The organism is Butyrivibrio sp. VCB2001 (assembly GCF_000423965.1).
Lineage (GTDB): Bacteria > Bacillota > Clostridia > Lachnospirales > Lachnospiraceae > Butyrivibrio.
Map to the genome: position 1 here is coordinate 288,358 of NZ_AUIZ01000001.1, position 57,671 is coordinate 346,028.

Below are 57,671 nucleotides of genomic sequence, written 5' to 3' on the forward strand. Positions count from 1 at the left end.
GTTTAATATCTCGGGATCAAGCTCAACTCTGCTGACGCCCTGACCAATATTAATTGCTCCGTAACGATCTATCGGAACCGAGGTTCCGTCAAGCTTTACAGCAGCCAGCTGCATCCTGTAGGATCTGACGTCACTGTTGTATTTTTCAACGTCAATAACATAAACGCCTGTATCGCAAGGAAGGAACAGCTCTCCGTTTCCGTTGTAATAATTCCAGGAATTAGCTGTGAGCGAAGTACCAAGTCCTCTTCTGGCATCCAGAAGTTCCCATGCGATCTCACCGCCTTCAACAAGCTCGTCACGCTCAACAACATAGATTCCCGCACTGGACATTACAAAGAGAGTATCCTCATCCTTTACCCAGATATCATAGTTGTTGAAGTATGGGAATTTGTCCAAAACTCTGATATTTTGATTCTCATCAAGATAGCACAGGCTATTGCTGGTAACGAGAAATACGCCTTCAGATTTCGGATCCTTTATTGTCCTCAAAATTACACCGCTGCTAAGTCCGTCTTCCCTGGTAAGCATCTTTTCAACTTTGCCGTCTTTTATGACTGCAATGCCGTCTCCGTCTGTGCCTGCGAGGATCGTTCCGTCGCTCATCTCGGTAATTGTTAGGATCATGGAATTAATCAGACCATCTTCGTTCTTTATGGTTTTTGTTACCTTATGGTCTTCTATGTAACTGATTCCTGTATCTCCTGCTGCAATGATCGTGCCATCGGAAAGCCCGGTCACGATACGTGCTCTGCTTCCAAAACTTCCGTTATCGGCATTGTATTCCCAGCTCTCACCTGTGGGTGAATACTCTACAAGACCGTTTCCGTAGGTGCAAACCCACAAATGATTTTTCTCATCAACGTAGAGGCATCGTATTCTCTTACCCTCAAGTTCAGCAGTAAGCTCATTTTCTATCTCGTTGTGACATCCCTTATCTACTACATCAAGGCCTTTGTCGGTTCCGATATAGTAGTTGCGCTGCCAGGAGACAATGGAATTTACCACGTTTCTCTCCATTCCGATAGCGCCATAAACATCCCTGAAGGGAGATTTTGCAAGACGAAGAAGACCAAGCCTTGATGATGTAAACCAAAGATTGCCCTGATAGTCACATAGCATATTGTCTATTGAATTGTTAAAGTCATTGGTATTAAGGTGATGGAATCCATGGATATCAGAATATGAAACACCGCTGTCAGATGATACAAACATGGTGCCATCATTCAAAAAACTGATGTCATTAATATTGATAGCACCCTCGCAGGTAGTTACCCTGACCTTTTTAAAGCTTCCGGCGGAGATGTCGTAGTCGTAAATATTGTGTGTAGAAGTACCGGCCATCAGCGTTCCGTTAGGTGCAAACGTACAGCAGTTAAACTCCTCATCACCCTGAGAAAGCTTAATGGAGTTTAGAATATTACCGCTCTTAAGCAGGTAAAGTGTTCCGTCTGACGAAACAGCAGCAACATGTCCTTCATCATCAGCGGATATACTCTCAACATAGTAAACTTCAGGCAGTGTGTTTGCAGTCTTAAGTCCGTTGTTCATCACAAGGATCTGCATACTTCCGCTGGTGCCAATATAATAATATCCGTCAGTAGCACGGACTATACTTTTGACAGAGTTTGAAGGAAGCCCGGTGGACTGATCAAGAACGTTTACAACCTTCTCACGGATCACTATGGAAAGGCCATTATCGTTGGTACCTATCCAGAGACGTCCCTCTTCATCCACATAGAGACAGTTTACGTTCTTTACTGATTCATAGTTGTCTATCCAGCGAAACTCCCTGCCATTATACCTATAGAGTCCTGCATAAGTGCCGATCCAAAGCACACCGTCATTGGTCTGTGCAATATCGTTGGCCTCGCCACAGGGAAGGCCGTTATTTGAACTGTAAACACTTTGAACATAGTCGTTGTAGTCTTCAGTGGTGTCCGCAGCAATGTCCTCTGCTCTTGAAGGGAATGAAAAGCACATAGACAGACACAGGATAAGAGCAGCTCCTGTTGTAGTGCCCTTCCTTACTGCATCAATTTCATCCTGATTATCCTTGATGTGCTTTATGAAAACTGTTATGAAAACCGCACCTATGGTAAGAACCTTGTCTACAAACTCAAGCGCCAGCTGTCCGAAGACAAAACACAAAAACGGAGGCCAATTCCTATCAAAAAGATAGTAAATCACTCCGTCTCCCCACTTATTTCCGGTAAAACCTTCTGTAAATATCATATTGACGGGAACTGAAACGATGAGTGCTGTCAGAACAACTAAAGAAGCGGCCTTCATATAACCGTAGAGATAGTCGAACCAGTTTTTCTTAGCAGCCAGTCCAACTATAATACCCAAAGCAACACTGGTAATCGAATACATGACTGAGATTGGATTTACCAATGAATATGCCAGATTTCCCGTAACTCCGACCATGGCGCCACATACAGGTCCTAAGACATAAGCACAAAGTGCCGTGCCAAAAGAGTCAGCCCAAAGCGGAAGCTCAAGCCATACAGCCAAAAACTTGCCACCTATATTGAGACCTACGCACATAACAACAAAAAGAACAATCTGCAGACTCTTCCACTTTTTCATTGGCAATTTCTCCTAAACTCCCAACATTATTGATTTCTTGTACATTCATCCTTTATTTACAATTATATTCTATAAAACGTACATAATCAAAAGAAAATCAGCTAAGTCCCAATACTTCTCCGTAGATCATGACAGCATTTCGAACGCACTCCTCGCAAGGACAAAGAGGCTTACCGTCTGTAACGGTCTTTAAGTCCTTACACTTTATTGCTCCGCATCTGTTATTGAACTCTTCCTGGATCTGCCTTGTAATTCCAAGAGTTCCTCTTCCTTCGGTCTTAAGCCCTGCTATCATTCCTGCACCTATAAGCGCTCCACAGGTTGCTTCAAGATTTCCCATACCTGCGCAGAACCCTGCTGATATCTGTCTGAGCTGTTCCTCAGAAAGCCCCGTCTCATCAGCCAGTGCCACAGTTACAGACTGAGCACAGTTATACATTCCGGAGTTTTTCATTTCTACTGCTTTTGCAGCTCTTTCTTCTAAAGTCATATTTCATTCTCCTTTTTTTGCCTTGATCTTACAGATTCCCTGAGTCATGGTCCCCATAGGACAGAACGAGCACCAGGTTCTCTCTTTATACAGCAGCATTACGATAAGTCCGATAAGGGTGGATGTCAGCATCAGGCTATAGAATCCAAAGCCAAACTGCGCAACCCAGTCGGGGAATATACTACCATTATACGCCCATTTCCACGGAACCCTAAAGGTCCAGAAAAGTTTAATTGCTTTTCTTAGAGTCTGTGCTCCTGAGAACACCAGATATGTCTGGAATACCATTGTTCCAAACATAGTCAGGAAAAAGGCAAGAAATCCGTATCTGAACCATTTTGATGATATCCACTTTGGTGCCTGCTTTTTTCTTGAGCATTTAAGATTTCTTCCAAGCACCCAAAAGAGCTGTCCTCTACCGCACATGTGATTACAGAACCACTTGTTTCCTCCTGCAATCGCAAATATCAGCGGCAGAATAAAATCTATCATTCCAAGCCATGCAAAAAGGATGTTAAAAAATCCGAGAGCGAAATAAATAATTGACCAGATCCAGAGATAGTCATACCAGTGACTCTTTTTATTAACTGCTTTCTTCATCTGCCGGTGTCCTCCATTTCCTGTACTTTTATTGATCCGGCAGGACATGCCTTCTCACAGATTCCGCATCCTACACACATAGATAAATCCACATCCGCATAGCACCCTTTGTAAATACTTATGGCACCTCTCGGACACTGCCCGGCACATTCTCCGCAAGCAACACATCTGTCTGTATCGTTTACTGCCCGTTTCATTCTAATAATCTCCTACATCTACTTGATTTATTTAAGCAACAAGGATATTATATCTGGTATAAAAAGTATATCAAGTACGCAGTTAATATTGACCTGGTAAGGAAAATGATACTATGAGTAAAATAGCGAAAAAAGAACCATTATGTGAAGATATTGCCGGAAAAGGGTGCGGTCTGAAGAAGGTCCTTGACATTGTCGGAGGTAAATGGAAGATCATGATCCTCTGCGTTATCGACAACAGGGAAGTCGTGCGCTACGGAGAGCTGACAAGAGCCATAGCCGGCATCACCAATACCATGCTCGCCAATTCGTTAAAAGAACTTGAAGCTGACGGCCTCGTCCTTAGAAAGCTTTATGATGAGATGCCTGTAAGAGTTGAGTACAGTCTCACCGAAAAAGCAAAAAGCCTCATCCCCATTCTTCTTGAGATGAAAAAATGGGGTGAGGACAATCTTTGATCCGTTATTCTAATACTGCTTACATCCTTATATCATATAATTCAATATAATTCCATATAATATACTATAATTCACTATAATTGTCCCATTTAAGCTATAAAGCAATATAAAACAGCGATGGATCATATAAAAATCCATCGCTGCTGATCATTAAGATTCCGGGCATCATATCAGGCAATTGTGTAAGATACCTTAAACTTCTCTCCGGCTCCCAGCTTATTGCCATACTCTCTTTCACTGAGATCTCCTGCAAAGCCTGCTCTGTCGCATCTTCCGTACCAGGGCTCTATACACACAAACGGAGCATTCTTATGATCAGGTGACCATACGCCAAACAAAGGAGCATCAAAGCTTACAGTAACTATAGTCTCTCCGTCTGCATCAATAATAGCAACTGCATCAGCCTGTCTGTCCTCGATCACAAGAGCATCCTCATCAAAGAGTTCAGGCTTAAGGGCAAGCACTCCGTCTTCAAGTACAACCTCTGTAGTTTTGTCAGAAAGACATCCGCTTCCATCAAGCATTACCACATTAGAAGTAAGATTACCTGATACCTTTTCTCCCTTGTTCATAAATAGCAATTTATCCTTGGTAAGATCGCAGTTAAACGCCGGATGACCTCCGATTGAGAAGAACATATCTCCATCAGATGGGTTCTCGACCTCCCAGATAACCTCCACATTATCATCAGTCAGTTTATATCCCAGTCTTAACACAAAATCAAAAGGATATTTCGCTTTTGTTTCTTCATTGTCTTTAAGCTCAAACACAAGCTCATCACTTGTCTGCAAGATCATCTTAAAATCCATGTCTCTGGCAAAACCGTGCTGTCCCATTTCATAGGTCTTGCCCTCGAAGCGATATTTCTTTTCCCAAACAGCACCTACCTGAGGGAACAAGACAGGAGATGTTCTTCCCCAAAATGCCGGATCTGCGTTCCACATAAGCTCCTTACCATTCTTTAACAGAGAGGTAATCTCAGCGCCGTGGTCTGAAACAGTCAGGTTGTAAATGTCATTTTTGATGTTGTACTTTTTCATAGTCTTCTACCTCTTATCCAAGTCGATCATTTCCAGTAAGAGCACTGTGATCATCACGTAAACGAAGGTCCACATGAGTAGCCAGCCCCAACATTTAACAACAATCTTCGGATCAAAGTCATAGTCGTGATTCTGGTTGAGCTCTCCTGTCTTCATAAGTATGTCATCTCTCATATTATTCTCTTCTATCTCTCTAAACAAGGTCAAAAGAGGTTTTTCTCCCTCAACTTCAACATCTTTCATCTTGAGAGCATTGTTCCACACACTTACCATAGGCTTTGAGTTGTAATCGCCCTGGGCACAAAGTGCCGTAAGTCCCCACTTTGTGGCAGTAAGGTTGGTAAGTGGCATTGCCTCCTCAGGAAGAGAAAAGAATGCACCTGAAAACAGGAGCTGTACGATGAGGAGAAATGGCATTATAGTCATGGCTGTTGTCGTAGTCTTTGAAAATGCAGAGATAAGGAGCGCCAGCATATCCGCACAATATGTTATGAGAAAAAGAGATAATCCAAAATCCACTAAAGGCCACGGAGTAATAAGGCTGCCCTCAGGGAATTGAACCTTCATAAGAAGGCATACGCCGATTGTTATTACCACCTGCAGGATACACAAAAAAGCCTGGTAGATCATATGAGCAGCCACATAGGACGTCATGTGAAGTCCTGATCTGTGCTCTCTTTTTACTATTGCTCTCTCCCTACAGATAACCTGTATAGAGTTAAAAAAGCCGTTCCAGATACAGATACACGACAGTGCAAAAGTGCCCATCAGTGTTCCTTCCATGGTCTTAAACAGGTTTTTCCCCACAGTAAATGAAACCAGGCCTGCAATGACCGCTGCCATCGGAAGGACCTTCCAGTCATTCTGGAAAAGGAACATTCTAAAGAGCTTGCCCAGATATATAAAGGTCTGAAAAACTCTGCCTCTGTGCTTTGTCTTATATTCAGTCATGTTGCATCACCCCACTTTTTCCTTAATGCGATCAGCATACTTTTCTACGAACTCGTCCGCTCTTCCTTCTCCGCCTTCGTCCTTCTGATTGATTGAAAGAAGGATCTCTTCCATTGAGGACTTTCCGAAGAATTCATAGGCCTCATCAACCGGGCCGTACCACGCAAGACGTCCTGTCCTTGTAGCATCCTTGGCAAGTACGATCACATCATCAAAAAGATCTATTACTCTGTCAGGGGTGTGGGTAATAACTACAACAATCTTTCCTTCATCTGCTATTTCCCTGAGTTTTTCAAAAAGACTCCTTGCAACAACGCCGTCAAGTCCTGAATCCGGCTCATCAAGAATAAACAGTGACGGGTCGGAAATGAACTCCATGGCAATTGAGAGCCTCTTTCTCTGACCTCCCGATAGCTTCTCAACCAGATTGTTTCTTACTGCAGTAAGACCGAACTGATCGAGCATATAGGCTATGCGATTTTCTCTCTCCATAACAGATGTGTCTTTTGAGAGCCTCATCAGTGCTGCATCTGTGAGAGTCATTTCCACGGTATCATTGCCTCTCATCAGATCCTGCTGAGGAACAAAGCCGATGTCGTATTTCATCTTACCGTAATCCGTGTAAACGTCATTGTTATCAAGCTTAATGCTGGCCTTTGCCTTCTCATAGCCCGTTACAGCATTCAAGAATGTGGTCTTACCGGCTCCGGAACCGCCAAGAAGGAGCACCATGTGGCCCCTTGGAATGATCATATGTATATCCTTCAAAAGAGTCTTTTTCTTAAAGAAATCAACTACAGTCCTGTCGGTAATGTTTACCGTAAGGCCTTCCGATGCAGCGCTTAAATTCTCGCCAAGTTCTTTTGCACCTGTCTTTTCAACATGTTCAACCTTTTTGCCCGGAATAAAGCGCTTTGAAACTCCCCAGATAATAAGGGTTATTCCCTCAAAGAAGAAAAATGCAATGATCCATTTTTTCTTTCTGTCAAATATCTTTATCAGCCCTAAATAAATCTTGATTATATAGATTTCCATGGCGATGCCGATTCCGACTATCGGTATCAGCAGAAACAGTACAAAAAGGTTATCGGATGGAAGGAAAGGTAACAGAATCGTAAGGACATCGTAGAAGAATACAAGTATGGTATAAACCCTGCCGTCCTTCTCTCTGTCTGCACAAAGGCTTATATGATACTCTCTTGCAACCGGAATAAAAGCCCATACCTTTTTTACGTCGCATTTCTTAAAGAGAAACCAGCATCCAATGGTCATCAGAATCTGGTGCCTTAGGGAAACAATCAGATTTGTATAATCCAATTGAGATGAAAGTATTTCAATCATCAGCGTTCTCCTTTTTCATGATCATATTTACATAGTTGTATGGAATCTCAATTCCATTATCACAAAGAGCCTTGAAAATTCGGGTGTTTACCTCATCCTTAACAACTTCTGTCCTAAGCTCATGGGGATAATAGATCGTTGCCCCAAGTATGATCGCGCTGTCCGTGATCTCAAGAAAATATACGGACTTTGAATTCGGGTCATCCTCTTTGTATCTGTCTTTGTTGAGCGTAAGTGGGCATTCAGAGATTGTCTGCCTTATTATCTCTTTGGCCTTATCAATGTCCGAGTTATATCCGATTCCGAATCTTACGTCAAAAGACCTTGGAACATGCTCTGCGTAACTGTAATTAACTATTATGCTCTGGTTAGCCTTACTGTTTGGGATAATGACGCGTGTTGTGTCAATGAGTCTGAGTACAACATGACGGAGAGTGAGCTTTTCGACAATTCCCGCTCTTCCATCTTCGAGCATGATCCTGGATCCGATATCGAAGGGCTTATAAATACTTATCTCAAGTCCTGCGAACATATCCTTTAAAACCTCATTGGCAGCAAGGCCGACTATAACAGCAAGAACTGCCGTTGATCCAAGAAGGGACCTGGCCAGTTGTTTTCCGCCCAAAGGAAGAACTACTAAAACAGCTATAAGTAAAAGAGCTATAGCCTTCTGTAAAAACTGTAGTGTTATGCTGTTTCCTCTCTTCTTTTCAATCCTCTTGAAGATGGCCTTGTTGAGTTTCAGGATAAAGTAGGTCAGAAGAATATACACCGCAGCCGTTAAAAGAAACGTTATTATAGCTATGATCACAATCGGTACGATCTCTTTAAAAGTAAGATTATTAAGAATTTCTGTAAGTTCTGATCCATTTGGAGCAATGCTGATATCCTGCATAATTTCACCTCACTATTTTACGTTCTATAATTATTTTATCATTGATAATGCTCATCACAAAGAATTGCAACAAAAAAACCGGGAACTAATGTCCCGGTTTTAAAGTGATCGTGATTTAATTATTTGCAAAGCTCGTATGTATCTCTTGCAATTGCAAGCTCTTCATTGGTAGGAACTACCATAAGAAGAACCTTGGAATCAGCAGCTGAGATTGTCTTCTCTTCGCCGCGAACCTTGTTAGCCTCTGCATCAACGGCTGCGCCGAGGAATGAGAGTCTCTGACAGATAAGTCCTCTTGTGAATCCGCTGTTCTCACCAACGCCTGCTGTGAAGCAGATCACATCAACGCCGCCCATAGCTGCTGTGTAGGAGCCGATGTACTTGGCAACTCTGTAAGTAAATGCATCTACTGCTCTCTTAGCGCCTTCATCCCCCTTAAGGTATGCATCCTCAAGATCTCTAAAGTCTGATGAAAGGTTGTTTGAAAGTCCGTAAACACCTGACTTCTTATTGAGAAGGTTTGTTACGTCTGCAACTGTAGAGTTCTCTTTCTTCATGATAAACTCAACAACTGAAGGATCGATGTCACCTGTTCTTGTTCCCATGATAAGACCCTCAAGAGGTGTAAGACCCATTGAAGTGTCGATGCACTTGCCGTCCTTAACAGCTGAAATTGATGCGCCGTTTCCAAGGTGGCAAACGATGATTTTAAGGTCCTTAATGTCTTTTCCAAGGATCTCTGCAGCACGCTTACTTACATAAGAATGGCTTGTTCCGTGGAAGCCGTATCTTCTGATACCGTACTTCTCGTAGTATGAATATGGAAGGCCGTAAAGGTAAGCTTCCTGTGGCATTGTCTGATGGAATGCTGTGTCGAAAACAGCTACCATAGGAACTCCGGGCATAACCTTCTGGCATGCTCTGATTCCGATAAGGTTTGCAGGGTTGTGAAGAGGTGCAAGATCTGAAACCTCCTCAATTGCCTTAATAACTTCATCATCGATAACAACTGACTTGGTAAACTTCTCACCGCCGTGTACGATACGGTGTCCAACTGCTCCGATCTCCTCGAGCTTAACTACGCCGTCGTTTTCATTTGTAAGGGCCTCGATGACCATCTCGATTGCCTTGTTGTGATCAGGCATGGGTTCTTCCTTTGTAATCTTATCCTTGCCTGCAGGTGTATAAACGATACGGCTTCCGTCGATTCCGATTCTCTCGCAGAGTCCCTTGCAGATAACTGCCTCTGACTCTGAGTCGATAAGCTGGAACTTCAGTGATGAACTTCCACAGTTGATAACCAGTATTTTCATAAAGTAACCTCTTTTCCCATTAATATGTAAAGTCAAAAAACTTCCAAATAATAATATAATTATATTATAATTTAAGGACAAGGTAAAACTTGTACAAAAATTGGAAAAACAGGTAAATTCACTATGAAAACTATCGGGATAATAGCAGAATTTAATCCATTTCACGAAGGTCATAAACACCTTATCGAAAAGTGCAAGGAAAATCTTGGTGCTGACAGAGTCGTTATCGTCATGAGCGGAGACTTTGTTCAAAGAGGCGCTCCGGCCATCGTGGACAAATATGCAAGGGCCAAAATGGCTCTTAGGAGTGGCGCCGATCTGGTACTTGAACTTCCGGTTTACTACAGCACGGGAAGCGCTGAGTACTTTGCTCAGGGTGCAGTCTCAATCCTTAATAGCCTTGGCTGCATCGACTATCTGTGCTTTGGCAGCGAACATGCTGACCTGAAAAAGCTGGATAACATCGCAAACATTCTGCACTCCGAATCGACTCTTTATAAAGAGATTCTGGAAAAAGAGCTCAAGCAAGGTAAACCCTATCCTGCAGCCAGCGCAAGCGCGCTTATGGCAGCTTTAAAGAATCAGTCCGTTGATAACAATATCGATGTGTACCGTCAGATTTTCGAATCTCCCAACAGTATTCTTGCCATTGAATACTTAAAGGCACTTAAGAAACAAAAGAGCAAAATAAAACCCTACACCATCGAGCGTATAGGACAGCCCTATCACAGCGACGATCTTGGCGGAGTTCCAAGTGCATCCGGTGTAAGAGCCAGAATCTTTACAGCCTCTGAGCGCTACACAAAGGCCAATGCTCATGAAATTTTAAGTGGTTTCATGCCGGAAGGCGCAATCCATGAGATTGCCTCCTACAGCGGTAGCTTCTTATCTTCCAACTCACTCTCAAGGCTTATGCACTATAAGCTCACCCTGGAAAAGGATAAGGGCTATACGGACTACCTTGACGTAAGCGGAGATATTTCAAATCTTATAGTGAAAAATCTTGAGGGATTTGATGATTTCAGTGGCTTTTGTTCCAAATTAAAGAATAAAAACCTGGTATATACAAGGATAAGCAGATCTCTTCTTCATATCCTTCTAAACATAACCAAGGAAAACATGAATGAGTACAAGAAAGGCTCTTTTACCTGCTATGCACGGGTACTGGGCCTAAAAACCGACTCCTCGGACGTCCTTGCACTCATTCATGAAAAATCAAGCATTCCTGTCATCGACAGAATAAAATATGCAGATAAACTCCTTGATCCTCTGCAGAAGAGACTCTTTGACGAGACTCTAACTGCCAGCAGCATATACAACTCTATCTCCAAGTCCTATGAGGGCTCAGAATACAGTATAAAACCTGTACTTCTCTGATAATAATCATTTGAAGTAAAGTTTTATACGTGATAACATATATGTGTATGGTCACTTATGTCAGATTCCCGGAGGCGCCATGGGTCTTATTAAGCTCGAAAAAGGTCAGATCCTTCATAATGCCGGTAAGGATATCGTATCTACCGTGGAAGTTCTTGTTAAGGGTACTCTAAAAATCTCTAACCCTTATTCTTCCATCACGGCCGGCGCCGGTACATTTATCGGAATCGTAGAGCATCCGGGGCAGCCCTATAACTACACCATCGAGGCGATTGAAGAGTCTTCCGTCTATTCATATCCATACGAATCCATCGAGGATATTCCCAAAATTGTAAGATCAAATCCTAAGATAGCACCTGTTCTGGCAGCTCAGTCCACTGATACTGCTGCGCGTATTTGTGCTGTTTACGACCAGCAGTTTGACGAGGTCATTAAGGAATATGATCAGATTATGGCAGATTACACCGATTATCCCAATCTGTGTATAAAAGTTGGCGAAGTGGTAAAAGAGTTCCCGGAGCTTGAAGCCATCATTCCTCCGGCGAGAATAAATAGTATTCCCCAGTGGGCAATTGATTTCATAAACTCCTTAAAGGAAAACGAGGAGATCATGAAAAAGAACCTCTATCCCATAAATGTGGAAATAGCCATCGGAATGATCATGAGTACCTTTAATATCTATAACACCATTTCCGAAGAGGTACTTCTTTTAAACGAATACAGAAAAACTCTTAAGAAAAGAACTACTGCCTTTAACACCACCATGACTGCCATAAAAACAAAACTCGCAGAGCTTGAAAGAGCTACAAACGGCGAGAGTGACGGCAGCGTTAAAGTTGTTAACGCGCTGGCCACTATTCTCTCCTACGCAGGTGTAAGCGGAGAAGTCGCAGGATGGTTTGAAGATCTGATAGCCCAGTTTAAGGCAAATGAAAACAGATATGACTCCTCTGACGAAGCAAGACTTCTTAGAAAGAACATCCAAAACACGTTCTATGACATTTATCTTCCTGCTTTTATGAGAAGTCTTACCGACGACAATATTCCAATCGAAGTAAAGATGTTCTTTATGTTTGGTTTTGTTGATGAGGAACTTGCAGGTGAAAAAAATACCACCATCCTCTACAACATGGCCAAATCCTATACTCCCGATCCTGAAGGGAATGTCTTCACTGTTTATGAGTGGCTTAAAATGATTTTCATGCAGGAAGCAGAGCCCTCTAAAAACGAATTCGACCAGGACTGGCCTACATATCTCAGGGATCAGAAAAACAGCGGAGCAATCACTGAAGAGCGAATGGAGGCCATGTTAAATAACCCTCAGAAGAAGCTTGATTTTGAGCTTCGAAATCTCTTTGCGCTGGGTAACAGAATGACCTTTGGCAGAGTTACTTCCTTTGTCCCTGTTTTTGATGCGCAAAACGTTCTGCGTCCGCTTGATATGGCATATATTACTGCTACGAAGATAAACGAGTATTATGAAAAGATCCGCAGCATAGACTTTAGCGTATTCTGCAGACAGGCTGTTTATTCAAATCCGGAGATAGGGATCACTCAGGTTTACTACGACGAGGACATTACTCCTATCATGATACTGATGCCCAATGTCGGAAGCCGAGCTGCCCTGTGGCAGGATATAGATGGCAAGAACAGAAGAACCAGAGCACGTATGCTGGTTTCAATCTTCAACACAGAAAATACCGAAGAGGCAATGATAAAGCTCTTTGGTGAATTCAGATGGGAAATGTGCAAGACGGTTCAGGGTGTACACTGGAACGATGTAACAGATCCATCCCTTACTTCCATGTACTGCGACTATCTGCAGTTCTTTAAAAAGAACTCTGCTCTCTCAGCAGATAATAAGGAAAAACTAAAGACCGACCTCAAGAAGTTCAGCAACAACTTTAAACATGTCTTTGTAGCTGATTACCTCTCCTACATAAAATATGAGTCGGCCGGATCTCCAAGGCTTAACAAGGTTGCAAGAGAAATCCTCTTCACCTTCTGCCCGTTCTCCAAAGAGATCAGAGATAAGCTTGCGGACAATCCTCAGTACACCGAGCTCATAAATCACCATAATGCCCGAATAGGAAATATAGCAAAGCCAATTTCCAATCTGATCCACAAGCTTACCAAGGAAGGCATCCATGTACCTGCCCAGGTAGCAAATCAGCTTGAACATCTCAAGAAATAAAAAGATCCCTGACCACCATAAAGGTGATCAGGGATTTATATTGTTTATATATACTTCTAATTAGTTAAGTTTCTCAAGAGCATCGATAAGTGCGTCTGTTGAATCCTCGTTGAAGCATGTAGCTGCAAATGCAAGCATGTAGTCACCCTTCTGAAGGTTAACCATCTCGTTGTGGAACTCAACACCGTTGAAATCACCGTTCATCTTAAGAACCTTGTGAGTCTCACCTGCAACTTCTCTCTCAACAATCTCAGTTGTGATATTTGAGATGCCCTGAGCCTCAAGAGCACTCTGTGCCTGAGATACGCTTGCGTTAAGAACTGCCTCCTCATCAAGGATTGCGTTAGCAAGTGTAGCATTTGACTGAGCTGTTACATTGATGTTGCAAAGACCTGTTGAATTCTGTGCATACGCAACGATTGTTGCTGTACCTTCCTCGATAGCCTTAGTAGCAAGCTTGTTGTCAGAAAGCATATCTGTTGTCATACCTGTGATCTGAGCAAGTGTCTCATCATCAACGAATGAATATCCATCAAGAAGGTTGAGCTTAACACCGAAGTACTCGTTTACATATGCGTTGCCCTCAACTGTACCGATTGAAAACTCGCCATCAGCTTCTTTTGTGCTCTCCTCTGTTGTAGCCTCTGCTGCTTCTGATGCAGATGCTTCCTCAGTAGCTGCCTCAACAGCTTCCTCTACAGTAGCCTCTGCTACAGGCTCCTGTGTCTCAGCGCCCTTACCACATGCTGAAAGCGCCATAACCATTGTCATTGTCATAACCACTGCAATAAATTTTCTTTTCATAATATCTCTCCTCTTTAATACTATTATTGCTTAAATACAACCTTGAATAACTTAACAGATGTGGCGTTTTTCATCAATGAACAATTTTGCCAAAGATATTTCACTTATTGTAATATTTTTCTATCACAGTTTCAATGCACTTTCTAGATTCCACCGCAGTTTCAGGCTTGGTGTCTTCAAGAGTTGCATGAATAAAAGGCTTATTTTCTAGTGCAAATTTCACAATTTCAGTGTAATCCATGTCTCCAAAGCCGCATCCTACGCTCTTTACCTTATCCCCTTCAAGAAGACAATCCTTTAAATGAATCATGGCAACGTCTTTTCCGATAAGGTCGATCGCTTCAGCTATAACCTCATCTCTCTGCTCGTAATTGTCAGTCCAGATAAGATTTACAGGATCAAATATGATCTTAAGGTTCGGAGAGCCGATACGGTCGAGGACTTCTCTGGCTCTTTTGCCGTCATATACTATGTGTCTGTAAACAGGCTCAATCGCAAGAATCACTCCGCACTTCTCTGCGCAGTCAATAACAGGGCGCAGGTTTGTTATAAAGGTCTCCAGCGCCTCCTTTGAGTGGCAAGCCTCCTTGTCATAGGTGTAGCCCTCATTTGGCGCACCTGTCTCTGTTCCCACCATTCCACAGCCGGCTATTGATGCAAAGCGAAGATGTGCATAGTACTTCTCCTGAATCTCGGAGAGCTTCTCGGCATTTGGGTTTGCCAGGTTCAAATAGCAGCCAAGAACCGCCATATCAAGATCCGCCTTCCTCAGGGCATTCTTCAGGTACATGGCATATCCCGGTGTCAGAGCGTTTGTATCTGCCGTAAATCCCGGAACCTTGGAAAGCGCTAAATGGATGCAGGAAAAGCCCTGGTCCTTAACCTCTTTTAATCTCTCCTCAAAAGGAAGTTCTCTTGTGTCATGAAATCTAATTCCAAGCTGTATCATCTTGTCATCTCCATTCTGTAGAATATACCTCTTTTTTCCATCAGTTCCTTTGCCGTGCCACACTCTGCCACAGTTCCGGCATCTATAACCACTATCTTGTCTGCCTTCTCTATCGTGGACAGCTTGTGGGCAACTATAAATGTCGTGCACTTATCCGACATATTTTCAAGTGCGTAGGTAACCTCTTTTTCAGAGAGCGCATCCAGCGCGGATGTAGCCTCGTCAAGGATGATCACCTTAGGGTGCCTTATAAGAGCTCTTGCGATTGATATCCTCTGCTTCTGACCGCCGGAGAGCTTATCTCCGTGCTCGCCAACTTTTGTTTCAAGACCCATAGGGAGCTTGTCAATTACGCTCCTAAGGCCTGACTCATCTATTACCCTGTTAAGCTCAGCCTCAGTCACATCACTGGTTCCGTATAGTATATTGTCCCTGATGCTTCCGGAGAACAGGATTGTGTTCTGGGGCACAACAGCCAGATTCTTTCGATAACTCTGAAGGTTGACCTTGCTGATATCCTTATCATCAACAAGGATACGTCCGCTGGTCGGAAGACCAAAGCCCACCAGGAGGTTCATTATGGTCGATTTGCCGGCTCCCGACTCACCCACAAAGGCCACAGTCTCACCGGGCTCAACATGCAGATTTATGTCGTGAACGATCTCTTCAGTGCTGTCAGGATACGAATATCCCACATTTTCAAAGGTGAATTCACCCTTGATCTCTCCGATTTCTTCCTTGTCAGAGCTGTCCTCAACGTGCTCAAACTCCAGAATTTCCCCGATACTTGATACGGACTCAAGCCCCTTTGATATTACAGGAAGCAATGTCAAAAGAGATGATACCTGTCCCACAATTGATGTGAAGTAGCTCTGATACAGCACTACATCTCCAACCTGCACTCTACCCTTTACAGCAAGTATGGATGTAAACGCAAGGCACAGAACCTGGAAAATCTGGAAAAACGCCCAGCTCACAGCTCCGAAATTACCCTGAATAATATCAAGGTTGTAGCCCGCCTGAGCGATGAGATCCACCTGGGTATCCATCCTTACGATCTCCTCATCCTCTAGGGCATGAGCTCTGGTTACGGGCACCAGCTGAACCATCTCCATGACCTTGGCTGAGGTCTCTTCCATCTCTTTTCTAAACCTCTGATTGTGCTTCTTGATGGGCTTTTTAAAAGTCACCACCAAAACTGCCGCAAGAGGCACCATGAACAGGAAGAAGAAAAACACCACAATGCTCTTTGTTATGGTAACGGTAAGAGCAACGGACATATTGATCACGATATTAATGAGGGAGACAAATATCTGGTCCGACAAAGTCTCCACCGCCTCAACATCCCTTATTACCTTAGACTGAAGCCTGCCTGAGAGCATGTCCTTCTGATGCGGAATGGACATGACCTGTATCTTGTGAACAAGAGCGCTCCTAAGTCCTGCCTCCACCTTCCTTACGGACTTACTCCTGAAGTGTATGTGGAGGTAGTTCATAGGGACGTTCAGGATAAGGAGAAACACCATCAGCACAATGTTGAAAATGATCAGAGTTACTACATTCGGATCATGATCTGTTACCGCGTTTATGATATTTGCAGTCACAATGGGAAGTATCCATACGGGACTGTGCTTTATCACATAAAACACGGTAGATAGCAAAAAGTTATGGTACATCCCCTTATAGAACCCTATCAGAGTCATCAGGGGATTTCCCTTATGTCTTTCATAGCTGTCAAAATAGACGTCTGTATCTAATTTCATCGGTATCCCTCTTACATCCCCTTAAACATATCATCTCTGAAGGAAACAATCATCTCATTTGCGCCTGAAAAAGCATACATTCCGACCATTGCGCCGGTAAATCTCTTGCCCCAATCAAGCCCCTCGTCGCACAGGTAAAAGACATTTTCCAATGTCGCAAAGTGTTTTCTGTCGTCTTCTTCGTTCAGGCAATAGGAAAGCTCTCTTCTTAGGCGATCCGTATCCATACACAGCCTTATAGATCCTGCTGCGCCATCAAATGGCTCTTTTGACAAAAGAGCTCTGTCCTCATCTCCAATGTGCTCGTTAACATAGAGATATCGCCTTCCCTCTTTACTTGTAATTCCAAATTCAAAGAAGGTGTTCTCATCATAGTATCCGCAAATTCCGGCGCTCTGTCCATCCTTCATCTCCGGGATATCCATTGAAACCGAATATGAAAAGACTAAACTACTCTGCCTTCTTAAAACTATGTTCCTGCTATCTACGCTTGAAAGAGGCGCTCTGCTTCCCTTTATGAGAAACTTCCTCTCATCATAGCTGCAAACAACTTCACCTTCCTTAAAGGGACGGGGAGTCATATATTCCATGTAAAGTCCGCAAGGGGATGTGCGCACTCTTTTACCATTATCAGCTTCCGCATCCGTATTCATCTCGGGAAATGGTTTAACCTGCATTGCTGACGGCCCTTTAAGGTCATTGACGATAGGCCATCCGTCCGGCGTCCAGGTCACGGGATCAATTGCTGTCTCCCTTCCGAGAATGCTGTATCTGCCATCCAGCGCTCTTCCGCAGAGGTAGACCATAAACCATCTTCCGTCTTCCGTATCTACCAGGTCTCCGTGTCCGCATCTCTGGATTGCAGCAGCTTCGTCTTTCTGTCTCATTATTGGATTGTAGGGACATCTTTCATAGACGCCTAAGAGCTCTTTTGACCTGGACACAGTAACCCTGTGACCGGGGCCGGTACCACCTTCAGCTTCAAGCAGATAGTAATATCCGTCTTTCTTGTATAAATGCGGACCTTCGGGAGCTCTTTTATGATCTCCGTAGTAAAGAAGCTGAGCATCGGAAATCTTCTTAGTCCCTGATTTATCCAGCTCAAAGATCCTCGCTCCGCGATTTAAGAGCATATATCTCCTGCCGTCATCATCATTAAAGATGCTCGGATCAATCCCATCCTCGTCGATGAAGACAGGCTCTGTATAAGGTCCCTCCGGTTTATCCGAGCTTACAACAATCTGCCTTCTGTAAGTGGGCGGAACATCGTTTAGCCTGTAGGTCGCCGTTATGTAAAATCTTCCCTCGTAGTAGGAAATATCAGGAGCCCAGTAGCCCCTTCCGCCTTCAAGTTCATCAAGATGTGCCCAGTCAGGGTTTGTTATGGCATGTCCTATTATCTCCCAGTGGATGAGGTCCCTTGAATGAGAGATCGGAATACAAGGGAAAAAGATGAAGGAAGAATTGACCATATAGTAATCGGAGCCGACTCTTACAATTGACGGATCCGGGTAAAAACCGCGCCTAATGGGATTATGGTAATAATCCTCATATTTATGGCCAAAATATCCTTCGAGGTAGTTTTCAATCTCAACATATCCCTGAGCTATTGAATCCTCAGGATATTCATCATACATATTCTCATAGCTTTGTCTAAGGTCATGTGCGATATCCCATGGCGTCACAAGGTCCTTATCGCCTTCAAGAGGATCCATGCCACATCTTTCAACCAGATATTTAAACACTTCTATGTCGCCGGATTCAGCGCCAAAGTGCAGCACGTTTCTGTGCTCATCATCATATTCATTAAGGCTGATCCTGGAGTACTCAACGAGATACTTGAGGATTTCAAGATTCCCAAGCTTTGCAGCTTCAAACAGAGCCTCCTTACTTACAAGTGAAGGCTCATTTATCAATATCTCTTTTAATCTGTCAAGGTCATCATGCCTTATCGCATCAATCATTGTAGCTCCTCTGCAATAAAACTCTTAAAGTCAGCGTGTCCGTGATCTTTATTATCGCATCCCCCGGACAGCGCAAATATTCCGAGCTTTGCCCCTACCCAGGTGTGATCCGAAGGCGTGTAATCTATGCCTAGATCAAACATCTTTACTCCATCAAATGAAATGCAGACCTTGAGTTTCATATCTTCTACTTCCGGGCTATGAGTAACGTTCTGAAAATAAGTATCTGCTCCGGTAAAGGTCATAACCCATTTGATGCTTTTGAGAGCATCCTCCAGAGAAAGTCCGCTCTCTTTTACATAGCTCTCAAAAAGCTCAGAAAGGTCTGTCGTCTCACTCTTATGCGCATCATCGCCCTCAGAGTGGATGGTCTTTACATAATACTTACCCGTTTCATCTTTCTCAATAAAAGCAGCCACGTACTGCCCGCCTGTCATGCAGACACCGGCTCTTTCACCCGGCAAAAGCCCTGATGCATCCATTTCAGCTTCTGCCCTAAAGGAAGGGTAAATCAGCTTCTGCGTAAGAACATTGCTGCTCCTCCACAGAACCGGCATTTCTTCATGAGACGGATTCTGGCAAAAGAGCCTTAAGCCGTCTCTTTCAGCGCCGGTTTCATCTGTTACACTTCCATAAAAGCTATCGTCGTGATCACCCATCCATTGCCACGAAAGATTTGGTTTACCGTCCTTAAAATCATCTGACCCTTTAAGATATACAGGTTCTTCGCTTGTAATAACAGGCTTATCCAGCTCAAAAGCCGGCTCTCCAACTCCGTTTGTATCAGGATTTATTCCGATAACCGGCCATCCGCCATTCCAGCAAACAGGCTGAAGATGACATATCCTTCCATAGAGTCCTCTGTCCTGGAAATGAAGGAAATACTCTATTCCGTCAGGTGTATCAACAAGACCTCCCTGATGAGGGCCGTTGATAACAGTACTGCCCTGAGCCATTACTGTCTTTATCTCATAGGGGCCGTGAATGTCTTTTGACCTGAGTGCAACCTGATAGCCTTCCCTTACACCTCCGGCCGGAGCAAGGATATAGTAAAATCCATCCCTTTTATAAACCTTGGGCCCTTCTATGGTCACTGCCGGGTGAGATGGGTCATTTCCATTAAATACAAAGTGGTCTTCACTGATAGCCTTCAGTCCATCGGGGCTCATCTCAAATATTCCTAGAATGCTCTTAAAGCCGATTCTGGACTTGGCATATCCGTGAATGATATAAGCCCTTCCATCCTCATCCCAGAACGGGCACGGGTCAATAAGGCCTTTCCCTTCAAGGACAAGAACCGGCTCTTCCCACTCTCCCAATGAGTCTTTTGTCCTTACTACGTAGTAGCCTTCATCAGGCATTCCGTAGTAGATATAAAACATTCCCTCATGGAATCTGATGGCCGGAGCCCAGACTCCCTCCGAGTGCCTCGGTATCTTAAATCTCTCCTGCCCAATATTTTTAAGGGCATAGTTAACCAGCCTCCAGTTCACAAGGTCTTTTGACACAAGGATCGGAAGCCCCGGCGTGTAATTAAAGCTGCTGGCAGTCATATAAAATATATCTCCGACCCTTATTACATCGGGGTCTGAGTAATCCGCAAACAGCACAGGATTTCTAAATTTATCTCCAAGATCAGAATAAGTTTTCATGGTTTTCTCATCCGTTTATCTCAATATTCGTAGTCTCTTTATTAAGCTCGTCATCTGCAAGGAGGGAGGCATAAACACCGCCAAGTTCCCTTAGGCCCTTAGCTATCATGCCTGCATATAGCATTGCTCCTTCGTATTTTAAATGAGAGTTGTCGACCTTACCTTCAGGAGCCCAAGATGCCTCTCCCGGTGCAAGATTCATGTAGTATTTCTTTGAAGCCTCATCGCCTGTCTTAGTTAAAAAGTCCCTGCTCATGGTAAAAAGATCCACAACCGGAACATCAAATTTTTCAGCAGCTTCTTTCATCCCCTTTACATACTCAGTGTGTTCGGAGGGCTTAAGTGCGCCATTTTCATCAAACAGCCTTCTTTCAACCGAGGTAATGAAAACAGGATATGCGCCTTTATTTCTGGCTACATTCACATACTTGCCAAGATTGACAATAAACTCCCCATGGGGATCAGTGTATCTGGAAGGGTCATTCTTCTTTTCATCATTGTGTCCGAACTGGATAAAAAGAAAATCCCCCTTTGTGATCTCATCATAAATTGGCGCAAGGCGCGATTCATCTATAAAGCTCTTGGTGCTCCTTCCGTTTACCGCTCTGTTGCATACGCAGACATCCATGGCAGTGAACCTGTCAAAAGCCTGTCCTATTCCTGTCTGTGGATAAGTTGATGCCTTGTTGGTAGCTACCGTCGAATCTCCCGCCCAGAAAATATGTCTCATTTTTTTGCTCCTTTAAAAACAGCCGTCCAAGCTAAAAACCTGGACGGCCTGTTAAAATAATTATCTGTTTTAATATTATTCTTTTACAGCTCCTACATTAACACCCTTTACGAAGTACTTCTGAAGGAAAGGATAAAGAAGCATGAAAGGAAGGATAGCACAAACGATAGCTGCGTAGTACAGAGTACTCTGCGATACCTTATAAGCCGTCGTCGGCGTGTCTCCGTCCATGACCATAACTCTCAGAATGTACTGGAAGTTAACCTGATCACGGTTTGTGATGTAGATCTGAACTGTTGAATAGTCGTTCCATACTGTAACGGCATACATAAGTCCGATTGAAGCAAGAGCTGCCTTTGAAAGAGGAAGCACGATCTTGAAGAAGATTCCCATAGGGGAGCATCCGTCAATCTCAGCTGCTTCAAACAGTGATCCGGGAATACCTTCAAAGAAGTTACGCATAAGAACCAGGTTGTATACGTTCATACCATGCTTAACAACAAGTACCCACATGTTATTGGTAAGACCGAGCTGTTTCATTACCAGGTACTCAGGGATCATACCACCTGAGAAGATCATGGTGAAGAGCAGGAAGTATGCAAACAGTGTTCTTCCGGGCATATCATACTGTGACAGAACGTATCCACCAAGGGTTGACATTACAAGACCGAGAAGTGTTCCGAAAACAGTTGTGATAACTGAGTTAAGGAATGGTCTGTAAAGCTTAGCTGTATGAAGGATTGTTCTATAACCGTCAAGTGTTGGTTCATTAGGGAAAAACTGGAATTTGTAAACACCAACAGCGTTGAAGGAATCAACAACAACCTTCCAGATTGGGAAAAGAACTATAATTCCCAACAAAATAAATACTATGTAATTTACTACATCAAATGCATCGGTCTTTTTCTTACGACCTGCACCAAATTCTACTCTCTTTGCCATCGTAAGCCTCCTTAAATAATACCGCGACCGCGGACTTTCTTGCTGGCCCAGTTACAAATAAGTACCAGTGCGCATCCAACAAGTGACTTGAAAAGACCTACCGCTGTAGTATATCCGTAGTTAGGGATAGCTGTCATAAAGGTCTTACGATAGATGTATGTTGAAATAACATCTGAAACAGCAAATACTCTGTTGTTGTACATAACGAATACTGACTCGAAGAGGTTAAGAACCTTAGCCAGATTCAGGATAAGTACGATAATGATAGTGTTGAGAAGCTCAGGAACTGTTACGTACCAAATCTTCTGAAGTCTTGTAGCACCATCGATATCAGCTGCTTCATAGAGCTCGGGGTTAATTCCTGCAAGGGTTGCAAGGAAGATAACTGTTCCCCAACCTGTCTCCTTCCAGATATTTACCAGATAGTAAACAGGTCGCCAGAGCGTAAGCTCATGCATGAAGTCAATACTCTCTTTTATAAGTCCCCAGCTCTTAAGTGTTTCATTTACGAAACCTGTTGAAGAAGTTGAAAGGAAAAGAGTGAAAATAGCTGCTGTAACTGTCCATGACATAAAGTGTGGCAGATAGATTACTGTCTGCAGCACTTTCTTGGCAAACAGATTTGCCATCTCATTGATAAATACAGATACAATAACCGCAGTACCTGTTGTTATCAACAGCTTTATGATTGAAAGCTGAAGTGTATTAAAAAAGGCTTTCCAGAAATCCGCATCAGCGAACATCTTCTGGAAATGTTTAAAGCCTACCGGTTCCATTTTCTTAAGTGTGTAGTCATAAAAAGCGTATCTTACGCCCAGCATTGGCCAATAATAGATAATAAGAACATATATAACTACAGGAAGAAACATAAGGTAAAAACCTCTGTGGTTCCATATACGCATACCCAAAGGCTTTTTGTTTATAGTTTGACCTGTGGATGTAACCTTTTGTGTTTTGCTCATTTTACTGCCCCATTCATATAAATACTTTTGTTGATTGCGGTGAAATAAAGGATTTCTTTAAGGTTCTGCATGGGCACCCGGATGGATGCCCATACAGTTTATAGATAGTTTAATAGAATCGAATCTGATAAAGAAATTACTGTGCGTTAAGCTCGTCAAGGATCTCTGTGATTGTATCGCCCCACTTAGCCTGGTACTCAGCGATAGCATCTTCTGCAGTCTTCTTGCCTGCAACAACCTCGTTCATAAGAGTTGTCTTATCTGTAGCAAGATCAGCCTCAACCTCTGTGAGGATCTCTGATGAAGGTGACTGAGGAGCATCTACACAGTTCTCTGTGAAGAACTTGTTACCAGCCTGTACAAGCTCGTCATTATCTACGAAACCGTTTGTAAGAGGAGCAATAACAAGTACCGGATCAAGGTGATTCTTCTTCCATACAGAGTTAGGGTCGTTAGGAGACTGCTTAAGGTGGAACTCACCCTCTGCATACTCGTAATCCTTCTTCTTGTCAGGATCATCAGGGTTAGTTGTGAATGACTCAGCGTGTGTTGACCAGTGAACATCCTCAGCACCATATGTCCAAAGTGTCTGAACCTTGTCACCGTCAAGCATTGTCTCGATAAGTGCATCGAAGATAGCCTGCTCACGAGAATCGTCTCCGTCGCCATCATCTGTGATTACCCATACAGGAGCCTCACGGTTGATGTATCCGCCCCATGTATCCTTGATTTCCTTGATAGGAGGAAGCTGTACAAGTCTGTCATCGCCAAGATCTGTATCAACATCGTTCTTGTCAAGGTTATCTGTAAGAGTTCTAAGCCATGTACCAGCCCAGTAAGTGAATACACCTTCTGATGTTGACTGGTCATTTGAGAACCATTTCTCACGTGCTGTCTTTGTTGAAGCTTCCTCAGTATCCTTATCGATCACGCCATCAGCGTAGCCCTGAGCAAGTCTTGTAAGAGCATCGATTGTAGCCTGCTCCTGGAATCCGTCAACCCACTGTCCGTCTTTCTGGTAGATAGCCGGGTAAGCACCCTGCCAGAACTCAGGCATGTAGTTGATGTATGGAGCCTCGTCAAGCTTACCGAATCCTGCTGCGATAACACCTGTCTGGCCATCCTTTGTGAAAGCCTTGAGCATGTTGTAGTAGTCATCGAATGTCTTGATGTCATCAACCTTAAGTCCTGCAGCATCGAGCCATGACTGCTTGATGTATGTAACACATCCGTTACCATATGTAGGAGCGAAAGCGTAAAGCTCGCCGTTTGCAGTCTTCATGTTCTCGTTGATTGAAGGAAGTGTGATCCTTGACTGGAACTCTGCGTTTGCATAAGCATCAGCCATGTTCCAAAGGATGCCTGTGTTCTGATACTGCTTGAACATTGTAGCGCTCATGATAAGAGCATCAGGATACTGTCCGTCACCGGGCTGTCCTGTTGTAAGGAGCTGAGCTACATTGTCCTTGTAACCTGAGTGCTCAGGCTGGTTGATGTGAAGCTTGATGTCATGTCCGAGCTTCTCTGAAACAGCTGCTTCCCACTGCTCGATGAAAGCATCCTGTCCGTTATCAACGTTTGCTGTAAGTGTTCCGTCTACTGTGATGTAGAGGTCTGTGAGCTCATACTCACCTGCCTCAGCTGTCTCAGCTGTCTCTGTTGTAGCTGTAGCATCAGTTGTCTGAGCTGCTGTGTCAGTGCTCTGGCCGCCGTCTGTTGTTGCAGGTGCTGATTCTGATCCGCATGCTGCAAGAGAAGCAACCATTGCTGTTGAAAGAATTAATGATAAGACTTTCTTTTTCATTTAATTTGTTCCTCCCAATTTGATTTTTGAAAATTAAATGTAAGCACTTTCATTTGCTTGTAACTGTACTTTATCATGTATCGCAATCCATTGCAAGTACAAATTTTGTAAGATTTGTAACAATCTCCTCGGATTTTTGTCAGAAGTGGCATTTATAAGCCAAATTCGGAAAGTGCTTACATGTAAAAATTTACAAAAAATTTCTTTAAAGTGTCACTCCTCTTTTCCATATTGCCATATCATGGAAACCTGCCAGTTCACTTTTAAGCTTTTCACCGGATGCTGTTCTTACAATCTTGTCAAACAGCTCATCAGTGAGTTCCTCAAAGGTTTCTCCATCTAATATGCGACCTGCGCTGAAGTCAATCCAATTGCCCTTCTTCTGAGCAATGGTATTGTTGCTGGCTATTTTCATAGTAGGTACAGGACATGCAAAAGGTGTTCCTCTACCTGTTGTAAAGAGCACAATCTGAGCACCTGCACTGGCAAGAGCTGTTGCTGCACACAGGTCATTGCCCGGTGCGCACAATAGATTAAGTCCTGTCGTCTCAGTTCTCTCACCATATTCCATGACATTCATTACAGGATAATCGCCGGACTTCTGTGTACATCCAAGGGACTTATCCTCAAGTGTTGTAATACCGCCAGCCTTATTTCCTGGAGACGGATTCTCATATATAGGCTCACCCTGCTTAGTGAAGTACTCTTTGAAACCATTGATCATATTGACGGTATCTTCAAAGGTCTTTTCATCCTTACATCTATTCATAAGAATAGTCTCTGCTCCGAACATCTCGGGAACCTCAGTCAGGATACTGGTTCCGCCGTATTCTATGATGCGATCTGAAATTCTTCCAACAAGCGGATTTGCTGTAATTCCAGAGAAGCCGTCGCTTCCGCCGCATTTAAGTCCGATTATGAGCTTTGAAAGATCTGCATCTGTTCTTTCATCAGCTGATGCTGTGTCTATAAGCTCTTTTAACAGATTAAGTCCGTCCTCCATCTCGTCATCTGACTTCTGGCATACCAGAAACTTAACTCTGTCCTTGTCATACTCTCCTATATAAGGCATGAGTACATCGATATTGCTGTTCTCACAGCCAAGGCCAAGAACAAGCACTCCGCCTGCGTTTGGATGTTTAATAAGGTCTGCAAGGATTGTTCTTGTATGCTCCTGATCGTCTCCTGTCTGAGAGCATCCGTAGTTATGTGTAAAAGCAACTACTTCATCAATACTTCCCTTAATATAGGAATTAGCCTGCTTGGCAAGAGCTGTTGCAATGTTGTTTACACAGCCGACTGTAGGAATGATCCATATTTCATTTCTAATACCTACTCTGCCATCACCCCTTACAAAGCCCTTAAATGTTCCTTTTCTTGTGCCCATTTTGGCCTCTTTGGCAGGAACATACTCAGGATCAGGCTGATATTTATAATCAAGGATTCCCTCAAGATTGGTCTTAATATCATGTGTGTGAACCCATCTGCCTGCGCTTATTGCTTCTGTTGCATGTCCGATGGCGTATCCGTATTTCACAATGTCTTTTCCGTCATCAATATCCTTAACAGCCATCTTGTGGCCTGCAGGAATATCTTCCAAAGCCTCTACCGCTCTGCCATCTCCAAGAGTTACGCTCTCGCCTTTCTTTAATTCTTCAAGGCATACAACCACATTGTCCTGGGGATGAATCTGTAAAAATCTGCCCATTTGTAACCTACCCTTCTTGTGTTTTGAAAAAATGTTGTAAGCGTTTACAATAAAATCATATATTTAACTAAATCAAACGTCAACAAATTTTTCTATTGTAATTGCCGTAGCTGTCTTGTATAATCAATTTGAAAAAAATTATGAAAATGCTTTCATGATTGAAAGGTTTGGAGGGTATACAAATGAAAAGATTTATGGACGAAGATTTCCTTCTGCAGTCTGAATCTGCCAAGAAACTGTACCATGATTATTCAGAGAACATGCCCATTCTTGACTATCACTGTCACATCAGTCCAAGAGAGATAGCCGAGGATCGTCATTTCGACACAATCACACAGGTATGGCTCGGAGGAGATCACTACAAATGGCGCATGATGCGTTCTTTCGGGGTTGATGAGAAGTTTATTACAGGAGATGCTTCTGATAAGGATAAATTTCTTATGTTCGCAAAGTGCCTTGAGAAGTCGGTAGGACACCCACTTCATCACTGGGCACATCTTGAACTTCGTAAATATTTCGGTTACCAGGGAGTTCTTAATTCAAAGACTGCCGAAGAGGTTTATGATCTTTGCAACAAGGTTCTTCAGGATCCTGCCACAAGCGTAAGATCTCTTATCAAGGCTTCAGGTGTAACTCTTATCTGCACAACAGATGATCCTGTTGATACTCTTGAGTGGCACGATAAGATCAAAGAAGATACTACTTTTGATGTTAAGGTTCTTCCCGCATGGAGACCTGACAAGGCCAAGAATATCACTAAGCCTGAGTTTACCGATTATCTTAAGACTCTTTCAGATGTAAGCGGAGTTAAGATCGACTCTTTTGCTTCACTTAAGGAAGCTCTTAAGGTAAGACTTGATTACTTTGCTTCAAAGGGCTGCACAGTTACAGATCACGCCCTTGAATATGTTATGTACTACCCTGCTTCTGACGAAGAGGTTGAGGCAATCTTTGCAAAGCGCCTTTCCGGTGCTGAGCTTTCAAAAGAGGAGGATCTTAAGTTCCAGACAGCATTCATGCTCTTTGAGGGCGAAGAGATTGCAAAGAGAGACTGGGTAATGCAGCTTCACTTCGGTTGTAAGCGTGACAACAACACTCCTATGTTTGAGAAGCTCGGTCCCGATACAGGTTACGATTCAATCGATGCTTACTATCCTATGGGTGAGATGGCAGATTTCCTCAATGCCCTTCATGTAAAGAATTCTCTTCCTAAGACAATTCTCTACTCACTTAACCCTAACGATAACAAGATCATCAACACAATGCTCAACTGCTTCAACGAAGGTCCTGCAGTTGCCAAGATCCAGCAGGGAAGCGCATGGTGGTTCAATGACAGCAAGTTCGGTATGGAGGAGCAGCTCAGATGCGTTGCTGAATCCAGCAATCTCTCAGGCTTTGTAGGAATGCTTACAGACTCAAGAAGCTTTACTTCCTATACAAGACATGAGTACTTCAGAAGAATCCTTTGCAATTATTTGGGATCTCTTGTTGAAAATGGTGAATATCCTTCAGAGGACCTTGACATTCTTGGTGAAATTGTAAAAGATATCTCATATAACAATGCAGTTAGATATTTCAAATTCCCGTTAGAAGAAAGATGACTTTATGAGCAACCAGATGACAATATATGACATTTCCAAGAAGGCAGGGGTTTCTATTGCCACAGTATCCCGTGTACTTAACGGATCTACCAATGTTAAGCCCCGCACTCGCAAGAAAGTCATGGACATAATTGAACAATATGGCTACAAGCCCAATGCTTTTGCCAGAGGACTTGGTCTTAATTCAATGAAGACCATTGGTATTCTCTGTGCCGATGCATCCGATCTGTACCTTGCCAAGGCCATCTACTACATTGAGCAGAAGCTCCGCGAGAACGGGTATCATTCAGTTCTTTGCTGTACAGGTTATGATATTGAGACCAAGAAAGAGTCGGTTAATCTCCTCTTATCTCAACATGTAGATGCAATTGTCATGATAGGATCCAACTTTATCATGAACACTCCCGAGGATAATCAGTACATTAAGGATGCAGCTGTAACTGTGCCTATCATGCTTCTTAACGCAGACTTTGACTGCAATAACGTATACTGCACTCTCTGCGATGATTACAAGGCAACACAGGATGCAACAGAGCAGCTCATAAACGGCGGAGCCAAGGATATCCTTTATCTCTACAACAGTAACTCCTATTCAGGTCTTAAGAAGCTGGCAGGATTCCAGAACGCCCTTCTTACACATGACATTCCTCTTAAGAAACAGCTCATGCAGTGCTTTAAGGGAAGTCACGAGGACATAGACGGTGTTAAGGGCTTTGTAGAGAGCCTTCACGCTAAGGGTCTTAAGTTCAATGCCATCGTAACAAGTGATGACTTTTTGGCAGTTGGTTCCATGAACTTCGCCAGAGCCAATCACATCAAGGTTCCTTCAGAGCTTCAGGTTATAGGATACAACAATTCAATCCTCTCCCACTGCTCTGAGCCTGAGCTTTCCTCAATCGATAACAGACTTGAGGATATGTGCATTCAGCTTGTTAAGACACTTATCGGAACCCTGACTCAGAATGAGATGCCACAGAAAACCATCTTCTCAGGCGAACTTATCAAGAGAGGTTCAACCAGGATTTAACTACTTTCTATATACATTTAAAAACAACCGGTAAATGAGGCCATGCTCATTTACCGGTTGTTTGATTTATTTGATCTATTAAGCGCCCTTCTTCTCTTTCAAGGGACATTCAGACTGCTGGTCTTTATCTTCCAGCCTTCTGTATATATTAGCTAACAGCGCGCCCGATATATTGTGCCATACAGAGAATATAGCTCCGGGAACCGTTGCCATTGCAAGGTCAGGGAAAGCTGATCCGGCAAGGGATGTTGCAAGACCTGAATTCTGCATTCCAATCTCAATAGAGAGTGCTTTCTTTTTGGACATTGGAAGCTTGAGTACAAGTCCAAGCGCAAATCCTACAATATATCCAAGAACATTGTGAAGGATAACTACTACAAATACGATAGCTCCTGTTTCAAGGATTCTCTCAGCATTGTGAGAAACAACTGCTGCAACAATAAGTGTTATTGCTACTACAGAAATAAGCGGAAGTACATCTGATACTTTTTCTGTATATTTACCCCAGAATCTGTTAATGATAAATCCCAGAGCAATGGGGATGATAACTACCTTAATGATAGAAAGGAACATGCTCAGCACATCCACCGATACTGTTGTCTTTAACAAAAGGTATGTAATAGCAGGTGTAAGAAGTGGTGCCAAAAGAGTGTTGACACTGGTCATTCCTACTGAAAGAGCGACATCTCCCTTACTCAGATATGTCATTACATTGCTCGCTGTTCCACCGGGACAGGTTCCTACAAGGATCACTCCGGCTAAAAGACCTGTCTCAAGGCCGAATATCTTACCAAGAGCAAATGCCAAAAGAGGCATTATGGTAAACTGTGCAATACAACCGATAATGATATCCTTAGGGCGTTTGAAGACTACTGCGAAGTCGCCAAACTTCAAAGTAAGGCCCATTCCAAACATTACAACCATAAGCAGGTAGTTGATCCATGATGTCTGTATCCACAGGCATGTCTTTGGTACAAAAAGTGCCAGAACAGCAACTACCAGAACAATTATTGCCATATATTTTCCAACAAAGTCACTAATCCTTTTCATATTCAGTTTTCCTTCCTCACATAGATGACTGTTAATTAAAGTTCAGATGTGCAGTGAGGGCATCTTGTTGCCTCAATGTTGATCTCACTCTTACAACGTGGGCAGATCTTAGTTGTAGCAGGTGCTTCTGCTTCTTCCTTTTCAAATCTTGCTGCTATCTTATTCATGGATTTTACAAGGCAGAAGATTACAAGTGCCATGAGAATAAAGTTGATGATTACTGTAATGAATGTACCGTAGTTAAGTGTAGCTGCTCCGGCCTCTTTTGCTGCCTCGAGGGTGGCATATGAACTGCCATCAAGAGAAACAAACATGTTGTTGAAGTCAATTCCACCTGTAAGAAGACTGATGATCGGCATGATGATGTCATCAACCAGTGATGAAATGATCTTCTGGAAAGCTCCGCCGATGATAACACCGACTGCCATATCCATCACGTTTCCACGCATGATGAACTCACGAAATTCGGCCGCAAAGCCTTTGCCTTTGCCGGCCACGTTTTTGATCTTTTCTGTCATATCCTTTTACCTCCACAAAATATTTTTCATACTCTTGAAATTATAGCACAGAATGCCTAAAATAAAATAGTTGGAACGCTTGCAGGCGTAGTACATCGGTAGTATGTCAGCTTCCCAAGCTGAAGAGGCGGGTTCGATTCCCGTCGCTTGCTTAATCAAAAACCCCGGCAGTTCATTAAACTGCCGGGGTATCTTTATGTCTCATATTAGCTGTTCTCATTCACATATATTGAAACTCTGCTCTGTATAATATCTGCCACCTCCTGAGCACTCTTTTGCCCCTTAAAGTAAGCAGCTGCCTCTTCGTTAATAATGTTGCTTACAGCCTCATTGGAAGAATAAGTAAGGGTAAGAGACTCAACAAAATCTGTAACAGTATCCACATCCTGCTGAGTAAGCGGCTTAACTTCAATCTGTGTATCGCCAACCCAGTAATACTCTTCTTCGTAGTGCTTCTCTCCGTCATCGTCAATCCAGAACTGCTTTTCCATGGACTTCTTGGCAAGTTCATCGAACTTATCCTTCCTGATCGGGAAGTCGTAGTCTATGCTGTCCTGATACTCATCCAAATATAGTTTTCTAAGGAACTTCCAGCACTCCTCAGGGTACTTGGTCTGTGAGCTGACAGCAAATCGCGCATTTGGTGTTAAGATGGAACAGTTAACTCCAAGTTCGTTAGGGAATCCGATGAGTGCGATATCGCTTCCAAAAGTTCCGTCTACATATCTCTTGTAGGCCCTGAAGCCGTTCAGATAAGCAAGTGAAAAAAGTGCTTCTCCTGTCCTGTAACTGGCTTCGTCGTAGTCCATCCACATATCTTCAGTGATCTCATCAGGAAATTCATTGGCAAATTCCAAAAGCTCAATAAAGCCATCGCTGCCAAAATTGCAGGACTTGTTCTCCCAATCAATGAATTTATTGCCTGATGTCATAATTCCATAGTACATGATGGTATCTTTCGCCGTCATACCGAAGGAATCAGAAAATGTAACACCCTTTTGCTTTATCATCTCCTTGCAGTCCTTAAGGGTAAGCGTATCCATTCCCGGTACATTTGAAGCCTTTACAGCCAAAGTGTTTACATAGAATGAAGGAATGATCTGGTAAAGCTTATCTCCTGTCTTAAAGGCATCAAAAGCATTCTGTACAAACTTCACATCCTTAAGCTCAGGGTCGGAAGCAAGGTAGCTGCTCATATCAAGGAACAATCCCTTGTTGATGTAGCTGTCAACAGGCTCGTCATTGACAAAGAACATGATATCGGGGATATTTCCCGATACAATATCAAGGTTAAACTGTGTAAGTCCTGCCTGCCAGTCATCTTCAGAATCCAGTGACGAGTAATCAACGATTTTAATCTTGTAGCCATCAGATTCCTGATTGAACTTATAGACCATATCTCTTACATTGTAGTCGATGCCTCTTCCGGCAAGAGTGATGATTGTCCTGTCTCTTACCTGATCAGCAGGAACCTTGGTCAGTCTGTAAAGTGCGTAATTATAATTCTCATCAGGAAGGTTTGCGATAAACTCCTGATCGCTTACAGCAACTACGCTGTTTATCGAATAGCCGATGCTGAGGTCTGAATCAACGTAATCAAGGAGCTTGGTCAGTGCATCTTTCCCTTTATCATAGCCATAGAATCCATCGGTCTTAGATACATAAAGGTCATATCCGTTTCCGCTAAAGAATGAGTAGTCATCATAAGTCTCAAACTGTCCTGAAGGTTCAGAGAGCTTACCTGTTTCGGCATCAAAGCTTCTAAGCTCGATTCCGTGATCTCCCCAGAGAGAAGCAAATATCTGTCCGTCAAATCCGCTGTACAGGCTTATTGAAGTATCATAAAACTCACTGGCTGAATCAGTTGTATCGAGTATCATGTCAAAAGACTGATCGGTTTCATTAAACTTCTGGATTCCTCTGTTTGAGCTGACGATCAGACCCTTATTTTCATCGTAGACCATTCCATACATTGAGAAGTAATTCTCTTCATCCTGCCCGTCAGAGAGCATGATGTTAAAGATCTCATTACCCTCAGCGTCATACTTCTGAAGGTACTGTTCCTCATGGTAGTCATACTCATCATCCATGTTCTCACCATCCGGAACCATCTTATCTACGATAATATCTCCGTCAGCCGAAGTCTCCTCCTCAGTCATGGTGATGACTTCTCCATCTCCCATACCCTCTTCTTCGTATACGGTATCCATGTCAACAATATTGCCCTGCTTATCAGTGTAGTAGTACTTATAGAGGACGCAGTAGAGATTGCCGTCTTTGTCATAGGTCATATTGCCATGACTGTCTGAATCACTCTCAGGGATCTTCACAGTCTTTAGGTCACTTCCGTCGGAGTTAAAAGAGCATATGGTGATATTTTCGCCATCGGAATAAGTTGCTGCGTATATTCTCTGCCCAACAATTGAAATATTGCTGTAATCCGATGCATCAACAATATCGAGTTTCTCGCTCTTAAAGACATAGTCCTTAGTGCTCTTTGATGCTTCATCCACAAGGCTTGATCCGCCTTTATCTCCCATAGAACATCCGCTTAAAGTCCCCAGTAAAAGAGACATAAGCGCCACCAGGGATATTTCCCTCTTTAACAAAGATTTCTTTTTCATAATTTCTCCTTTTTCCTCTTATGTTCAACTTCCAGATCGTATTTCTTATCGGAAAGATATTTTACAATTCCTCTTACGGTCCACTTCTTGTGCCTGTAGGCATCTACCACAAAGGCTGTAAGTATCAGGATAAGCACCGTCATGCATATAATCCGCACAAGCAATATGAGCGATAAAATATCCTCATAGCCTCTTGCAGTATTTTCCCAGTAAGGATAAAAGATTGCTTTATTCCACATACTTCTTGTAAAGAAGTTTCTGAGTACTGCTATAAGCGAAAAGAATGAAAACCTCTCGGTATTATCTACCACTGTTACATACTCATCACCAATCCCAAGACTCTCCTTACATATCTTGGCAGCAAGTCCCCTTACGGGATTAGGGCATACTACCTCAATGCAAGTAATGCCTCCTGACTTTGCAGTGGTTCCATCCTCGGAAACATCGTGTTCCTCGGTTACTCCACTGAGGATTGTTCCATACTTGGACAAAGAGTCATAGGACATATAAACATAGCTGGTATCCTGCTGGGCAGCCTTTTTAATCCTGCCTTTATCCCTCTTTACAACACCCTCTACGTAGTGAGGAATGCCTTCGATCTCAACACACTCTCCTATGATGTCTGTAGATCCAAAGAGCTGCCATGCCATCTCTTCATCAATGACAATGCCATCCTTCATCAGGTCATCTCCTGAGAAATAGGATCCGGCGACAAAGGTCATGGGATGGAATAAAAAGAAATCTCCCCCCACTCCGATGGCTGAAGCTCTGTCAGCTGTTTTGTTCTCAAACTTCAGGTTAACCAGACCCTGGGCGCAGTAAGCGATGTCGTAAAGCTCTTGAAGAGGTGTCTTTTGGGGATAGCTCATCTCCTCTTCCTCTTCTTTGTTCATATCATCAATATTTATGGTATCAATGATCTGAGGTTTTTTACCCTGATCTGCATCTTCGTCCTCTTCGCCTACAACACCGGATTCCACGAGCTTTTTTTCAAGAAGATAGGTGAATTTCTTCAGGTCTTCTTCCTTAACAAGCTGATCCTGTGTCACAAATATGCTGACCTGGGCCATATTCATCTCATCCGACCATCTGTCTGCAAGTTGTTGCTCAGGAAGATCATTTTTTATATGAGTCGAAACCAGGCCCATGAGTATGTATATAAAAAGAAGTACAAAACTCACTATTAAGATGAAGGCTTTTTTCTTTATAAAGTTAAGTATTTGTTCTCTTAATCCGTCAAAACTCATTACTCGTTTGAAAGCCTCACCTGATCTCCGGCCTTTATAAGTGTTGTGGCAGTTGTGATGACATACTCATCTCCCTCTACCGCAGCAGCAATGGCTGTATTGTTGTCATCAGAAGCTTTGACCGTTACGTCAACTCTTGATGCCATATATCTGTTGCCCAGAGGGCTTGATTTACTCTTTACCACAAGGATGAACTTGCCGTTACTGTCTGTCTTGATTGCGCTGTTTGGAACGATGAGATCGTATTCAACAGCTCTTTCTCCGATGGCAAGTGATATGCTCTGTCCGGGAGCAATATCCTTGCTCTCAAGTTTGAAGGTAAGAAGCTTCTTATTACCGGGATCTGTTTTATCATTTCTTATGGAAGTCAGAGTTGCCTTAAAGTCATCTCCGTACTGCCAGATATTCTGAGGCTTCGCAGCATCTCCCACCTTGAGCTTTTGCGCCTGGGCATTGCTAACTGAAAAGCTTGTTGTCATGTCTTTTCCGTCAACCTGGATAACTGCTATTGTCTCATCAGCTGAGGTTGACTCACCGGAAACCTTTGAAAGGCTTGATACTGTTCCGGCAACAGGAGTCTTAACGGATGCACCGACCGACTCAGCTTCAAGTTTTGCAACCAGGTCTCTTTGCTCACCGATCTTGTCTCTCATCTGGCAGAGGCTTATCTCGGTATTGATGCTCTTTAAAAGATTTGTCTTCTCAAGTTCGGCTGCCTTGAGCTCTGCAGCAGTTCTGGCCTTTGTCTGATAGAGCTGGGACAGTTTCTGATCATAGCTAAGGTCCTGCTGAGTTCCGTAATTTTGAAGCTGAGAGCTGTCTTTTGTCAGCTCTGCGATCTGATTCTCAAGTTCCTGTACCCTGCCGTCATTCCCTTCGTTCTGGGCCTTGGTAAGCTCGTAATTAAGCTGTGCAATGCTGTAACCCGGTGTTGCGGCATTATAAGAATTGCCGGCAGAATCATAGTTATCCTTCTGGGTCATATAATCAATATCCGCCTGAGCTGCGTTATCAGCATTTAAGGCATTGTTGTATCTGTCTGTTGCAGCTGCAAGCTCAGCCTGATATGTATCATAAGTGGTTTTCCTGCCGCTTCTTACGTTTGTGATGACATCATTGGGAACGTCGCCTGAAAACAGGGACTGCTCGTAGGAAAGCTCAAGGTCATCAAGTCTTTCCTTGGCATCAAGAAGCTCCTTGGACTCTTTATCCTCAAGGTAGTAGATGACATCTCCCATCTCCACATGTGCGCCTTCTTTTACGGCAACACCGGAGATCTTTCTTGTCTCTTTTATGGTGATATTATACGGATCCTCGGCAGAAACAGTTCCCGTTCCTCTGATCTGAGGAGAAATGGTTCCGCTTGTTATCTGCTGGGTTGCCACCTGAGGTAGCGAATAATTCATGATGGTGTTGGAGAAAAATGTGAGTATGAGCATGATGGACAAAAAAGCTATGGCAAAGTTCTTCACCATGTCTTTTCTGTTTCTGCCGGAATCCTTTTTATCATCTCCGGACTCGCCCAAATTTTCTCTTAATACTAATTCTTCTGACATAACAAAACTCTCCCGTAAACTAAATTAACCTTTGATTCCTCCCTGGTAAGAAATTCCCTCTACCAGATAATCTTCTCCGTATAAAAATATCAGAAGCGGCGGAATGAGATATATAACCGCCACTGCAAAGGCCAGGCTTATCTCCCCTGTGTTTATCCTGGACAGAAATACCGAGAGCGGATGCATATCCGAATCCGGTAAAAGAACCAGTGGCTGTTCCACCATATTCCAATAATCAAAAAATATCAGAATGGCTATGGATGCAAGACCTCCCTTGCATAGCGGAAGGCATATCCTTGAAAAGATCATCCACTCGCCTGCACCGTCAACTCTTGCTGCCTCCATAACTTCTGTAGGTATCCTTCTCATGAACTTCGTAAGAAGGTAAACAGCAAAGGGACTAAAAAATCCCGGAAGCAGTATAGCCCATTTGGTGCCGTAAAGCCCCAAAGATTTTGATACCAGAAAGTTTGGTACCAGTGTGACCTGATAAGGCATGAGCATGATAATGATATAAGCAAAAAATATCGCTCTTTTAGCCTTTGAGTCGTACCTTGAAAAGCCGTAGGCAGAAAGCGCTGCAATAGCCAGCTGCACTACTACAATGGGAAGTGTGTAGAACACTGAATTCCAAAACTTTAAAAGATACTGTGGACTCTTGAAAAGGACCGAAATGTACTGCGCAAAGGTTATCATGTCGGGTATGAGCTTTAGGTTTACTTTGTTTGACACAAATACTTTCCCGCCCTTTTCAGTAGTCGCAAATATACTTCCATAGTTTGAAGCTATCTCCGATGCCGACATAAAGGAGTTTGTAACAGTGAGTATGATTGGCATCAGAAAAATGATAGCAAAAACTATTGCAGCCGTAGTTACAATAACTGTTTTAAGATCATTTATTCTCTTTTTTCGTTTATAGGCTCTAAGTAGTGGCCTTGACGACAGCTGTCTCATCAGCCTTCAACATCCCTTCCATACAAGTTTTCTACCTTTAGCATCACAAAGACCAGGGCTGATACCACAATAAACATTATGATCGCTGCAGCCGAGAGCTTCTGATAATCCAGCGATGCGAAGGTATTATTCATGAAATGCTGAAGCATATATAGCGTTTCGTAAGGGTGGTCTCCCGTCATAAGATATACTTCCCTGAACACTTTAAATGAATTAATAAGGGACATGATGGCCACAAATAAGATTGTGGAGGACATGTATCTCACCTTTATATACCAGAAAATCTGGTATTTATTGGCATGCTCCAAGGCCGCCACCTCCAACAGGTCCTTGGGGATACTGGCCAGAGCTGCCATAAACAGTATCATGTTATATCCAAGATTCTTCCACAGGAAAAGAGCTAAGATAACGTACATAGCTTTGTCCGACTTAAGGAAATCTGTCTTGGGTATTCCGAATTTCCCGAGGAAATCATTGACCAGTCCGTTATAGTTAAACAGCACCTGCCAGATAAGTACTACCGATGCGATAGGAACCATAAGAGGGCTTAAGAAGCTCGTTCTGAAATAGCTCTTTCCCGGTATTCTTGATTCCATCACCGCCGCCAAAAACAGTGATAACACAACTGCTAGAGGCACTGCCACTACAGAAAACTGCAACGTGTTCAGTCCTGCCTGTCTAAATGCTGCATTGTTCCATACATTGACGTAGTTCTTAAGTCCCACAAAGTTCATCCTTATAGGGTTATCAATCACCGAATAAAAGATGACCACTATGAAGGGAGCTACAAAAAACAGAAGTACTCCAAGCAGGGATGGCAACAAGAATGCCCATGAAACCAGTCTTCTTTTCCTGTTTGCGGAAAGGCTTTTAAATTTAGTTGGTATCTTCTTTAACAAACTGTGGAACCTTCCCTTTTAGAATTGAGCAATACAAGCTCGAATACTGGTAATTACCGTCTCTTAGTATTTCAACCGAATACTGATCATTAAACAGGCGGTAGTCAAACCAAGGATTATATGTATTGTTGTACACCGATGCCTCCAAAAGCTCTTTTATCTGCTCAGGATCCGTATAGGTCGCGTGAGAAGTCTCAACGTTTGGATCCGGGTCGTTGATCGATTCGGTTTCCAGGTCATATCCCGGGTAGTAGTTGTTAACCTTGATCTCTCTTACATCTGAGGCATCAATCTTATAGTCGATATAAATGCCAAGCTTTTTAAGGTAAGCTATTGTATTGGTATAAGTCTCAAACACATCCATGCTTCCGTATACGTAATTCTCGCTGTTGCCTTCATAGTTCACGCATCCTATAGGCATGTTCTTACTTGCGTATTCAAAACTGTAGTTGTCCAGAATGTCTTTTCTATAAGCTTCACTAAACTCTTCATAAGAGAAATTCTTGGTGCTCTCTGATGCGCCCATAGAATCGTATACAAGATTATGGAGAGAAGGAACATCAAGCTCTCTTACGATTTCATCGTTAAAAATATCAAAATATCCTCTCTTAAATTCCTCACTGTCCACTATCCTGGCCAGTTCCTCGTTTACTGTGTCATAAGGAACGGTAATGTATCTGTAAACTTTCCTGCCGTTCTTTAATCTATAAAGGATTTCAAGCTCATAGCCCATGGAATCGTAAATATTATCATCGTAATTCTTCTTCTGAAGCTTTCTGTTTTCCATTCCGGCGGATGCAATCTTTACGAAATCTTCCGTATTGGTTATGGTCATCAGTTCTTCATCATAAATACTGCCGTTAGCCAATACACTGTAAAGATTAAATGCCCTTGCATTGTTTGCGATAGCGCAGCTCTCAATCTTGTCAGCAGCAGGTACATAGCTGTCAAACCCAAGAAGGTCTCCTCTGTAGATAGTGAATATCAAAAGTACTATTGCCAAAGCCATAATAGTCTGGCACTTGCCCTTAAATACTCTCCTGATATTTCCCTCAAGGATTACTTCAGCAATGCATCCGGTAACAATTGTAGTCAGAGCCATGATCAGGCACATCTGAGCAAAGAGTCTCTGTGACCATACGCTCTCATATACAAGATATACGATGTATCCCACTCCAAGGCCTGCTGCAACACATACCACGATCTTGACAAGCCATCTGAAGGGCCTTATAACAATACCCTTTCCGGCCCACTCTGCCTGTCTCATTTTTGCAAAGATAAGAGCAAAAACAAATGCAATAAGTCCGGTTACAAGGGTGTCGATCTCTTTAGGAAGTATCCTTGCAATAACACCGCTTATATACTCATGACTTATAAGCGCATATGATGATTGTTGTTCTTCAACAAGAGAGATATAAATTCCAAATCTGTCATATAAAGGAGAAAACCATGCTTTAAATGGCTGCATCGAGCTGTAAGTAGCAAAAAACATGCTGTTAAAGAAGTAAAGCTCTCCTGCAAAAAGTATTGATATAAAAGCAAAGCATCCGGTCAGCAGGATTGCAATCGGAAGGCTTCCGCTTAATATCACTGCCAGAACTGTTATATTGTAAAAAGCAAAGAACAGGTTAAATGCTCTTATGGTCTCAATAAGAACCGACAGATACAGGTACCTGCCTACTGCTCCCATGCATGCTGCAATAATAAGCGCAATAACTTCACATCCTACATACATGATCAGGAATGATGTGATCGCATTGAAATAATTCTTGGCAATCCTCTGTGCCTTGGTAGTAGGCTGGCTTAAGTAAAAGTCCAGCTTGCTGGTATCAAAGACATATGAAAAGCCCTGAAGAGCAAACATAGCAGCGATACCGATTACAATAACAAATCCAAACTGTTCAACGCCGAGTACTCTTGAAACTGCTCTTAGCTTCTCCTGATACAGCACAGCATCACTCTGGTTATATCTTGCTGCATAATTGATGGTCCTTGAGATCATCATGATAACGCCAAGAATAAAATATGCTGCCAAAAAAGGAAGCGCTATATATCCGGACCAAAGGGTCCTGTTTAAATATGTTCTGTGATTCTTAAGTTTCTCACCCAAGGACAAATTTGCGGATGTCATACCCAACTACCTCCGTTTCACTGATAAAGATCTCTTCCAATGAAAGTGCCAAAACTTCAAAAAAGATTGGATTGCCTCTGCCAAAGGCCCTCTCTATCTCTTCTCTCTCACCTCTTATTGTGATGGTGTGAAGTCTTCCCCTGGTCTCATGAAGAAGAACATTGAGGCCTTCAAGTGCTTTCTTTTCATCTTCCTCCGAAGCAAATACACACTGTACCTTCTGCATCTTGATCTTCATATCCTCAATATCTTCCGAGAGGATCACTCCGCCCTGGTGAAGAAGACCTATGTGATCGCAGATATCTTCAAGCTCTCTTAAGTTGTGAGAAGCGATAACCGGTGTAAGTCCTCTGTCAGCCATCTCTCCTGCAAAAAGACTCTTAACTCCCTGCCTTACAACCGGATCAAGACCGTCAAAGGTCTCATCGCACAAAAGATATTTTGTACCCGCACAGATTCCAAGAAGAATTGAAACCTGTTTCTTCATACCCTTTGAGAAAGTGTTTATCCTTCTCTTTACATCCAGCCCAAAGCCGTTGCAGAGCTTGTAAAATCTCAGCTTGTCAAAGCTCTTGTATATATTCTCGTAATATACTGCCATCTCTTCGGGCGTTGAATTCGGAAGAAAGTACTGATCGTCTGATATGTAAAAGACATCTCTCTTAACCTCAGGGTTATCGTAAACAGGTCTCTTATCCACCAGCACAATTCCTTCATCAGGCTTTATGACTCCCGATATGATCCTGAGTATCGTACTCTTTCCAGCTCCGTTGGTTCCGACCAGTCCAAAAACCTCGCCGTCTAAGATGTTTAGTGAAACACGATTGACAGCTTTTATGTCGTCAAATGATTTTTCAAGATTCAGTAATTCAATCATGCTTACCCTCCCCAAGCTTATCCAAATGCTTTTTTATCTCCTCAACAAGCTCATCCAGTGAAAGCCCTATCTCATGGGCTTCTGTAAAGAGCTCAACTATCTCTTTAACCAATTCAGACTTCTTGCCTTCTAAAAGAATGTCCCCTCCTTTGACAAAGTTACCCCTGCCCTTCACTGTATAGATAAATCCCTGTCTCTCCAGCTCAGCATAGGCTTTCTGGACCGTGTTGGGATTGGTGGAAAGCTCCACAGCAAGGTTTCTTACTGAGGGCATCTGGTCACCCTCCTGAAGGATTCCTTTGTAGATCTGCATTTTGAAGTTTTCAACAATTTGTTCGTAGATAGGCCTGCTATCCTGGTAGTCGATCAAATTCATGGTAACCTCCACGTTTTGCTTATCCCCGACAAGTGCTCTGCACAAAAAAATACAAGGTGTACTATCTGAACTAGTACACCTTGTATTCTATTCCTATCACATAAAAGTTGCAATAGCTTTTTTTAAATTGCTTCTACATTTCTTGTAGCAACTACATCAACGCCTGTTCCGGCAACATCTTTGATAAGAACATCACCGATGTGGGCAGGAGCCTGAGCCTCTGCAGCATCAATGTCTTTCATTACCTCAAAGATCTTGCTCTTTGGAATGTCGTTTGCAGTCTTAACAGAAACTCTCTCCTTGTCACCGCCTACGATCTTAACAGTGCTGGTAACAATTCTTGTGGGATTGACCACTTCTTTTCTGGCGTAAATATCGCCCTTGGCACATGTGTTACCTGTTACCTCTTTAACTTCTCCATTATCCAAAGTAACTGTAACAAGGCACCCCATAGGACATCCGATACATGTTAATTCTCTGGTTTCCATAAGCCTTACTCCTTTTCTATCTTTACAGTTATCTTCTTAAGATTTGGATACTCATCGAGTTTCTTTTTCTGAAGAATGATCTGCTCCATCTCACCGGGTGCCAGGATTCTCTTTTCGTTGTGCATTACTCTCTCATCATCGAAGTATACACTTACGAAGGAATTCTTATAAACATCACCTACTCTGAATCTTACTGTGAGAAGGTCATCCATTCTGTCTTTGTTGATGGTGCTTGGTACTGTGTATCTTGCGCCGTCTGTTGCACACAGCTCAATAACATTTGCACCCTCAGCTTCCTTGCATCCGTCAGCGATGTACTTAACAGCATTCTGTCCGGCTCTCTTAGCTTCTTCAGATACATAGTCAACAAGGTCATGTACATGAAGAACGTTACCGCAGGCAAATACACCGGGGATGTTGGTCTCAAGAGACTCGTTAACAACAGGTCCTGATGTTACAGGGTTCATTGTTACGCCGGCTGATCTTGAGAGCTCATTCTCAGGAATAAGACCGCAGGAAAGAAGGAGTGTATCACATGTATATCTCTCTTCTGTTCCGGGGATAGGCTTTCTGTCAGGTCCAACCTCAGCGATCGTAACGGCTGTTACATGGTCTTTTCCTTCGATATCAACAACGGTATGTGAGAGCTTAAGAGGAATTCCGTAGTCATCAAGACACTGAACAATGTTTCTCTTAAGTCCGCCTGAGTAAGGCATAAGCTCAGCTACAACCTTAACCTTAGCGCCTTCGAAGGTCATTCTGCGGGCCATGATAAGTCCGATATCACCGGATCCGAGGATTACAACCTCACGACCGGGCATGTAGCCTTCAATATTTACAAGTCTCTGTGCAGTACCTGCTGAGAAAATACCTGCAGGACGATATCCCGGAATGTTCAGGGCTCCACGAGGCCTTTCTCTGCAGCCCATTGCAAGGATAACTGCCTTAGCAGGAATCTGGAACATTCCATCTTCTCTGTTCATGGCTGTTACAGTCTTGTCTGCTGCGATGTCCATAACCATGGTATTTAGCTTGTATTCAATACCAAGGTCAAGAACCTGCTTAATAAAACGATATGCATACTCGGGACCTGTGAGCTCTTCCTTAAAGGTATGGAGTCCGAATCCGTTGTGGATGCACTGATTTAAGATTCCACCAAGTTCATGGTCTCTCTCGAGAATAAGGATGCTGTCATTGCCGGCTTCCTTGGCTGCTACAGCTGCTGCGAGGCCAGCAGGGCCGCCGCCTACTATTACGATATCATATGTCTTCATGACCCGCTTACCTCCCCTTTTGTTCTCTCAAGGACAATGTTTGACTTTCCTCCGCTCTTTGTAATCTTCTCATAAGGAATACCAAGTTCGCGGTGAAGGATTTCCATTGTTCTCGGTGAGCAGAAACCTGCCTGGCATCTTCCCATGCCTGCTCTTGTTCTGCGCTTTACGCCATCAAGGCTTCTTGCGCCAAGTGGTCTGTGGATCGCATCAAGGATCTCACCCTCTGTGATAGATTCGCATCTGCAGATGATGGTACCGTATGCGGGATTCTCTTTAATAAGAGCATTTCTCTCTTCTACTGAGAGGCCATCGGTCTTCTTAACACCCTTACGAGTGCTGATCCAGTTAGCCTTCTCCTTAAGTCCCATCATATCCTTCATCATGTTGCCGACCATCTCGCCGATAGCAGGGCTGCTTGTAAGTCCGGGAGACTCAATGCCTGCGCAGTCGATAAAGTGTGGTGCATCGTCAACTTCCTTGATGATGAACTCGTGATGTGATTCGTGGGCACGAAGTCCTGCAAAGGATGTGATGACATTTCTGATAGGAAGATTTCTTACATGATCACCGGCCTTAGCTATAAGATCATCGATGCCGGCTGCTGTTGTGTTGTTGCCTTCCTTGTTCTCAATATCCACAGCTGTAGGTCCAACAATAAGGTTGCCATGGATTGTGGGTGAAACAAGAACGCCCTTACCAAGATTTGTAGGCTGAGGGAAGATCGTGTGTTTAACATGTCCGCCAACAGTCTTATCAAGAAGACAGTAGTCTCCTCTTCTAGGTGTAATATGGATCTTGTCTGCACTTACCATATTATGTATTGTATCAGCATATACACCTGCAGCATTAACAACGTATCTTGCTACATACTCACCGTTGTTAGTCCTTAAGTGCCAATTGCCGTCTTCACCTTTTTTAATATCTTCAACTTCTGTATTGAAACGGAAATCAACGCCATTCATGTTGGCATTCTCTGCCATAGCAATATTGAGCTCGAAAGGACAGATGATTCCGCTTGTAGGAGCCCAGAGTGCTCCCTCAACGTTCTCAGAAAGGTTTGGCTCCATCTCAAGAGCTTCCTCTCTGTTAAGGATCTTAAGTTCCTTAACTCCGTTGGCAATACCTCTGTTATAGAGGTCCTTAAGTCCATCAAGAGCTTCCTTGTGGATACATACGACCATTGCTCCGTTTCTCTTAAACGGAATATCAAGGTCTTTTGCAAGATCACCCATCATTTCATTGCCTCTGACATTGAGCTTGGCCATAAGCGAGCCTTCAGCTGCATCAAATCCGGCATGAACGATAGCGGAATTGGCTTTTGATGTTCCCTCACAAACATCTTCGCATTTCTCCAGTACGCAGACATTTGTCTCATAACGGGACAGCTCTCTTGCGACTGCAGACCCGGTAACACCGGCTCCGATTACGATCACATCGTACAACATAATAATCTCCTTTTTTCATTGGGCATGGGATACACCCTAAACTTGAAAAAGGCGAGAGAAAGCAAACTGTGTTCCCCACAGTATATGTGCTCACTCTCGCCTCCCGTTCAATATAAAGTTAATACTATGATACTACTATTCGGTCTTTGTGCAAGCACAAATCCTATTCGATTAGCATTTAAATCAGCCAAACATTCCAGCGCCTGCAAGAACGTTGTAAAGAAGAGATGCAACGATACCGCCGCAGATAGGAGCTACTGCAGGGATCCAGCCATAACCCCAGTTGCCGTTCTTCTTGCCGAAGTTAGGAGCAAGGAGCTGATAAGCAATACGAGGAGCTGTATCTCTTGCTGCGTTCATAGCGTATCCTGTAAGTCCACCGAAGGAAGCACCGCATGCAACGATTACGCCGTATACGAGAACCCATACAGTGCGGTCTGAGCCAGCAGGGATCAGAGCCAGTGTGAATACAAGGATGAATGTAGCGCAGAACTCTGAAAGGAAGTTCAGAACCTGGTTAGGGATTGAAGGTGCTGTGCAGAAGCATCCGCGAACAACATCATCATTAGCTGTAGCCTTGATGTGATCTCCGTAGAGAACCATAAGGATAGCTGCGCCGCAGAAACCACCGAGCATCTGAGCAATGATCTGTCCTGCAACTGTTGACCAGTCACCGCTTCTGATAGCGATACCGATTGTAACTGCAGGGTTGAATGCTGAAGGGCATCCTGTGAAGTTGCTCATTGCAAATGCCGGAACCATAACTGCCATTCCCCATCCGATAAGGATGTGAACAGCTCCGCCGCCCTTGAATCCTGACTTCTCAAGTGATACGTTACAGCAAACGCCATCTCCGAGGAGTACCAGAATAAGTGTTCCGATAAACTCGCCTAAATAAATGCTCATAATAAATACCCCCTTTTATATGTGATTTTTTTCCTCACTTAAGTTAATATGTATCAGCCCTTAGCCCATCCAAGAGTTGCTTTAACAGCCTGCTTCCAGCCTTTAAGCTTCTCAGCACGAGCCTCTTCTGTCATTGAAGGCTCAAACTCTCTGTCGATAGCCCAGTTCTTGATAACATCTTCCTTGCTTGACCAGAAGCCAACTGCAAGACCTGCCAGGTAAGATGCGCCCATAGCTGTTGTCTCAACACATACAGGACGATGTACAGGAGCATTGATGATATCTGACTGGAACTGCATAAGGAAGTTATTCTTGCAGGCACCACCGTCAACCTTAAGAGCTGCAAGCTTGATTCCTGAACCCTCTTCCATTGCTCCGAGAACGTCGTTGGTCTGAAGAGCAAGTGACTCAAGAGTTGCACGAATAATATGTTTCTTGTTAACACCACGTGTAAGTCCTGTGATAGCTCCACGTGCGTAAGGATCCCAATAAGGAGCACCAAGTCCTGTAAATGCAGGAACTACGTAGCATCCGTTTGTATCAGGAACCTGAGTTGCGAAGTACTCAGAATCAGGTGATGTATCAACGAGCTTAACCTCATCACGAAGCCACTGGATAGCTGCGCCTGCTACGAAGATTGAACCCTCGAGAGCGTACTCAACCTTTCCGTCGAGACCCCAAGCGATAGTTGTAAGAAGTCCGTTGTTAGGGAACTGAGGCTTTGTACCGATGTTCATCAGCATGAAGCATCCTGTTCCGTATGTGTTCTTAGCCATTCCTGACTCGAAGCAGGTCTGTCCGAACAGAGCTGCCTGCTGGTCACCTGCTACACCGGCGATCTTGATAGGTCCGCCGAAGAACTCAGGATCTGACTCACCATACTCTGTGCTGCTGGAAGGAAGTGCCTTTGGAAGCATGCTCATAGGAACTTCGAGCTGGTCGCAAAGTTCTTTATCCCAGTCAACAGTGTTGATGTTGAACATCATTGTTCTTGATGCGTTTGAGTAATCAGTAGCGTGTACTTTACCCTTTGTAAGTTTGAAGATAAGCCAGGAATCAACAGTACCGAAGCACAGCTCACCCTTTTCAGCCTTCTCACGAACACCTTCTACGTTGTTAAGGATCCAACGAAGCTTTGTTCCTGAGAAATAAGGATCGAATACAAGACCTGTCTTGTTGTAAGCTGCATTGTCGATTCCGGGATACTTGTCCATAAGTTCCTGCTTCATATCAGCTGTTCTACGGCACTGCCATACGATAGCATGATATACAGGCTTACCTGTAGCTCTTTCCCAAACAATTGTTGTTTCACGCTGGTTTGTGATACCGATTGCTGCGATGTCTGTGTAGGTTGCCCCAACCTTAGCCATAGCCTCGCGAGCAACTGAAAGCTGTGTCTGCCAGATTTCATTAGCATCATGCTCTACCCAACCGGGCTGAGGATAATACTGTGTGAATTCCTTCTGAGCAACAGAGCACATCTCACCCTTCTCGTTGAACAGGATACATCTGTTACTTGTTGTACCTGCATCCAGCGCCATAACGTACTTTGCCATTACTTAACCCTCCTTTTTCTTGTGAAAGAAATAATATTATTAAAGCCCCTTCGCTTTAACTTCTCTTTAAAGCTCCCACACATCATGATTGGTTGTGGAAATTGCAAGTGCCCCGGCATCCAGTGCGTTCATCACATCTTCCTTGTCCGCTATTAACCCCCCGGCTATAATCGGAACTCTGCTGACCTTGTTGATCCGCTTTATCATCTTCGGAAGAACTATGCCCGGTAAAAACTCGATAATATCAGGTTTTATTCCGGGGCTTCTTGCCTGCTTTTCTATGTTCTGCAGTGCCAGAGAATCCAGTATAAAGTATCTCAGCACTGTATTTAGCTCAAGTTCTCTTGCATGCTGGATGAGATTGCTCTTTGTGGTGATGATCCCATCTGCTTTGGTGTTGTTCTTAATAAAGTCAAGGCATACGTCCTTGGAGTTATTAAGTCCTGTTATCAGATCCACATGTACCATTGCGACCTTACCGGCCTTCTTGATCTTGTCGACAATGGTCGGAATACTGCATATGTCTCCATACAAAACAAATATGATCTCAATGTCTTCTGTCAGAGCCACCTCAAGGCCCTCATCATCTTTAACTGCCGCGATGATAGGGTTGGACTCTATTTTGTTAATAAATTCTCGGTTTTTCATATCTATTTTGATAAATAAAAAAAGAGCAAACAAAGTAAAATGAGGTTCCCCCTCATTTAACCCTTACTCTTTTCTCAAGGCTCTCTATAAATTTTAATGTACACCAGGATGTCTCGTTCATTCTGTCACCGTTTCAAACAATACCAAAAATCAAAACTCTTCGAATCGACTGTCGGTCAGTTCTTTACGACAAAATCATCATATCTCTTATTTGTGCAAATTGCAATAGCCCTATTTATACTTTTTTTATTTTTTGTACTATTTAACAAATATATTGTACAATTTTCGGCATAATACAATACAAAAAGTATAAATTATGCACAACACGCTTTAAAGCATTAAAGCATTTAGTTGACAAAATGCGCATAAACATCAATAATTGACACAATTGTCAGAAATATTGACAGACAAAATAAAAACCTCAGGTATTAAACCTGAGGTCTGTCAGCCGGTGCATTAGTGTTTTCAACCATCATATTTATGGCTTCAACAGCCACTTCATAGAGCATAGCCATTTCCTTGGCTCCCTCGTCATCTTTTTCTGCAATCTTTCTGTACTGGTTTGTAAAATATACCTTAGCCTGCTCTATGGTTCCCCTTGGAATCGCATGGCCATTGGCATACATTGCGCCTGTCTCAGTGTTGAACTTATTGGAAGTATACTTCGCTTTCTGGGCATCCCCCACTCCCATTGATTTCGCCAGTGAGTGTATCAGATCTTCTCTTTCCTGTGCCATAGTCTCCTCCTGATGGTCTTCGTAATAATATCTATGTTTATTATAATATAACGAGTAGTATATTTAAATCCTTTATTCTCCTACAGCCTCATAAGCTGTATAAAACGTCTCCACATGGTCAAACCTGTAATAGGCATCACCCTTAATGGAAGCAGCACTTCCGGGCTCAAGGCACACTTCATCTGTGTTCTGAGGGATCATCCACATGCAGTCCACAAGCTCTTTTCCGTCAAAGAAAAGCACATAAGCATCCACCTTGACCTTTTTGTCAGACTTATTCTCTGCTGTAAGAATTGCAGAGTTGCCCTCTACCGCTGTATAGACTGCCACATTTGTAGACATGTCTTTTTCATAAGGGTCACGCTTTGATATAGAGAACTCAAAGGCATCGGGAATGCTTCCGCCAAGATCCTTTTTATCAAATCTTCCCTCGAATACAAAGACACTTCCTTCCCTTACAACCTCCACGGTCTTCTCAGAGATTGCCATCTCGTTTCCATCCTTGTCTCTGGCTGTAAAGATACACTCATATCTGCACATACCTCCGGTCTTGTTCTGCAAAACCAGGATCGGATTGGCATTGTGATCATCCTCCCTGAAATACTGGGCTATTATAAGGGTACCCACCGGAAGTCCGCCGTAGGATGGCATGTCATCATCAGATGGTGCAATGGAGATTATTCCTCCTTTATTCCTTTCTGCAGGAGCAATACTGTCAAGACTTTCAAATATCTCCGGAAGTTTCTCAGAAGATGCCAAAGCACCGGCGCTGTTTGCCGCCTCTTCGCTGTGAGTCTTGGGAGTATTTGTGTAATAGGTCATCTCTTCGCCGGCATTATCACTTATGTTTTCTTCTACAAGAGCTGTATCCTCTTCCTTAATGATCCCCAGGCCTTTGGCAAGATTTGAATAATTGTTGATCATTATCTGCTGATAAAAATTCCTGCCACTATCATCCCGTGTCGGGAGATGCAGACCAAAGGTGTTCAGATACATGACAACTGGAAGCAGAATTCCCGCAGTGGAAATCGCCAGGATCCTCGCAATATCTATGGACTTTTCCTCAATGATCAGTCTTATGCCCATAATAAATGACACCAGTGACGGAATTATCCCCACCAGAAAAAACGAGCTGATAAGCCCAATAATTGAGGTTATAAGTGCAATTGTAGTTATATGCATGAAAGTCCCCTCAAGTTTCTGTGCATATTTTACAAAAGTAACTCAAATCTAAATGTCAATACTTGTATATAGAATATTTTATACTACAATATATGGTAGTTAAAGTGTTATGTAAAAGTATTGTGAGGAGGTAGAGATATGACAACAGCTGCGACATTGGAAGCGCTTGATCTTAGTGTCATCCGCAACATTCTTCGTTCGATGATTAATGAGCACTGGTCAGTTACAGAGGCTCTTGATGAATATGATATTCCTGAATCTCTTCGTGAGGAGTATGAAGCTCTTATCGAGAAATGCTTTATTGATTAAGAGTTTTTCAGAAGGTCAAGTCCCACATCATAGACTTTTCCTTCAACTGCATCTTTAAGCCAGTCAGCCATAGAGATCCCGTTTTGAGTAAACAGCGTAAAATGAGGTTCTCTCACACTGCAATGTACAGTCCCGCCCATGGTAATGAGCGGGATTTTCCATTCATTTAAGAAAATCCCAAAATGAGGTGTAATCTCTTTTAACTGACGAATCATTATGCAGAGCTGATCATAGTATTCCTTCTGCACATCAGCATCCGTCTCATACTTCTTGTTTATTATGTCGTTATAATAAGCACTCAGAAGATAGTCATGTATTGAGCTCGAATACAAAAGAGTGAATCTATCACCGTATTTACTGTAGAGATCCTTATACCATTCCAGAGTGATATTGTCACCATGTATAGGCTTCCAGAAGCTCTCTTTTGCCTGCCATATATTTTTGGCTGTAGAGCGCCATTTCTTGTAAAGGAGCTGTCCGCTGTCGGAAAAGAGTGTGATGTTTCTTGCGTTCGGATAATAGTTATCCACTACTTCTCCTGCAAGGGCAGGCACAGCAAAAGCACCGGCGGAATTGCCGGCTATAAGAAGGTGCGTGGGCGCAGGAAAAAGCTCTTTTGCCACCTTCATGCTCTCAAGGAAATTCACATAGCCATGGAAATGGAGTATCTCATCGCTTCCATCCTCTGCCTTATATGGATAGTCGTGGTTACCGATGTGGAAGTCTCCAGTTGCATAGGTTATGACAACAAAGCTCCAGTCCCTGAAAGGGTTGGCCTCGTTCTTAATATCGGTGATACCGACATTTATATTCATAAGCTGGGTAAAAGGCCTTAGATTGTTCCAGTAAAAGTTTGGCTGTCTTGCTGCCACTTTTCCGCCTGTAACAGGTCTTGCAGCAGTATATTCATTCCATGCCACTCCTCCACCCGAAAAAAACACGCACAGCTTATCGGGATCAGCCAGCTTTACATAGATGTAATACTCTGACCCATCCCCTGAAAGTCCCTTTTCAAGCGGTACTCTGTACCATGTCATCTTTTCGGGGTCCTTTGGAAGATCCTCTGCTTTTCTTCCGGAATTCTCAATAGCTCTGCTTATGGAATTCTCTACAAAGTCTCCGGCTCTTGAGGCAAATACAAGACCTCTTTTGATGTTGTTTTTATTAAGTCTGTTCTTGATGCTCATATATTAAACATCTTCTCCGATGCGTTTTTAAGATCTCTGAATCTAAAAATCACCAGGGCGGCGATCAGTATCATATAAGTGATAATGCTTGCTACTGCCGGCCATGGGAAAGTATTCATGCCGTTTCTTATAAAAATGATCTGAACAAGTGCCATCACAAAATCAAGGACAATGTACAGAATATACTCATCAAGGCGAAGTTTAAGTACCCAGGCAATGATATTGGTTGCGATGGCAAGTCCTATCAGTGTCATTGGGATCATCCAATTGACGCTCCAGCCATGGAATCCGGTCTTAATATCGATATAGAGATCAACTACAATTGCTACGACAACCTCAAAAGTTATGACCTTGATAAGGTTATTCCTGAGGTACATGGTTGCAATGACATCAATCCAGGCAACAAGAAGCCCCAACATAACAGGGCCTATAAAAGAGAACTCTCCTTTTGTCATTATATTGATTGCCCCAAAGATTATCTCTGATGCTATAAACAAAAAGGTACACATCTTAAGAAAAGTGATATTACTGATCTTTCTCTTTTCCAGGACCGGAAATGAAGGATTCTCCTCTCCCTCCACTTCCTTAAGTCTTCCCTGGCACAGAGGGCAGCATTCCTTTCTGCCTCTTATTTTCACATTACATTTCTGACAAATCTGCATTTACTCTTTTTCCTCGTACATATCGTAATCATTGGTTCCAAGCTCAATTTCAATTCCCTCTTCAGAGAGGCATCTGAAGAAATTAAGCATGGTCTTATGAGTCTTGAAGGGTGAAACCTCACCAAATACCATCTTGTCCTTGAAGGTACATACACACACCTGCTGAGACGAAGCAGTCATAAAGGCGCTGAATCTGTCGATATAATCGGCAACTTCCGGAGGCATCTTGATCTGTCCCAGATTAGACATTGATGTTGTAACACCTCTCTTGGCTGCTCTGTCAAATCTTCCGATGGTGAAGTCCTTGATCGGAAGAGGAACCATCTTGATCGCCAGGTTGTGCTCCAGAGATGAGTAAGAATTCATGGTCTTTTCTATATTTTCTGATGAGAGCTTCTCCTTAAAGTCCTTGGCAACAGGCTCTATTATGCTCTTTAGCTCACCGTCATAGCTCTTCGGATCATAGTCAATATTGATGACGCCAAAGAAGTTTCTTGCTGTTCCGCTCTTATAGAACTGACGCAGGTTAACAGGCACGCTGACTACGATATGTCTTCTCCTCTGATGTCTGTTCATGCCCTGTATTACGGCCTTTATGTACAGCGCAACACACAAAACGCCTACTGTTGATTCATACTTGTGGGCAAGATCGAGGAACTTGGACGCTGATACAGTGCCCTCAAGAAGATGTGGCAAAAGATTGTCATCCACTTCTCCGGTTACCTGATAAGCCTTAACGGCTCTCATCTCTCCAAGCTGCTTTAGTCCTTTTTGCTTGGAATAGTTGTCCGTAAAGGCATCCACATTCTTCTCTTCAACAGAAAAATCATCAGAGGGCTTTATATCCTCGCTGAGATTGTGTCTTATCTGGAGGTACCTTGTAACAAGGTTTTTGAAAAACATGAAAGCTCCGGTACCGTCTGCCAGTACATGGAACATCTCAAGATTTATCCTCTTGTTAAAGTAGTTGACCCTGTATAAAAGATTCTTTTTACCGGGAATGTAAAGAGGAAGGCAGGCAGGAGTATGCTCCTGTTCCACCTTGGCCATCAAATTGCTGTCCTCGAGATAATACCAGAAAATTCCCCTGTGAAGAACGCAGTTAAAGAACGGAAATTCCTCTATAGTATCATCCAGCGCCTGCTGAAGGATCTCGGGATTAACCTCCTCCTTCAGCTCGCATGTAAGTCTGAATACTCTGGTATTAGCGCCCTTTGCGGTTGAAGGTACAATCTTCGCAGCATTGTCGAGCTTATACCAGTTTGCTCTTCTCTCCATAAACGTAAATTACCTTTTTCTTTATTCTGATCAGAGTTTTTCAAGTCTCTCTGTGACTATATCCATGTTGCCCTTGCTCATCCTGTAGATAACATCCTCGAGGGATATGAACTTCTTGTTCCTGATGAACTTCAGATACTTAGGGGTAAATCGCATTTTGATGCCCTTACTCTCGATTCCGGAATTGACCTTGTCCTGAATTGTAGCGCAGGTATCTGCAGGGTCATGAGCCATGCTCTTATTAAGGATGCAAAGGAGTGTTCCTGCCGTGCGAACAAAGCCCTCACAGTTAGGGTCATCCGATACATCGATGGACTGCAGGGATCCCACAGACCACTTCTTTAAAGTATGATAAATTCCGTACTCACAGTCAAGCTCTACCAGCTTATCATTTACGCCGTCGTACAGCCAGACTTCGTTGCCCTTAACAAACATATCTCTTACCTGGAACAGACTTCCTTCGAAGGGAAAAGAGATCCCGGCGCCATCGCACCCTGTGAGCATAATATTGGAATTGATCTCCTCGACAAAGGACTCGGGCTCAGGTATATCTTCCCTCTCCTTATCAGTCTCCGGCTCTTCTACAGAAACGGAAGGCTCTACGTCTTCCCTCAGTTCCTCATCCTCTCTGACATCTTCAAATTCATCTTTTTTGCCTTCGATCCTGGGCCTTTCGGCGTGTTTGATCCTGTATGGACCAAAGCCTGATGTCTGAACGGTAAATCTGTCGGTATTGCACTCCTCAAAAGGTCCTGCAACAGGGAATCTTCCGCGTTTTCTTCCGAAGTAATCCATATCAAACATAATGGCACTGCCATCGGGATTCTCAAATCTCTGCTCGGGCTCAAAAGCTATTCCCAGAGCCTCAGTGTTCATTGGCATAGTAAAGGATCTTGGCAGATACTCGTAGAGATTGGTGTGGAGAGTATATCTTCCATCTTCCTCATCAAGGTACAAGCTGATCTTGTGATCCTTATCAACATGGGCAGCAAGCTCGCCATCGCAGGGCCTTGCACCGTTGTAGTAGGCATTGCCTCCGGTATAGACCGGAAGATATGAATAGTAGATATCATTTCCCACTTCCCATTCCGGTATCTTAGTAAATTTTGCAAAATACTCTGATGCCGTCGGGAACTTATTGTACGGGCAGGTTCCGCAGATAAAGTTGTGCTGGTCCATGGTATCGCTGTTTTCTGAAATACAAAAATCCAAAAGATCCTGTCTGACCTTTTGCTGAATAAAGATATTGTTGTAGAACCTTGCATCTCCGTGCTGGATTGTCATAAAGCCTGCAATCTTCGTAGAGTGAGGAACATGGTATGGTGTAAACCTGGATGTGGTCATCTTTCTGGTTCCGTCATCGGTTCCCTGTCCGACATAGGTAAATGAACCTGCGATCAGGTTGTGTATAAACGCTAGACCCTGTGTGCTCAGTCTGCATGAAATCTGTGACAGAAGAAGGTTGTGATCTACAAGTGTAGGGCCGTGTGAAACCTCAACAAATATATCTTCTCCCAGTGAGAGGCTGTTATCAATGATAGCCCCTTCCGGAGGAACGTTGTCATGCATAAAGTTCTGAGTGACCCTTGTGCCCTGGGCCTGCCAGTCTAGCCAGACTCCTCTGGTGCAGTGGTCAATGTGATTGCGTCTTATTATGGTATCAATGGCCGCATGAAGCTTGATACCGCCTATCTCAGCGCCTGCGAGATTATGCTTATTGTTAATATGATGGATATGGTTATCCTCAATGATACTGAAAACACCGCCAAGATGTCCTACAATACCTGTCTGACCACAGTCATGGATATCGCAGCGTCTAACGATATGCGAGCCGACACTCTCTTTATCCCATCCTTCATTTACAGCCTGACATATGCAATCTCTCTCAGTCTGGCTTCCGATCTTTACAAAGGTAGTGGACCACTTGTTGTTATTGCCTCTCTGGAAGTACTTGCCAAGAGATATTCCGCTGCACTTTGATTCATAGATCTCGCAGTCCTCGATGATCCATCCCTTGGACCAGTGAGGACCTACCATACCTTCCTGATAAGCAGTCGGCGGAGCCCACTGGGTGGCAGCACATCTTACGGTAAATCCGCAGAGTGTTATATAGTTTATACCTGTCTTTTCCGGATAGAAGCATGCCTTCCTGACAGAGAGCTCTACATTTTCTTCATTCGGGTCTTTTCCCTGGAAATTGGCGTAGATTACGGTATTACCGTCCTCCTGGGCTGTAAACCATACATAAGTTGAAAAATCGGGATCCCAGGACCTCTTATCCTTATGTGGGTGCATGCAAAGAGAGAGGTCAAAGACCTCGTACATAGACTTTCCGTCTAAATATAAATCGCCTGTGTGTGGATTGTGTTCAGAAGGGAAGAACCAGTCCCCTCTGACTTCATCGATATAGGGATTGTAATCCCCAAAGAAGCTGTTTGGAATCCTGACACGCCATACGTTCTCAAAGCTCTCCCACCCCGAAAGGCGCTCTGCGCCGGTGATGATCGCTTCCCCACGTGACGTGCTGATATATTGTATCCTGTCATTCTCAGTTCCTGAGTTTGCAGGTTTTACCCATTCTCTGTATATGCCGGGAGCCACAAATACAGTATCTCCCGCTTTTGCTGCCTGTGCGGCCTCCTGTATTGTTTTGAAAGGATGATCAATGGAACCGTCACCGCTTCTAAGTACACTGCCGGATACATAAATCTGCATACCTATGCCCCTCCAATCTGATATACTATTATAAGTATATCACGTTTTAACATAACCATCTAAGGAGAAGACCTATGGGACGCATGAAATTCATCTATGCCATTTCAATACTTGCAGCATTTATTCTTACAGGAGTAATAATAAGTCTGATAAGCTCTTTATTTTAAGCATTATTTATCTTTTTGTTCTGATACAGATCAGAATCAGCCCTGGCAATAAAGGCCTGGAGTGAAACAGGAGCTTTGTAGTCATACTGAGCTATTCCTATGCTTACGCTTACATCATAGGGTGCTCCTTCAATATCAGATAATCTTCTGATATTGTTCTTTATCTGCTCCGCAAGATATGTAGCTTCTGCCCTATAAGCCATCTCAGCCACGATCACAAATTCATCTCCGCCGTATCTGGACACAAACATTCTTCCCCTCGGTCCCTGACAGGCATCCTTAATAGCACTAGCAACTCTGATGAGTGCTCTGTCACCCTCAGTGTGTCCAAAGGCGTCATTTATAGTTCTGAGCTTATCCACATCAACCATGAGAAGGAACAGACTCATTCCGCTCTCTTCATTTCTCATTTTCTTGATCAGGAATTTATACATCTGATTTCTGTTATTGGTCTGAGTCAGCGGATCAATGGAAATCATATTGTCCTGGATAGTTGTATATACATAAAGCACTGCAACTACCGCACCATAGCAAAGGAAAGGCACTCTCCAGAAATAAGCCTGAAGAATTCCGCATACAATAGGAGCAAAGGGGAAGATACCTATCATCAGATAAATTCCTCTCTCGGCATATTTATCCTTATTGGCAAATCTGGAAAAAGCTTTTATGGATGAAGCGATCATATATCCAAAAGGAATGATGACCAAGATCACATAAAATCGTCCGTTTACCAGTGTTCCACTATCATCGACATAATAAAGAAGACCTGTCCAAAATGCTGTTATGCAAAGAACTGCAGAGATAATAACAGGTATAAAAACAAGCCGCCTCTTTTTCCTGTCCTCTACAATACCGTCTCCCTGAAGCGACTCGGAGACAATAAACCAGTTGTATGTTACCATCGTTATTAAAATGTAAGTGAAAACATTGGACAAATATGTCAGTGTTATCGAATATTTTATGACCCGTCCATCAACCAGCACCCAGAATATCTCCGCTAAAAAGTAAAGCATCAGTATTCCGATAAGTCTGGCCATATAGATAGAAGATGCCTGTTTATTAACTGCCTTTAAGATCTTATAGTAGATCAGAGCAAGAATGAAAAAACAGGCCAGATGTGCCTCTATATAATAAAATATGTAGTCCAAAATTATGCCTCCAGAAAAGACGTAGTAGTATTTATCAGGCTCCTCCGGCAATTGCCTTAAGAGCTTCAAATTCAGAGTCGTATACTCCGCCCATAGCTTCAACTTCTTCCCATGTATACCATGAGCCCGAGAGCTGGACGCCCCTGATTGATATGTCGGTCGCGATAACCATAAACGGCTTATGATTCACAACAATATAACAGGTCCTGTTTAGTCCAAAAGGAGTGACAAAAACATGCCCTGTATCTATCAGATGATTCAATTGATCAATTGATAATGCCTTAGATAAAGGAACTGTTCTGAGCATAGATGCCTTCCTGATTAACTGCAAACAAAAAGCCAAAACGTATACAAATTTATTATACTATCTGGCTTTTTTA

Annotated in this window: 49 protein-coding genes and 1 tRNA gene (1 of these 50 running past the window's edge); 7 read left to right on the forward strand and 43 right to left on the reverse strand. The window is 43.2% G+C overall.

Annotation, left to right across the window (positions count from 1 at the left end; translation table 11 throughout):
- From G589_RS18485 to G589_RS0101275, 4 genes are all read right to left on the reverse strand, one after another.
- On the reverse strand, positions 1 to 2,592 hold the 5' portion of the coding sequence (locus tag G589_RS18485; RefSeq protein ID WP_051192107.1) for an HD domain-containing phosphohydrolase. The gene continues 1,050 nt to the left of window position 1, outside the view; only the first 2,592 of its 3,642 coding nucleotides appear in the window; the start codon lies at positions 2,590 to 2,592; its stop codon lies beyond the left edge, outside the window.
- A 97-nt stretch (positions 2,593 to 2,689) separates the two neighbouring features.
- Positions 2,690 to 3,082 (reverse strand): C-GCAxxG-C-C family protein, encoded by a 393-nt coding sequence (locus G589_RS0101265; RefSeq protein ID WP_022768731.1) that lies wholly within the window; start codon positions 3,080 to 3,082, stop codon positions 2,690 to 2,692.
- 3 nt (positions 3,083 to 3,085) lie between these two features.
- Complete coding sequence (locus tag G589_RS0101270; protein WP_026520793.1) at positions 3,086 to 3,682, reverse strand: 4Fe-4S binding protein; 597 nt, start codon at positions 3,680 to 3,682, stop codon at positions 3,086 to 3,088.
- The gene (locus G589_RS0101275) at positions 3,679 to 3,879 is read right to left on the reverse strand and encodes a 4Fe-4S binding protein (RefSeq protein WP_026520794.1); all 201 of its coding nucleotides are present in this window, start codon (positions 3,877 to 3,879) and stop codon (positions 3,679 to 3,681) included. The genes G589_RS0101270 and G589_RS0101275 overlap by 4 nt, the downstream gene beginning before the upstream one ends.
- Before the next feature lie 113 nt (positions 3,880 to 3,992).
- On the opposite strand from G589_RS0101275, the gene G589_RS0101280 reads away from it, so the two are divergent.
- On the forward strand, positions 3,993 to 4,337 hold the full coding sequence (locus G589_RS0101280; RefSeq protein WP_022768735.1) for a winged helix-turn-helix transcriptional regulator: 345 nt from the start codon (positions 3,993 to 3,995) through the stop codon (positions 4,335 to 4,337).
- A 170-nt stretch (positions 4,338 to 4,507) separates the two neighbouring features.
- On the opposite strand, the gene G589_RS0101285 is transcribed toward G589_RS0101280, so the two are convergent.
- The 5 genes from G589_RS0101285 to G589_RS0101305 form a co-directional block, all read right to left on the reverse strand.
- Positions 4,508 to 5,377 carry an aldose 1-epimerase family protein gene (locus tag G589_RS0101285; protein ID WP_026520795.1) on the reverse strand — a complete coding sequence of 290 codons (870 nt, stop codon included), beginning with the start codon at positions 5,375 to 5,377 and terminating at the stop codon, positions 4,508 to 4,510.
- A gap of 6 nt (positions 5,378 to 5,383) precedes the next feature.
- Entirely contained in the window at positions 5,384 to 6,328 is a 945-nt protein-coding gene (locus G589_RS0101290; protein WP_026520796.1) for an ABC transporter permease, read from the reverse strand.
- 6 nt (positions 6,329 to 6,334) lie between these two features.
- Positions 6,335 to 7,669 carry an ATP-binding cassette domain-containing protein gene (locus tag G589_RS0101295; protein ID WP_051192108.1) on the reverse strand — a complete coding sequence of 445 codons (1,335 nt, stop codon included), beginning with the start codon at positions 7,667 to 7,669 and terminating at the stop codon, positions 6,335 to 6,337.
- Complete coding sequence (locus tag G589_RS0101300) at positions 7,662 to 8,564, reverse strand: mechanosensitive ion channel family protein (protein WP_026520798.1); 903 nt, start codon at positions 8,562 to 8,564, stop codon at positions 7,662 to 7,664. Before G589_RS0101300 ends, G589_RS0101295 begins: the two co-directional genes overlap by 8 nt.
- 119 nt (positions 8,565 to 8,683) lie before the next feature.
- The gene (locus G589_RS0101305; protein WP_026520799.1) at positions 8,684 to 9,877 is read right to left on the reverse strand and encodes an acetate/propionate family kinase; all 1,194 of its coding nucleotides are present in this window, start codon (positions 9,875 to 9,877) and stop codon (positions 8,684 to 8,686) included.
- A 123-nt stretch (positions 9,878 to 10,000) separates the two neighbouring features.
- On the opposite strand from G589_RS0101305, the gene G589_RS0101310 reads away from it, so the two are divergent.
- The gene (locus G589_RS0101310; RefSeq protein ID WP_026520800.1) at positions 10,001 to 11,254 is read left to right on the forward strand and encodes a tRNA(Met) cytidine acetate ligase; all 1,254 of its coding nucleotides are present in this window, start codon (positions 10,001 to 10,003) and stop codon (positions 11,252 to 11,254) included.
- A 79-nt stretch (positions 11,255 to 11,333) separates the two neighbouring features.
- Positions 11,334 to 13,448 carry a cyclic nucleotide-binding domain-containing protein gene (locus G589_RS20820; RefSeq protein ID WP_051192109.1) on the forward strand — a complete coding sequence of 705 codons (2,115 nt, stop codon included), beginning with the start codon at positions 11,334 to 11,336 and terminating at the stop codon, positions 13,446 to 13,448.
- Positions 13,449 to 13,508: 60 nt separating this feature from the next.
- On the opposite strand, the gene G589_RS0101320 is transcribed toward G589_RS20820, so the two are convergent.
- The 10 genes from G589_RS0101320 to G589_RS0101365 all read right to left on the reverse strand — a co-directional run bounded on the left by G589_RS0101320 (position 13,509) and on the right by G589_RS0101365 (position 26,726).
- Positions 13,509 to 14,252, reverse strand: a complete 744-nt coding sequence (locus G589_RS0101320) for a hypothetical protein (RefSeq protein WP_026520801.1) — start codon at positions 14,250 to 14,252, stop codon at positions 13,509 to 13,511.
- Between the two features lie 100 nt (positions 14,253 to 14,352).
- Positions 14,353 to 15,201: a sugar phosphate isomerase/epimerase family protein gene (locus tag G589_RS0101325; RefSeq protein WP_035775056.1), complete on the reverse strand. Its 849-nt coding sequence runs from the start codon at positions 15,199 to 15,201 to the stop codon at positions 14,353 to 14,355.
- Positions 15,198 to 16,964 carry an ABC transporter ATP-binding protein gene (locus G589_RS0101330; protein WP_026520803.1) on the reverse strand — a complete coding sequence of 589 codons (1,767 nt, stop codon included), beginning with the start codon at positions 16,962 to 16,964 and terminating at the stop codon, positions 15,198 to 15,200. Before G589_RS0101330 ends, G589_RS0101325 begins: the two co-directional genes overlap by 4 nt.
- An 11-nt stretch (positions 16,965 to 16,975) precedes the next feature.
- Entirely contained in the window at positions 16,976 to 18,928 is a 1,953-nt protein-coding gene (locus G589_RS0101335; RefSeq protein WP_026520804.1) for a family 43 glycosylhydrolase, read from the reverse strand.
- A complete protein-coding gene (locus tag G589_RS0101340; RefSeq protein ID WP_026520805.1) occupies positions 18,925 to 20,580 on the reverse strand; it encodes a glycoside hydrolase family 43 protein in 1,656 nt (551 codons plus the stop codon). The genes G589_RS0101335 and G589_RS0101340 overlap by 4 nt, the downstream gene beginning before the upstream one ends.
- Positions 20,581 to 20,587: 7 nt before the next feature.
- Positions 20,588 to 21,310 carry a rhamnogalacturonan acetylesterase gene (locus tag G589_RS0101345; protein ID WP_026520806.1) on the reverse strand — a complete coding sequence of 241 codons (723 nt, stop codon included), beginning with the start codon at positions 21,308 to 21,310 and terminating at the stop codon, positions 20,588 to 20,590.
- 75 nt (positions 21,311 to 21,385) lie between these two features.
- Complete coding sequence (locus G589_RS0101350) at positions 21,386 to 22,252, reverse strand: carbohydrate ABC transporter permease (protein WP_026520807.1); 867 nt, start codon at positions 22,250 to 22,252, stop codon at positions 21,386 to 21,388.
- A gap of 11 nt (positions 22,253 to 22,263) precedes the next feature.
- Positions 22,264 to 23,214 (reverse strand): ABC transporter permease, encoded by a 951-nt coding sequence (locus tag G589_RS0101355; protein WP_026520808.1) that lies wholly within the window; start codon positions 23,212 to 23,214, stop codon positions 22,264 to 22,266.
- A gap of 136 nt (positions 23,215 to 23,350) precedes the next feature.
- Positions 23,351 to 25,018: a hypothetical protein gene (locus G589_RS0101360; RefSeq protein ID WP_026520809.1), complete on the reverse strand. Its 1,668-nt coding sequence runs from the start codon at positions 25,016 to 25,018 to the stop codon at positions 23,351 to 23,353.
- Between the two features lie 205 nt (positions 25,019 to 25,223).
- Positions 25,224 to 26,726: a UxaA family hydrolase gene (locus G589_RS0101365; protein WP_026520810.1), complete on the reverse strand. Its 1,503-nt coding sequence runs from the start codon at positions 26,724 to 26,726 to the stop codon at positions 25,224 to 25,226.
- A gap of 182 nt (positions 26,727 to 26,908) precedes the next feature.
- Here G589_RS0101365 and uxaC point away from each other — a divergent pair, with 182 nt between their 5' ends.
- On the forward strand, positions 26,909 to 28,327 hold the full coding sequence (gene uxaC, locus G589_RS0101370) for a glucuronate isomerase (RefSeq protein WP_026520811.1): 1,419 nt from the start codon (positions 26,909 to 26,911) through the stop codon (positions 28,325 to 28,327).
- A 4-nt stretch (positions 28,328 to 28,331) separates the two neighbouring features.
- On the forward strand, positions 28,332 to 29,354 hold the full coding sequence (locus tag G589_RS0101375; protein ID WP_242826397.1) for a LacI family DNA-binding transcriptional regulator: 1,023 nt from the start codon (positions 28,332 to 28,334) through the stop codon (positions 29,352 to 29,354).
- Between the two features lie 78 nt (positions 29,355 to 29,432).
- On the opposite strand, the gene G589_RS0101380 is transcribed toward G589_RS0101375, so the two are convergent.
- The gene (locus tag G589_RS0101380; protein ID WP_035775059.1) at positions 29,433 to 30,404 is read right to left on the reverse strand and encodes a bile acid:sodium symporter family protein; all 972 of its coding nucleotides are present in this window, start codon (positions 30,402 to 30,404) and stop codon (positions 29,433 to 29,435) included.
- A 35-nt stretch (positions 30,405 to 30,439) separates the two neighbouring features.
- Positions 30,440 to 30,922, reverse strand: coding sequence for a large conductance mechanosensitive channel protein MscL (gene mscL, locus G589_RS0101385; protein WP_022768766.1), 483 nt, complete (start codon positions 30,920 to 30,922; stop codon positions 30,440 to 30,442).
- A gap of 81 nt (positions 30,923 to 31,003) precedes the next feature.
- Here mscL and G589_RS0101390 point away from each other — a divergent pair.
- A tRNA-Gly gene (locus G589_RS0101390) sits at positions 31,004 to 31,074 on the forward strand.
- 54 nt (positions 31,075 to 31,128) lie between these two features.
- Here the strand turns inward: G589_RS0101390 and G589_RS0101395 are convergent.
- From G589_RS0101395 to G589_RS0101470, 16 genes are all read right to left on the reverse strand, one after another.
- Positions 31,129 to 33,546 carry an extracellular solute-binding protein gene (locus G589_RS0101395; RefSeq protein ID WP_026520814.1) on the reverse strand — a complete coding sequence of 806 codons (2,418 nt, stop codon included), beginning with the start codon at positions 33,544 to 33,546 and terminating at the stop codon, positions 31,129 to 31,131.
- On the reverse strand, positions 33,543 to 34,793 hold the full coding sequence (locus G589_RS0101400) for an ABC transporter permease (RefSeq protein ID WP_026520815.1): 1,251 nt from the start codon (positions 34,791 to 34,793) through the stop codon (positions 33,543 to 33,545). The genes G589_RS0101395 and G589_RS0101400 overlap by 4 nt, the downstream gene beginning before the upstream one ends.
- Positions 34,793 to 36,349, reverse strand: coding sequence for an efflux RND transporter periplasmic adaptor subunit (locus G589_RS0101405; protein ID WP_026520816.1), 1,557 nt, complete (start codon positions 36,347 to 36,349; stop codon positions 34,793 to 34,795). Before G589_RS0101405 ends, G589_RS0101400 begins: the two co-directional genes overlap by 1 nt.
- A gap of 24 nt (positions 36,350 to 36,373) precedes the next feature.
- Positions 36,374 to 37,303 carry a carbohydrate ABC transporter permease gene (locus tag G589_RS0101410; RefSeq protein ID WP_051192110.1) on the reverse strand — a complete coding sequence of 310 codons (930 nt, stop codon included), beginning with the start codon at positions 37,301 to 37,303 and terminating at the stop codon, positions 36,374 to 36,376.
- Positions 37,303 to 38,202 (reverse strand): carbohydrate ABC transporter permease, encoded by a 900-nt coding sequence (locus G589_RS0101415; RefSeq protein ID WP_081668891.1) that lies wholly within the window; start codon positions 38,200 to 38,202, stop codon positions 37,303 to 37,305. The genes G589_RS0101410 and G589_RS0101415 overlap by 1 nt, the downstream gene beginning before the upstream one ends.
- Positions 38,180 to 40,333, reverse strand: coding sequence for a DUF6449 domain-containing protein (locus G589_RS0101420; RefSeq protein ID WP_026520818.1), 2,154 nt, complete (start codon positions 40,331 to 40,333; stop codon positions 38,180 to 38,182). The genes G589_RS0101415 and G589_RS0101420 overlap by 23 nt, the downstream gene beginning before the upstream one ends.
- Positions 40,305 to 41,210 (reverse strand): ABC transporter ATP-binding protein, encoded by a 906-nt coding sequence (locus G589_RS0101425; RefSeq protein ID WP_026520819.1) that lies wholly within the window; start codon positions 41,208 to 41,210, stop codon positions 40,305 to 40,307. Before G589_RS0101425 ends, G589_RS0101420 begins: the two co-directional genes overlap by 29 nt.
- Positions 41,203 to 41,586, reverse strand: coding sequence for a GntR family transcriptional regulator (locus G589_RS0101430; protein WP_022768777.1), 384 nt, complete (start codon positions 41,584 to 41,586; stop codon positions 41,203 to 41,205). Before G589_RS0101430 ends, G589_RS0101425 begins: the two co-directional genes overlap by 8 nt.
- Positions 41,587 to 41,708: 122 nt before the next feature.
- Positions 41,709 to 42,074, reverse strand: coding sequence for a DUF1667 domain-containing protein (locus G589_RS0101435; protein WP_026520820.1), 366 nt, complete (start codon positions 42,072 to 42,074; stop codon positions 41,709 to 41,711).
- A 5-nt stretch (positions 42,075 to 42,079) separates the two neighbouring features.
- Complete coding sequence (locus G589_RS0101440; protein WP_022768779.1) at positions 42,080 to 43,348, reverse strand: NAD(P)/FAD-dependent oxidoreductase; 1,269 nt, start codon at positions 43,346 to 43,348, stop codon at positions 42,080 to 42,082.
- On the reverse strand, positions 43,345 to 44,793 hold the full coding sequence (locus tag G589_RS0101445; RefSeq protein ID WP_026520821.1) for an NAD(P)/FAD-dependent oxidoreductase: 1,449 nt from the start codon (positions 44,791 to 44,793) through the stop codon (positions 43,345 to 43,347). Before G589_RS0101445 ends, G589_RS0101440 begins: the two co-directional genes overlap by 4 nt.
- A gap of 186 nt (positions 44,794 to 44,979) precedes the next feature.
- Positions 44,980 to 45,702 carry an MIP/aquaporin family protein gene (locus tag G589_RS0101450; protein ID WP_022768782.1) on the reverse strand — a complete coding sequence of 241 codons (723 nt, stop codon included), beginning with the start codon at positions 45,700 to 45,702 and terminating at the stop codon, positions 44,980 to 44,982.
- Between the two features lie 53 nt (positions 45,703 to 45,755).
- A complete protein-coding gene (glpK, locus tag G589_RS0101455; protein WP_022768783.1) occupies positions 45,756 to 47,258 on the reverse strand; it encodes a glycerol kinase GlpK in 1,503 nt (500 codons plus the stop codon).
- 66 nt (positions 47,259 to 47,324) lie between these two features.
- Positions 47,325 to 47,906 (reverse strand): glycerol-3-phosphate responsive antiterminator, encoded by a 582-nt coding sequence (locus G589_RS0101460; RefSeq protein WP_026512511.1) that lies wholly within the window; start codon positions 47,904 to 47,906, stop codon positions 47,325 to 47,327.
- Positions 47,907 to 48,334: 428 nt separating this feature from the next.
- A complete protein-coding gene (locus tag G589_RS0101465; protein ID WP_022768786.1) occupies positions 48,335 to 48,643 on the reverse strand; it encodes a hypothetical protein in 309 nt (102 codons plus the stop codon).
- 72 nt (positions 48,644 to 48,715) lie between these two features.
- Entirely contained in the window at positions 48,716 to 49,825 is a 1,110-nt protein-coding gene (locus tag G589_RS0101470) for a hypothetical protein (RefSeq protein WP_026520822.1), read from the reverse strand.
- A 138-nt stretch (positions 49,826 to 49,963) separates the two neighbouring features.
- Here G589_RS0101470 and G589_RS21790 point away from each other — a divergent pair, with 138 nt between their 5' ends.
- Entirely contained in the window at positions 49,964 to 50,134 is a 171-nt protein-coding gene (locus G589_RS21790) for a hypothetical protein (protein WP_022768789.1), read from the forward strand.
- Here the strand turns inward: G589_RS21790 and G589_RS0101480 are convergent.
- The 6 genes from G589_RS0101480 to G589_RS0101510 form a co-directional block, all read right to left on the reverse strand.
- Positions 50,131 to 51,321, reverse strand: coding sequence for a pectin acetylesterase-family hydrolase (locus G589_RS0101480; RefSeq protein ID WP_026520823.1), 1,191 nt, complete (start codon positions 51,319 to 51,321; stop codon positions 50,131 to 50,133). The genes G589_RS21790 and G589_RS0101480 overlap by 4 nt on opposite strands.
- Positions 51,318 to 51,983, reverse strand: coding sequence for a DUF6320 domain-containing protein (locus G589_RS0101485; protein ID WP_026520824.1), 666 nt, complete (start codon positions 51,981 to 51,983; stop codon positions 51,318 to 51,320). The genes G589_RS0101480 and G589_RS0101485 overlap by 4 nt, the downstream gene beginning before the upstream one ends.
- Positions 51,984 to 53,261, reverse strand: coding sequence for a hypothetical protein (locus tag G589_RS0101490; RefSeq protein WP_026520825.1), 1,278 nt, complete (start codon positions 53,259 to 53,261; stop codon positions 51,984 to 51,986). It abuts the gene before it with no gap.
- 30 nt (positions 53,262 to 53,291) lie between these two features.
- The gene (locus G589_RS18495; protein WP_081668892.1) at positions 53,292 to 55,976 is read right to left on the reverse strand and encodes a right-handed parallel beta-helix repeat-containing protein; all 2,685 of its coding nucleotides are present in this window, start codon (positions 55,974 to 55,976) and stop codon (positions 53,292 to 53,294) included.
- 163 nt (positions 55,977 to 56,139) lie between these two features.
- Entirely contained in the window at positions 56,140 to 57,291 is a 1,152-nt protein-coding gene (locus G589_RS0101505) for a GGDEF domain-containing protein (RefSeq protein WP_026520826.1), read from the reverse strand.
- 34 nt (positions 57,292 to 57,325) lie between these two features.
- Positions 57,326 to 57,598, reverse strand: a complete 273-nt coding sequence (locus G589_RS0101510) for a hypothetical protein (protein ID WP_022768799.1) — start codon at positions 57,596 to 57,598, stop codon at positions 57,326 to 57,328.
- Positions 57,599 to 57,671 lie beyond the last annotated feature (73 nt).

Bases quoted from the DNA above. Each gene is read 5' to 3' on its own strand.
- G589_RS0101430 (WP_022768777.1), bottom strand. From the start codon at position 41,586: ATGAATTTGATCGACTACCAGGATAGCAGGCCTATCTACGAACAAATT.
- uxaC (WP_026520811.1), top strand. From the start codon at position 26,909: ATGAAAAGATTTATGGACGAAGATTTCCTTCTGCAGTCTGAATCTGCC.
- G589_RS0101510 (WP_022768799.1), bottom strand. From the start codon at position 57,598: ATGCTCAGAACAGTTCCTTTATCTAAGGCATTATCAATTGATCAATTG.
- glpK (WP_022768783.1), bottom strand. From the start codon at position 47,258: ATGGCAAAGTACGTTATGGCGCTGGATGCAGGTACAACAAGTAACAGA.
- G589_RS0101290 (WP_026520796.1), bottom strand. From the start codon at position 6,328: ATGACTGAATATAAGACAAAGCACAGAGGCAGAGTTTTTCAGACCTTT.
- G589_RS0101365 (WP_026520810.1), bottom strand. From the start codon at position 26,726: ATGGGCAGATTTTTACAGATTCATCCCCAGGACAATGTGGTTGTATGC.
- G589_RS0101275 (WP_026520794.1), bottom strand. From the start codon at position 3,879: ATGAAACGGGCAGTAAACGATACAGACAGATGTGTTGCTTGCGGAGAA.
- mscL (WP_022768766.1), bottom strand. From the start codon at position 30,922: ATGACAGAAAAGATCAAAAACGTGGCCGGCAAAGGCAAAGGCTTTGCG.
- G589_RS20820 (WP_051192109.1), top strand. From the start codon at position 11,334: ATGGGTCTTATTAAGCTCGAAAAAGGTCAGATCCTTCATAATGCCGGT.
- G589_RS0101435 (WP_026520820.1), bottom strand. From the start codon at position 42,074: ATGGAAACCAGAGAATTAACATGTATCGGATGTCCTATGGGGTGCCTT.
- G589_RS0101360 (WP_026520809.1), bottom strand. From the start codon at position 25,018: ATGAAAAAGAAAGTCTTATCATTAATTCTTTCAACAGCAATGGTTGCT.
- G589_RS0101395 (WP_026520814.1), bottom strand. From the start codon at position 33,546: ATGAAAAAGAAATCTTTGTTAAAGAGGGAAATATCCCTGGTGGCGCTT.
- G589_RS0101270 (WP_026520793.1), bottom strand. From the start codon at position 3,682: ATGAAGAAAGCAGTTAATAAAAAGAGTCACTGGTATGACTATCTCTGG.
- G589_RS0101375 (WP_242826397.1), top strand. From the start codon at position 28,332: ATGAGCAACCAGATGACAATATATGACATTTCCAAGAAGGCAGGGGTT.
- G589_RS0101335 (WP_026520804.1), bottom strand. From the start codon at position 18,928: ATGATTGATGCGATAAGGCATGATGACCTTGACAGATTAAAAGAGATA.
- G589_RS0101320 (WP_026520801.1), bottom strand. From the start codon at position 14,252: ATGAAAAGAAAATTTATTGCAGTGGTTATGACAATGACAATGGTTATG.
- G589_RS0101460 (WP_026512511.1), bottom strand. From the start codon at position 47,906: ATGAAAAACCGAGAATTTATTAACAAAATAGAGTCCAACCCTATCATC.
- G589_RS0101295 (WP_051192108.1), bottom strand. From the start codon at position 7,669: ATGATTGAAATACTTTCATCTCAATTGGATTATACAAATCTGATTGTT.
- G589_RS0101425 (WP_026520819.1), bottom strand. From the start codon at position 41,210: ATGATTGAATTACTGAATCTTGAAAAATCATTTGACGACATAAAAGCT.
- G589_RS0101470 (WP_026520822.1), bottom strand. From the start codon at position 49,825: ATGCATATAACTACAATTGCACTTATAACCTCAATTATTGGGCTTATC.
- G589_RS0101350 (WP_026520807.1), bottom strand. From the start codon at position 22,252: ATGGCAAAGAGAGTAGAATTTGGTGCAGGTCGTAAGAAAAAGACCGAT.
- G589_RS0101265 (WP_022768731.1), bottom strand. From the start codon at position 3,082: ATGACTTTAGAAGAAAGAGCTGCAAAAGCAGTAGAAATGAAAAACTCC.
- G589_RS0101330 (WP_026520803.1), bottom strand. From the start codon at position 16,964: ATGAAATTAGATACAGACGTCTATTTTGACAGCTATGAAAGACATAAG.
- G589_RS0101340 (WP_026520805.1), bottom strand. From the start codon at position 20,580: ATGAAAACTTATTCTGATCTTGGAGATAAATTTAGAAATCCTGTGCTG.
- G589_RS0101400 (WP_026520815.1), bottom strand. From the start codon at position 34,793: ATGAGTTTTGACGGATTAAGAGAACAAATACTTAACTTTATAAAGAAA.
- G589_RS0101440 (WP_022768779.1), bottom strand. From the start codon at position 43,348: ATGAAGACATATGATATCGTAATAGTAGGCGGCGGCCCTGCTGGCCTC.
- G589_RS0101325 (WP_035775056.1), bottom strand. From the start codon at position 15,201: ATGATACAGCTTGGAATTAGATTTCATGACACAAGAGAACTTCCTTTT.
- G589_RS0101285 (WP_026520795.1), bottom strand. From the start codon at position 5,377: ATGAAAAAGTACAACATCAAAAATGACATTTACAACCTGACTGTTTCA.
- G589_RS0101310 (WP_026520800.1), top strand. From the start codon at position 10,001: ATGAAAACTATCGGGATAATAGCAGAATTTAATCCATTTCACGAAGGT.
- G589_RS0101490 (WP_026520825.1), bottom strand. From the start codon at position 53,261: ATGGAGAGAAGAGCAAACTGGTATAAGCTCGACAATGCTGCGAAGATT.
- G589_RS0101485 (WP_026520824.1), bottom strand. From the start codon at position 51,983: ATGCAGATTTGTCAGAAATGTAATGTGAAAATAAGAGGCAGAAAGGAA.
- G589_RS21790 (WP_022768789.1), top strand. From the start codon at position 49,964: ATGACAACAGCTGCGACATTGGAAGCGCTTGATCTTAGTGTCATCCGC.
- G589_RS0101280 (WP_022768735.1), top strand. From the start codon at position 3,993: ATGAGTAAAATAGCGAAAAAAGAACCATTATGTGAAGATATTGCCGGA.
- G589_RS0101305 (WP_026520799.1), bottom strand. From the start codon at position 9,877: ATGAAAATACTGGTTATCAACTGTGGAAGTTCATCACTGAAGTTCCAG.
- G589_RS18495 (WP_081668892.1), bottom strand. From the start codon at position 55,976: ATGCAGATTTATGTATCCGGCAGTGTACTTAGAAGCGGTGACGGTTCC.
- G589_RS0101420 (WP_026520818.1), bottom strand. From the start codon at position 40,333: ATGACATCCGCAAATTTGTCCTTGGGTGAGAAACTTAAGAATCACAGA.
- G589_RS0101410 (WP_051192110.1), bottom strand. From the start codon at position 37,303: ATGAGACAGCTGTCGTCAAGGCCACTACTTAGAGCCTATAAACGAAAA.
- G589_RS0101345 (WP_026520806.1), bottom strand. From the start codon at position 21,310: ATGAGACATATTTTCTGGGCGGGAGATTCGACGGTAGCTACCAACAAG.
- G589_RS0101355 (WP_026520808.1), bottom strand. From the start codon at position 23,214: ATGAGCAAAACACAAAAGGTTACATCCACAGGTCAAACTATAAACAAA.
- G589_RS0101450 (WP_022768782.1), bottom strand. From the start codon at position 45,702: ATGAGCATTTATTTAGGCGAGTTTATCGGAACACTTATTCTGGTACTC.
- G589_RS0101300 (WP_026520798.1), bottom strand. From the start codon at position 8,564: ATGCAGGATATCAGCATTGCTCCAAATGGATCAGAACTTACAGAAATT.
- G589_RS0101465 (WP_022768786.1), bottom strand. From the start codon at position 48,643: ATGGCACAGGAAAGAGAAGATCTGATACACTCACTGGCGAAATCAATG.
- G589_RS0101405 (WP_026520816.1), bottom strand. From the start codon at position 36,349: ATGTCAGAAGAATTAGTATTAAGAGAAAATTTGGGCGAGTCCGGAGAT.
- G589_RS0101380 (WP_035775059.1), bottom strand. From the start codon at position 30,404: ATGAAAAGGATTAGTGACTTTGTTGGAAAATATATGGCAATAATTGTT.
- G589_RS0101480 (WP_026520823.1), bottom strand. From the start codon at position 51,321: ATGAGCATCAAGAACAGACTTAATAAAAACAACATCAAAAGAGGTCTT.